This window comes from Roseivirga seohaensis subsp. aquiponti (assembly GCF_001267955.1).
Lineage (GTDB): Bacteria > Bacteroidota > Bacteroidia > Cytophagales > Cyclobacteriaceae > Roseivirga > Roseivirga seohaensis.
The window spans coordinates 288,357-346,027 of sequence record NZ_JSVA01000010.1; the positions used below are offsets into that span (position 1 = coordinate 288,357).

The 57,671-nt window shown below is 39.6% G+C and carries 52 protein-coding genes (1 of these 52 only partly in view); 32 read left to right on the top strand and 20 right to left on the bottom strand.

Annotated features, from left to right (window positions below; translation table 11 throughout):
- Nucleotides 1–3 precede the first annotated feature (3 nt).
- The 6 genes from OB69_RS10795 to OB69_RS10820 all read right to left on the bottom strand — a co-directional run bounded on the left by OB69_RS10795 (nucleotide 4) and on the right by OB69_RS10820 (nucleotide 5,241).
- The gene (locus tag OB69_RS10795) at nucleotides 4–627 is read right to left on the bottom strand and encodes a hypothetical protein (RefSeq protein ID WP_053223735.1); all 624 of its coding nucleotides are present in this window, start codon (nucleotides 625–627) and stop codon (nucleotides 4–6) included.
- A gap of 333 nt (nucleotides 628–960) precedes the next feature.
- On the bottom strand, nucleotides 961–1,779 hold the full coding sequence (locus tag OB69_RS10800) for a hypothetical protein (RefSeq protein ID WP_053223736.1): 819 nt from the start codon (nucleotides 1,777–1,779) through the stop codon (nucleotides 961–963).
- A gap of 291 nt (nucleotides 1,780–2,070) precedes the next feature.
- A complete protein-coding gene (locus tag OB69_RS10805) occupies nucleotides 2,071–2,751 on the bottom strand; it encodes a LytR/AlgR family response regulator transcription factor (RefSeq protein WP_053223737.1) in 681 nt (226 codons plus the stop codon).
- On the bottom strand, nucleotides 2,748–3,767 hold the full coding sequence (locus tag OB69_RS10810) for a sensor histidine kinase (RefSeq protein WP_053223738.1): 1,020 nt from the start codon (nucleotides 3,765–3,767) through the stop codon (nucleotides 2,748–2,750). Before OB69_RS10810 ends, OB69_RS10805 begins: the two co-directional genes overlap by 4 nt.
- Nucleotides 3,764–4,636: a hypothetical protein gene (locus OB69_RS10815; protein WP_053223739.1), complete on the bottom strand. Its 873-nt coding sequence runs from the start codon at nucleotides 4,634–4,636 to the stop codon at nucleotides 3,764–3,766. Before OB69_RS10815 ends, OB69_RS10810 begins: the two co-directional genes overlap by 4 nt.
- A 107-nt stretch (nucleotides 4,637–4,743) precedes the next feature.
- Complete coding sequence (locus OB69_RS10820; protein ID WP_185096899.1) at nucleotides 4,744–5,241, bottom strand: D-glycero-alpha-D-manno-heptose-1,7-bisphosphate 7-phosphatase; 498 nt, start codon at nucleotides 5,239–5,241, stop codon at nucleotides 4,744–4,746.
- Between the two features lie 167 nt (nucleotides 5,242–5,408).
- Here OB69_RS10820 and OB69_RS10825 point away from each other — a divergent pair, with 167 nt between their 5' ends.
- Nucleotides 5,409–6,191, top strand: coding sequence for a polyprenol monophosphomannose synthase (locus tag OB69_RS10825; protein ID WP_053223741.1), 783 nt, complete (start codon nucleotides 5,409–5,411; stop codon nucleotides 6,189–6,191).
- 18 nt (nucleotides 6,192–6,209) lie between these two features.
- On the opposite strand, the gene OB69_RS10830 is transcribed toward OB69_RS10825, so the two are convergent.
- Entirely contained in the window at nucleotides 6,210–7,424 is a 1,215-nt protein-coding gene (locus OB69_RS10830) for an ABC transporter permease (RefSeq protein WP_053223742.1), read from the bottom strand.
- Between the two features lie 51 nt (nucleotides 7,425–7,475).
- On the opposite strand from OB69_RS10830, the gene OB69_RS10835 reads away from it, so the two are divergent.
- The 5 genes from OB69_RS10835 to OB69_RS10855 all read left to right on the top strand — a co-directional run bounded on the left by OB69_RS10835 (nucleotide 7,476) and on the right by OB69_RS10855 (nucleotide 11,729).
- Nucleotides 7,476–8,642: an exo-beta-N-acetylmuramidase NamZ family protein gene (locus OB69_RS10835; RefSeq protein ID WP_053223743.1), complete on the top strand. Its 1,167-nt coding sequence runs from the start codon at nucleotides 7,476–7,478 to the stop codon at nucleotides 8,640–8,642.
- The gene (locus tag OB69_RS10840) at nucleotides 8,639–9,454 is read left to right on the top strand and encodes a hypothetical protein (protein WP_053223744.1); all 816 of its coding nucleotides are present in this window, start codon (nucleotides 8,639–8,641) and stop codon (nucleotides 9,452–9,454) included. Before OB69_RS10835 ends, OB69_RS10840 begins: the two co-directional genes overlap by 4 nt.
- Nucleotides 9,451–10,368, top strand: coding sequence for a methionyl-tRNA formyltransferase (gene fmt, locus OB69_RS10845; RefSeq protein WP_245620802.1), 918 nt, complete (start codon nucleotides 9,451–9,453; stop codon nucleotides 10,366–10,368). Before OB69_RS10840 ends, fmt begins: the two co-directional genes overlap by 4 nt.
- The gene (locus tag OB69_RS10850) at nucleotides 10,365–10,868 is read left to right on the top strand and encodes a dihydrofolate reductase (protein ID WP_185096900.1); all 504 of its coding nucleotides are present in this window, start codon (nucleotides 10,365–10,367) and stop codon (nucleotides 10,866–10,868) included. Before fmt ends, OB69_RS10850 begins: the two co-directional genes overlap by 4 nt.
- 72 nt (nucleotides 10,869–10,940) lie before the next feature.
- Nucleotides 10,941–11,729, top strand: coding sequence for an SDR family oxidoreductase (locus tag OB69_RS10855; RefSeq protein ID WP_053223745.1), 789 nt, complete (start codon nucleotides 10,941–10,943; stop codon nucleotides 11,727–11,729).
- A gap of 230 nt (nucleotides 11,730–11,959) precedes the next feature.
- Here the strand turns inward: OB69_RS10855 and OB69_RS10860 are convergent, their stop codons facing one another.
- Both OB69_RS10860 and OB69_RS10865 read right to left on the bottom strand, forming a co-directional pair.
- Nucleotides 11,960–12,304: a YciI family protein gene (locus OB69_RS10860; RefSeq protein WP_053223746.1), complete on the bottom strand. Its 345-nt coding sequence runs from the start codon at nucleotides 12,302–12,304 to the stop codon at nucleotides 11,960–11,962.
- Nucleotides 12,305–12,397: 93 nt separating this feature from the next.
- Entirely contained in the window at nucleotides 12,398–13,870 is a 1,473-nt protein-coding gene (locus tag OB69_RS10865; protein WP_053223747.1) for an aminotransferase-like domain-containing protein, read from the bottom strand.
- An 82-nt stretch (nucleotides 13,871–13,952) separates the two neighbouring features.
- Here OB69_RS10865 and OB69_RS10870 point away from each other — a divergent pair, with 82 nt between their 5' ends.
- From OB69_RS10870 to OB69_RS10880, 3 genes are all read left to right on the top strand, one after another.
- Nucleotides 13,953–14,624 (top strand): pyridoxamine 5'-phosphate oxidase family protein, encoded by a 672-nt coding sequence (locus tag OB69_RS10870; RefSeq protein ID WP_053223748.1) that lies wholly within the window; start codon nucleotides 13,953–13,955, stop codon nucleotides 14,622–14,624.
- A 164-nt stretch (nucleotides 14,625–14,788) separates the two neighbouring features.
- A complete protein-coding gene (locus tag OB69_RS10875) occupies nucleotides 14,789–15,127 on the top strand; it encodes a GNAT family N-acetyltransferase (protein ID WP_053223749.1) in 339 nt (112 codons plus the stop codon).
- A 137-nt stretch (nucleotides 15,128–15,264) separates the two neighbouring features.
- Complete coding sequence (locus OB69_RS10880) at nucleotides 15,265–16,683, top strand: amidohydrolase family protein (RefSeq protein ID WP_053223750.1); 1,419 nt, start codon at nucleotides 15,265–15,267, stop codon at nucleotides 16,681–16,683.
- A 10-nt stretch (nucleotides 16,684–16,693) separates the two neighbouring features.
- On the opposite strand, the gene OB69_RS10885 is transcribed toward OB69_RS10880, so the two are convergent.
- The 4 genes from OB69_RS10885 to OB69_RS10900 form a co-directional block, all read right to left on the bottom strand.
- Entirely contained in the window at nucleotides 16,694–17,305 is a 612-nt protein-coding gene (locus OB69_RS10885; RefSeq protein ID WP_053223751.1) for a hypothetical protein, read from the bottom strand.
- Nucleotides 17,306–18,109 carry an SUMF1/EgtB/PvdO family nonheme iron enzyme gene (locus OB69_RS10890; RefSeq protein ID WP_053223752.1) on the bottom strand — a complete coding sequence of 268 codons (804 nt, stop codon included), beginning with the start codon at nucleotides 18,107–18,109 and terminating at the stop codon, nucleotides 17,306–17,308.
- A gap of 85 nt (nucleotides 18,110–18,194) precedes the next feature.
- The gene (locus OB69_RS10895; protein ID WP_053223753.1) at nucleotides 18,195–18,584 is read right to left on the bottom strand and encodes a VOC family protein; all 390 of its coding nucleotides are present in this window, start codon (nucleotides 18,582–18,584) and stop codon (nucleotides 18,195–18,197) included.
- Nucleotides 18,585–18,723: 139 nt separating this feature from the next.
- Nucleotides 18,724–19,257, bottom strand: coding sequence for a YfiT family bacillithiol transferase (locus tag OB69_RS10900; protein WP_053223754.1), 534 nt, complete (start codon nucleotides 19,255–19,257; stop codon nucleotides 18,724–18,726).
- Between the two features lie 90 nt (nucleotides 19,258–19,347).
- Here OB69_RS10900 and arsC point away from each other — a divergent pair, with 90 nt between their 5' ends.
- Nucleotides 19,348–19,689, top strand: a complete 342-nt coding sequence (arsC, locus tag OB69_RS10905) for an arsenate reductase (glutaredoxin) (protein ID WP_053223755.1) — start codon at nucleotides 19,348–19,350, stop codon at nucleotides 19,687–19,689.
- A gap of 87 nt (nucleotides 19,690–19,776) precedes the next feature.
- On the opposite strand, the gene OB69_RS10910 is transcribed toward arsC, so the two are convergent.
- Nucleotides 19,777–21,162, bottom strand: coding sequence for a type III PLP-dependent enzyme domain-containing protein (locus tag OB69_RS10910; RefSeq protein WP_053223756.1), 1,386 nt, complete (start codon nucleotides 21,160–21,162; stop codon nucleotides 19,777–19,779).
- Nucleotides 21,163–21,523: 361 nt separating this feature from the next.
- On the opposite strand from OB69_RS10910, the gene OB69_RS10915 reads away from it, so the two are divergent.
- From OB69_RS10915 to hemN, 10 genes are all read left to right on the top strand, one after another.
- Nucleotides 21,524–22,498 (top strand): deoxyhypusine synthase family protein, encoded by a 975-nt coding sequence (locus OB69_RS10915; protein ID WP_053223855.1) that lies wholly within the window; start codon nucleotides 21,524–21,526, stop codon nucleotides 22,496–22,498.
- Nucleotides 22,499–22,514: 16 nt separating this feature from the next.
- Nucleotides 22,515–23,465 (top strand): arginase, encoded by a 951-nt coding sequence (locus OB69_RS10920; protein WP_053223757.1) that lies wholly within the window; start codon nucleotides 22,515–22,517, stop codon nucleotides 23,463–23,465.
- A 2-nt stretch (nucleotides 23,466–23,467) separates the two neighbouring features.
- Nucleotides 23,468–25,273 carry an arginine--tRNA ligase gene (gene argS, locus OB69_RS10925; protein WP_053223758.1) on the top strand — a complete coding sequence of 602 codons (1,806 nt, stop codon included), beginning with the start codon at nucleotides 23,468–23,470 and terminating at the stop codon, nucleotides 25,271–25,273.
- A 1-nt stretch (nucleotide 25,274) separates the two neighbouring features.
- Entirely contained in the window at nucleotides 25,275–25,787 is a 513-nt protein-coding gene (locus OB69_RS10930) for a glutathione peroxidase (protein ID WP_053223759.1), read from the top strand.
- Between the two features lie 6 nt (nucleotides 25,788–25,793).
- A complete protein-coding gene (locus tag OB69_RS10935) occupies nucleotides 25,794–26,687 on the top strand; it encodes a 1,4-dihydroxy-2-naphthoate polyprenyltransferase (protein WP_053223760.1) in 894 nt (297 codons plus the stop codon).
- 67 nt (nucleotides 26,688–26,754) lie between these two features.
- The gene (locus OB69_RS10940) at nucleotides 26,755–27,474 is read left to right on the top strand and encodes a Crp/Fnr family transcriptional regulator (protein WP_053223761.1); all 720 of its coding nucleotides are present in this window, start codon (nucleotides 26,755–26,757) and stop codon (nucleotides 27,472–27,474) included.
- A gap of 98 nt (nucleotides 27,475–27,572) precedes the next feature.
- A complete protein-coding gene (locus tag OB69_RS10945; RefSeq protein ID WP_053223762.1) occupies nucleotides 27,573–28,364 on the top strand; it encodes a hypothetical protein in 792 nt (263 codons plus the stop codon).
- A 17-nt stretch (nucleotides 28,365–28,381) separates the two neighbouring features.
- Nucleotides 28,382–30,772, top strand: coding sequence for a heavy metal translocating P-type ATPase (locus tag OB69_RS10950; protein ID WP_245620805.1), 2,391 nt, complete (start codon nucleotides 28,382–28,384; stop codon nucleotides 30,770–30,772).
- Between the two features lie 2 nt (nucleotides 30,773–30,774).
- Entirely contained in the window at nucleotides 30,775–30,945 is a 171-nt protein-coding gene (gene ccoS, locus OB69_RS10955) for a cbb3-type cytochrome oxidase assembly protein CcoS (RefSeq protein ID WP_053223764.1), read from the top strand.
- Entirely contained in the window at nucleotides 30,938–32,281 is a 1,344-nt protein-coding gene (hemN, locus tag OB69_RS10960; protein ID WP_053223765.1) for an oxygen-independent coproporphyrinogen III oxidase, read from the top strand. The genes ccoS and hemN overlap by 8 nt, the downstream gene beginning before the upstream one ends.
- A 24-nt stretch (nucleotides 32,282–32,305) precedes the next feature.
- On the opposite strand, the gene OB69_RS10965 is transcribed toward hemN, so the two are convergent.
- Nucleotides 32,306–32,764, bottom strand: coding sequence for an Lrp/AsnC family transcriptional regulator (locus OB69_RS10965; RefSeq protein ID WP_053223766.1), 459 nt, complete (start codon nucleotides 32,762–32,764; stop codon nucleotides 32,306–32,308).
- A 176-nt stretch (nucleotides 32,765–32,940) separates the two neighbouring features.
- On the opposite strand from OB69_RS10965, the gene OB69_RS10970 reads away from it, so the two are divergent.
- The 7 genes from OB69_RS10970 to OB69_RS11000 all read left to right on the top strand — a co-directional run bounded on the left by OB69_RS10970 (nucleotide 32,941) and on the right by OB69_RS11000 (nucleotide 39,841).
- Nucleotides 32,941–34,167, top strand: a complete 1,227-nt coding sequence (locus tag OB69_RS10970; protein ID WP_053223767.1) for a Glu/Leu/Phe/Val dehydrogenase dimerization domain-containing protein — start codon at nucleotides 32,941–32,943, stop codon at nucleotides 34,165–34,167.
- A gap of 48 nt (nucleotides 34,168–34,215) precedes the next feature.
- Entirely contained in the window at nucleotides 34,216–35,376 is a 1,161-nt protein-coding gene (locus OB69_RS10975) for a homogentisate 1,2-dioxygenase (RefSeq protein ID WP_053223768.1), read from the top strand.
- Between the two features lie 7 nt (nucleotides 35,377–35,383).
- Nucleotides 35,384–36,523 carry a 4-hydroxyphenylpyruvate dioxygenase gene (gene hppD / locus OB69_RS10980; RefSeq protein ID WP_053223769.1) on the top strand — a complete coding sequence of 380 codons (1,140 nt, stop codon included), beginning with the start codon at nucleotides 35,384–35,386 and terminating at the stop codon, nucleotides 36,521–36,523.
- A 13-nt stretch (nucleotides 36,524–36,536) separates the two neighbouring features.
- Nucleotides 36,537–37,808: a fumarylacetoacetase gene (fahA, locus tag OB69_RS10985; protein ID WP_053223770.1), complete on the top strand. Its 1,272-nt coding sequence runs from the start codon at nucleotides 36,537–36,539 to the stop codon at nucleotides 37,806–37,808.
- Nucleotides 37,809–37,871: 63 nt separating this feature from the next.
- Nucleotides 37,872–38,270 (top strand): DoxX family protein, encoded by a 399-nt coding sequence (locus OB69_RS10990; RefSeq protein ID WP_053223771.1) that lies wholly within the window; start codon nucleotides 37,872–37,874, stop codon nucleotides 38,268–38,270.
- Nucleotides 38,271–38,334: 64 nt separating this feature from the next.
- The gene (locus OB69_RS10995; protein ID WP_053223772.1) at nucleotides 38,335–39,225 is read left to right on the top strand and encodes a flavin reductase family protein; all 891 of its coding nucleotides are present in this window, start codon (nucleotides 38,335–38,337) and stop codon (nucleotides 39,223–39,225) included.
- 31 nt (nucleotides 39,226–39,256) lie between these two features.
- Nucleotides 39,257–39,841, top strand: coding sequence for an outer membrane beta-barrel protein (locus OB69_RS11000; RefSeq protein ID WP_082338154.1), 585 nt, complete (start codon nucleotides 39,257–39,259; stop codon nucleotides 39,839–39,841).
- Nucleotides 39,842–39,905: 64 nt separating this feature from the next.
- Here OB69_RS11000 and bioB read toward each other — a convergent pair whose 3' ends face one another.
- Nucleotides 39,906–41,009, bottom strand: coding sequence for a biotin synthase BioB (gene bioB, locus OB69_RS11005; protein WP_053223774.1), 1,104 nt, complete (start codon nucleotides 41,007–41,009; stop codon nucleotides 39,906–39,908).
- A gap of 75 nt (nucleotides 41,010–41,084) precedes the next feature.
- Here bioB and folK point away from each other — a divergent pair, with 75 nt between their 5' ends.
- Nucleotides 41,085–41,576 carry a 2-amino-4-hydroxy-6-hydroxymethyldihydropteridine diphosphokinase gene (folK, locus tag OB69_RS11010; RefSeq protein WP_176699972.1) on the top strand — a complete coding sequence of 164 codons (492 nt, stop codon included), beginning with the start codon at nucleotides 41,085–41,087 and terminating at the stop codon, nucleotides 41,574–41,576.
- Between the two features lie 33 nt (nucleotides 41,577–41,609).
- On the opposite strand, the gene OB69_RS11015 is transcribed toward folK, so the two are convergent.
- From OB69_RS11015 to OB69_RS11030, 4 genes are all read right to left on the bottom strand, one after another.
- Nucleotides 41,610–42,335, bottom strand: coding sequence for a hypothetical protein (locus OB69_RS11015; RefSeq protein WP_157608551.1), 726 nt, complete (start codon nucleotides 42,333–42,335; stop codon nucleotides 41,610–41,612).
- A 154-nt stretch (nucleotides 42,336–42,489) separates the two neighbouring features.
- Nucleotides 42,490–43,362: an ACP S-malonyltransferase gene (gene fabD / locus OB69_RS11020; RefSeq protein ID WP_053223777.1), complete on the bottom strand. Its 873-nt coding sequence runs from the start codon at nucleotides 43,360–43,362 to the stop codon at nucleotides 42,490–42,492.
- Nucleotides 43,363–43,443: 81 nt separating this feature from the next.
- On the bottom strand, nucleotides 43,444–43,860 hold the full coding sequence (locus tag OB69_RS11025) for a thiol-disulfide oxidoreductase DCC family protein (protein ID WP_053223778.1): 417 nt from the start codon (nucleotides 43,858–43,860) through the stop codon (nucleotides 43,444–43,446).
- A gap of 39 nt (nucleotides 43,861–43,899) precedes the next feature.
- Complete coding sequence (locus OB69_RS11030; RefSeq protein WP_053223779.1) at nucleotides 43,900–46,752, bottom strand: T9SS type B sorting domain-containing protein; 2,853 nt, start codon at nucleotides 46,750–46,752, stop codon at nucleotides 43,900–43,902.
- A 183-nt stretch (nucleotides 46,753–46,935) separates the two neighbouring features.
- Between OB69_RS11030 and OB69_RS11035 the strand changes: the two genes are divergently transcribed.
- The 4 genes from OB69_RS11035 to OB69_RS11050 form a co-directional block, all read left to right on the top strand.
- Nucleotides 46,936–47,610 carry a succinate dehydrogenase cytochrome b subunit gene (locus OB69_RS11035; protein ID WP_053223780.1) on the top strand — a complete coding sequence of 225 codons (675 nt, stop codon included), beginning with the start codon at nucleotides 46,936–46,938 and terminating at the stop codon, nucleotides 47,608–47,610.
- Nucleotides 47,611–47,623: 13 nt separating this feature from the next.
- A complete protein-coding gene (locus OB69_RS11040; RefSeq protein WP_053223781.1) occupies nucleotides 47,624–49,633 on the top strand; it encodes a fumarate reductase/succinate dehydrogenase flavoprotein subunit in 2,010 nt (669 codons plus the stop codon).
- Between the two features lie 46 nt (nucleotides 49,634–49,679).
- Nucleotides 49,680–50,435, top strand: a complete 756-nt coding sequence (locus tag OB69_RS11045; RefSeq protein ID WP_221404877.1) for a succinate dehydrogenase/fumarate reductase iron-sulfur subunit — start codon at nucleotides 49,680–49,682, stop codon at nucleotides 50,433–50,435.
- Between the two features lie 265 nt (nucleotides 50,436–50,700).
- Nucleotides 50,701–57,671: the 5' portion of an NHL domain-containing protein gene (locus OB69_RS11050; RefSeq protein ID WP_053223783.1), read on the top strand. 5,194 nt of this gene lie beyond the right edge of the window; the window shows 6,971 of its 12,165 coding nt (coding positions 1–6,971); the start codon lies at nucleotides 50,701–50,703; its stop codon lies beyond the right edge, outside the window.

Here is a 57,671-nt window from a genome sequence, read left to right on the forward strand (position 1 = left end):
AGCCTAAATATACTGAACCTCAATAGGTGGTGTTCCTTCTACCATTTCATTGATTTTAGGTTGAATGAACCAAATACCAACAGGGTAAAACCAGATCATAAAAAACTCTCCCGCAAAATCACTGAAGCTAACTTCTCTTTGTAATTCAGCCGTTTTATAGGTTTTCGCTACAAAATATAGCGAGTAGAAAATGCCAAACATAGAAAGAAAATGGAGAGGGAGCATAATTGCAAGTAAACCAACGGGAAGAACGGAGTTAAAATCGGAGTTCAACTCAAAATCACTTAACCCAAATAGAGTCATAAAAACCAATACTGAAAAGATATAGACAATTGGAATGAAGAAAAATACTTTGAACTTATTAACCTTCATTTTTACAGTAGGAGGAATTTTTGACTGCAAACCGATGGCAATTGACCAAAACCAACCGAAGAGTATGGACATTACGAGAATTACAATAGCAGGAATGATGACGGTAAAACTTTTCAATGTAGTATCGTCCAAATCATTGGTTGTAGTAGCATAGCTAAATAGGAGGGCGAACATAATCATGTAACCTAAAATGGGAAGCCCGATGAGCATTGAGAATAATTGCCAGTGCTTTGCTTTGAGAAAAAGGTTAGTCATGCTTTAGAGGTTTAGTGTTTTATTAAAGCAATATAGTTAATGTTTTAATAAGAATAAGCATACTAAAGAAATGTGTGATTAAACAGCAACTCAACTGTCGCAGGTTCTCCGATTTATCTGCCTTTGGCAGAACCTGTGACTTATTATGGGTTTTAGGGCTCTGTGTCTTGTCCTGAAATAGGATTACACAAAAGGTAATGTTATAAAGAAGAGAATTCAAGTGCAGGAGCTTATGCTGGAGAAATGGGTTTAGTGAATGTAGATTTAGTTTAATCGGGACAGAGTCCCTTTTTAATAAGTCGTCACAGGTTCGGAGAACCTGCGACAGGTGAGTCAGTTTAGAAAATTGAGCCAGTTTAATATCTCATACTCACTCGCAACACTTGTTAAATATTTTACTTTAGATAATCGCCCCTTCTTGTACTTAAGCGTTGCGATATGTTCATTCAGCTCATTGTAGTACGGCCAGTTTCCTATCAAGGAATAATGATGGAAAGTGTCTTCGAAGTTATCATTTGAAGAAATAACATATTTACCTTTTGTTAGCACTCGGTTTTTGTCTTGATAAAAGGTGATGAAACCTTCATTTTTATTCTCGATTGAATGTTTGTCAGTGAAGACTTTGAATCCCTTTTCATTATATGTTGTGGTATAGTCCGTAAGCCTATTTGACAGAGAGTCTTTTACTATTTTAGTTTCAGAAGATAAATAATTGTCTTTGTATACTCTCGAAATATTCCAAAGGCTTTCATCTATTGTATTGGGAGGATAGTTTAATTCCCAAAGTGGTAGGTCACTCTGAATTTGAAATAGAACGGATTTTAAAATGAAACCTTCATTGTAAAGTATTTCAGAGTGTTTGTATAGTTCTGATTTTGTAAATGTTTGAGTCGAAATGGATTCATCGTCTATCGCTAGACATAGGCTTTCGTTCCATTCAATCCAAAGGCCATCTTTTACGCCCTTTTTGGAGAATTCAGCTTGCCTAAGAGTGTCAGTTCCACAATCATGTTTGCGTATTTGATAATATTTACCAGGTGGAAGGTGATCTTTGAATACCCAAATATCTGGGGAGAAATTGTCGAATTTCATTTCCTTTTTCAAGTACAAAGTATCATTTCCTTCAAAGGTAATTACCTGAGAATTTGCCATTGTACTTATAAAAAGGCACAGCAAGAGGATTGGTAAGAATTTGTGCATCATTTTAACCTAAAATAGCTAAAGTAATTAAGTAATGAAAAGAGACTTCTATGTGCTCAACGGAGAGGTGTTCAACTGTTCCTACTGTCGCAGGTTCTCCGAACCCGTGACTAACCATGGGCTTTAGGACTCTGTCCACATAACACTGTGTTACCCTACCCGCTAAGTTTCGTGGTGATTCAGGGTCTGTACGCTTTTAAGCCAAACCTATAAGGTTTTTAAAACCTTATAGGTTTCATTCCTTTAACCTTCCAGCTTCTTCAATACTTCTTCGCGGTAGGCTTGGCCAATGGGAATTTTGTGTTGCGGAAGCTGAATCTGATTTCCTTCTAAGTATTCGATTTTACTTTTGGCAATGATATAGGACTTATGCGTGCGCATAAATGCAGAAGAAGGTAATTCTTCCATAAGCTTTTTTAAGGTGGTAGTGACAATCAGCACTTTGTCTTGCAAATGCGCTTTTACATAATCGCCAAGGGCTTCGAAAAAGAGAATTTCTGAGAAATCAACTTTATACACTTTTCTATCGGCTTTGAGTAAGATGTACTTTTCGTCCGTGTCAATTTGGTTGATGCTTTTCTCTTTTACCTTATTCACCGCTTTTACAAAGCGCTCGAAAGAGAAGGGTTTTAGTAAATAATCGATAGCATCTAGTTCAAAACCTTCTACGGCAAACTCAGGGTAAGCCGTGGTAAATACCACCATCGGTTTCTGGTTCAGCGACTTGTAAAAGTTGATGCCTGATAATTTTGGCATGTTGACATCCAAAAAAATCAAATCAACGCTTGACTTGCCGAGCGCATTCATGGCTTCAAAAGCATCTTTACAGAGGGCCGTAATTTCCAAATCAGGATGATCTGTGCAATAGGTTTTCAGCACATCGCGTGAAAGCGGCTCATCGTCTACTATCAGGCATTTAATCATAGCTTAATTGTTAAATGGACAGAGAATTTGTCTTGCTCGTCTTCTACTTTAAATTCGTGCTTTTTCGGGTAAATCAAGGCCAACCGAGAAGATACGTTCTGCAAACCAATTCCACCATATTGTCCCGCTTCCATGTCATCAATTTCGCCTTTGTTGTTCACAATGCTAAAATCAATTTGATCATTGCTGCACTTTAAATGCATATGCACAAAAGCCGAATCTGAAACCCCTTTTACGCCATGTTTAAAGCTGTTTTCAATCAGTGGAAAGAACAAAAGTGGAGCAATCATTTTTCCATTGAGGTCACCTTCAATTTTGAAATTTACCTCGGTGCTGGCATCGGAACGCAAGCGCTGTAAGTCAAGGTAGCCCTGAATAATTTCTACTTCTTTTTCTAGACTTACACGTTTGTCGCCCACTTCGTAAATCATGTAGCGCAATAGATTGGAGAGTTCTAAAACCGAAGCCGCAGTTTTATCGCTTTTCACCAAAGCCATGGCATAAATACTGTTCAGGCTATTGAAGAGAAAATGAGGATTGACCTGCATTTTCAATGACTTCAATTCCAGTTCTACCTTTTCCTTTTCTACCTGTTGCAAAGTGTACCAAGATTTGGACAGTTTGAGCAAAGTGGTGAGTACGAGGTAAATGATAAAAATATTGATCAAAACCTGCCATTCCGTAAAGGAAACCATATAGAATTCCGTTGGTAGAACAGGCAAAAGAATTTCAAAAGTGAATTCGTGAACGAGGTAAGCCAAAGCAATGTCTACCGCTACGAAAAGTACATAAAGTAGATATTTACCCTTCTGAAGAAAACTTGGAATTAACAGGCGCAAATTCACATAGACCAAGAAGATCAATGGGATGTGAAATAGGATAGCGTAGAAGTAATCGATGAAAGCAAAAAGTGCAATGGCAATGGAGAAATAACTCCCAATTGCGTAAATGGACAGCATCCAGAAGGCTGAATGCTGTAACCATTTTAAGCGTATAAGTTTGTTCAGGAACTTCATTGGGCTACACGAGTGTAAGTTTCGGGATCATCGAAAACACTTTCGTCTTCTGAGTATTTGTCCAAAAATTTCTGAAGCTCTTTAGGCTGGGCGGTGATCAAAATGGTGCCGTCTACATTTTCGTATCGTAAACGAATCAAGTTACTTTTGAACAGTTTATTGAGCTTGTCTAAATCGAATTGGGTAAGCTTAAGCTGATCTCCGTCCAGGTCCATTTTCATAAAGGTATGCACTGGGAACCATACCCTCGACTCAAAAGCTGCATCACTATAATCGCTATCTGTAGCGGCCAAGTCCATAAAAATGTCATCGCCAATTTTCACCAAATGCAGCTCATATTTAATGGGTTCGCCATCATCAACCACTGTCATTAAATAAGACTTCCCACCAATGGTATAGCTTTTTGGTTTGTTTGGTTTACCCAAGTCGTTAAGCCTATTTCCAAATTCACTTAGGTTTTCACCAAACTTCCTAAAGTTATCTTTCATTTCTTTACTTGAGATGAGAGAGTCGAACTGCTTTTCATAATAAGCTTGAATTTTTGCTTGATCTCTTACTGTATCACCTTCGATAATGGCATAATCACCTTCATCAATGGTTACCGAAAAAGTGGGTTTGCTGATTTTAACTTCATTTTCTTTCGCAGTTTTGTTTTCAGACTCTGTAACAGTAACGGTTCCTTCCACCGAAACCCCATCAGAAATTAGAATGTAATCTTCTTCATCGCTTCCGCTTTGCCATTTACCCACGATTTCAGGCAAATACACGAGTGTGTCGTCCGTGTAAATAGGAAACAATGAATAAACGCAAGAGCTTAGAAAGAAGCACAGCAGTAGGAGCGTGGCAAATATTTTGGTTTTCTTTTTCATGTGTTAGATATTTTGAGTTTTTGATTGATTCAAAATTGGTATCTGAACCTAACCCAGCCAAAAAATATCGGTGAACGCCTTATTTCTCTGGATGAAACCTGAAAAATTTATCCTTCACCAAGAATAGCATCTACAACTTCCGTAAAAGTATGGGCTACCACTTCGGCCAACTCACTTTTTCCCACCATAGCCATTAACTGTATTCTTCTGATGCCCAGCTTCTTTGCAGGAATCAAATCACGCTCCTTATCGCCCACCATCCACGATTGGGCGGGATCCACATTGAATTTGGCTATTCCTTTCTCTAGCATAAGCGAGTCTGGCTTGCGCATTAAAGATTTACTTACGCTATCTACCAAAGGCGCATAATAAAATTGATCAATTAAATTTCCGCAAGCTTCTTGAAGTAAATCATGACAGTCGTCTACCAATTTATCATCATAGTATTTTCTAGCAATTCCGCTTTGGTTGGTGACTACAACTAGTTTATAACCAGCTTCTTTTAGTCTTTTCAAACCATTCGGAACGTCTTCAGGAATTATAAATTCTTCAATTTTTAGAATGTGTCGGCCTAACTCTTTGTTTAACACACCGTCCCTATCCATGAAAACACATTTGCTCATTTTATTCACTTGCTTTTCTTTTGTGATTAACATTTAATTAACTTCCCCGTTTTAAACTTTACGGGGCTCAACTCCCAGACCGATAAAACTAATGAATTTAACTGCTTTGAAGGAATTATTCTTTCAGTGTAGATTTTTTGAACCATGTAATGAAAGATAGCCTAGTCATTATTCCAACTTATAATGAAAAAGAGAATGTCGCGGAAATTGTTCGTGCTGTTCTTTCTCAACCTTCTGGATTTGAGTTACTTATTGTGGATGATAATTCGCCAGATGGCACGGCCGATATCGTAAAAAACTTAATGTTGGAATATCCTGATCGCTTACATTTAGAAGAGCGGGCAGGGAAACTGGGTTTAGGCACCGCATATATTCATGGTTTTCGTTGGGCTTTGGCCCGTCATTATGAATATATTTTTGAGATGGATGCCGATTTTTCACATCCCCCCGAAGATTTAAACAACTTATATCACGCTTGTAAAACCGATGGAAACGATGTGGCCATTGGATCGCGATACGTAACAGGAGTGAATGTGGTAAACTGGCCTATGAGCCGTGTAATGCTTTCGTTTTTCGCCAGCTACTACGTGCGCATGGTAACGGGAATGCCTTTTAGAGACACTACTGCAGGTTTTAAATGCTACAGACGTTCGGTACTCGAAACCATAGATTTAGATAAAGTCCGCTTTATGGGCTATGCCTTTCAAATCGAAATGAAATTCTTGGCTTGGAAATTCGGCTTCAATATTACGGAAGTGCCGATCATTTTTACTGACCGCACCAAAGGTAAATCTAAAATGAGTGGCGGAATTGTGAAAGAAGCAGTGTTGGGCGTTATGCAAATTAAAATCGGGAGCTTTTTCAGAACTTATAGAAGAGAAGCTGAAGCGGATTTGGAACAGTCGTTCAATTACGCAGAAAAGGAAGCCTAAACTTCTTAAAGGAGCAATTCAATCAAACCTAATGGCCGTTACTGGTTTTATTCTGGCAATAATGGTCGTAGGAATAATCAGCACAAAGGATACTAAGATCAACGTTAGCAAATTGAGGCCAATGGTCACCGACCAATCCCATTCAATGGGCACATATTCCATATAGTAGTTGGCGGCATCTAGGGGAATTATATGGAAGAAATCTTGAAGTAAAGCAAAGCCAATGGCTATCGCATTCCCCACCAATAAACCTTTGAGTACTAATCTAATACCATTGTAGGAAAATATTCTTCTGATCAGGCTATTCGAAGCCCCCAATGCCTTGAAGGTTCCAATCATTTGGGTACGCTCCATAATGAGGATAAACAATACCGAAACCATATTAAATGAGGCGACTAATAGAATGAGCCAGATGAAAATACTCACGTTTTTACTGAGCAGATTAAGCCAGTCGAAAATCTGAACGAATTTTTCGTCTACTCTTTCTGTATAATGCTCTACACTTAATTCGCCAATAATGGCATCATCCGCAGCAGCAATATCATCTATGTTTTTGAGGTAAACTTCATAGCCTCCCACCTCATCATTCTTCCAGCCATTTAAACTTCGAACTACATTGATATCACCAATCATCATTTGGTCGTCAAACGTATCGAGGCCAGTGCTGTAAATTCCTTTTACCGTTACTCTGCGGGTTTTGGGCGGATCCATAATAAAGTAATTGATCACCTTGTCGCCAATTTTTAAACCCAAGTTTTTGGCCATTTTAGAGCTGATCATCACATCGGTGGAAGTGCTATCGTTAAAACTGATGAATTCGCCTTCCACCATGTATTTATCAAACAATGTTTCGTTAAAGCTCGGTGCTACCCCCTTAAAAAGCACCCCGTATACTTCACCATCTTTCGAGATCAGTCCAGGTTTATGGGCATATTCCTGTACATGAACAACATATGGGTCTGTTGCCACTGCCTTCAAACGGTTGGAATCCACAACAATGGGTTCTTCCTCATAGGAATTGTTAAGGGAGAATTTTTTGATTTGAATGTGGCCAGAAAAGCTAAAAATCTTGTCTTTGATATTTTCTTGAAAGCCCCCAAGCACAAAAAAAGCAATCATCATAATAGCCAAACCCAGTGCAACACTGGCAATGGCAATCTTATGGATTACGGCAGAGAAGCTGTTATCGCCCGGGTTGCTGATTCTTTTTGCTATGAAATAAGGGAGGTTCAAGAATATGGTTAATTTTGATGCTACCGTTAAATTTCAAAGATAACGAACCGAATGAATAGACTGCTATTTGCCCTTTTTATTTTAATCACATGTTTTGGCTGTCAATCGCAAACCGAGCAAAAGGAAGCCCTTCAAGTAGGAGCCGAAAGAATGCAGGAATACTTACCCTTGCTGGAAGGAAAAAGAGTGGCTTTGGTGGTCAATCAAACTTCTATGGTGGGTCAAACGCATTTGGTCGACACGCTCAGCAGCTTAGGTGTCGATATAAAAAAGGTAATGGCACCTGAGCATGGCTTTAGGGGCGAAGCGCCAGATGGTGAAAAAATTAATGATTCTAAAGACGAAAAAACAGGCATTCCAATCGTTTCGATTTACGGTAGCAATAAAAAACCAACGCCAGAAATGTTGGAAGATGTGGACGTTCTCATTTTCGATATTCAAGATGTGGGGGTTCGTTTTTACACCTTTATCAGTACCATGCATTATATTATGGAGGCCGCAGCTGAAAACAACAAGCAAGTTATTGTGCTCGACAGGCCCAACCCGAACGGCATGTACATTGACGGCCCTGTAAAAGAGGATAGTGTCAATTCTTTTGTTGGAATGCATCCAATTCCGGTGGTTCATGGCCTCACGGTGGGCGAACTGGCGCAAATGATTAATGGAGAAGGATGGTTAGAAAATGGCGTAAAAGCTGATTTAACCGTCATAAAAATGAAAGGCTGGGACCATAATGCTACTTATTCTTTGCCTGTAAAACCTTCGCCCAATTTACCGACCGACAATGCAATTGCGCTTTATCCTTCCTTCGGTTTTTTTGAGGGCACGGTAGTGAGCGTAGGCCGAGGAACCGATTTTCCTTTCGAAGTGATTGGCCACCCTGACTTTAGTTTGGGTTCTTACACTTTCACTCCGCAACCCAATGAAGGCTCTAAATATCCACCACTGGAAGGCAAAGAATGCTTCGGTCAAAGCTTTTCTGGAGTAGATCAACCGCATGAGCTTACGCTGCGCTATTTGATTACTTATTACAAAGCCTTAAAAGACAAAACGGAATTCTTTAAAGATTACCTTACCCTTTTGGCTGGAACTGCCGAACTGCAAAAGCAGATCGAGGCCGGAATGACCGAGGAAGAAATTAAAGCGACTTGGCAAGGAGATTTGAACGCTTACAAGGCCAAGCGGAAGCAATATTTGTTGTATAGAGATTTTGAATGAACGAACAGAAACTTGTAAATAAGGCTATTACACGGGGTCAGTTAGTTATTAATCTACCTGTAATAATTATTCTGATCACAACCATTGGCGTCTTCCTTTCTTTCCAAAGAAAACTTGGGTATTCAGAATATTTCACCCTCTTAGGCCTGCTTTCTGGTTTTATATTAAGTTGGCTTTACTGGAGTTTATCGGTAGCAAGATGGAAGGTTTGGGCCTATTCCAATGTAAATGACCTTGAACTACTTAAAAATGAAGCTGTAAAGGCTAACATAATATGGCCAGAAAGTAATTTCTTTAATCGTACGATTATTTATAGTAGAAGTCAAAGGAATCAGCTGATAGAACTAGAAAACAAGAACTACAGAATACCGTTTCTCAAAATTGATAAAACAGACCTACCCAAGACAACAGTTCTAAAATACCCTATAGTAAATACTGTTTTCAACCTTGTTTTGCCTGTTTTCATGGTTTCGGTAGGGGTGTATCTGATTCTGTCAGGCAGAAATATAATTGGGGGAATAATTGTTTTATTTAGTTTACTGAGGCTAGTAAAGGCTCTAAAAAATCTGGTTAATAAAAATGAAATAATTATTACTCTGCATGAAAAGGGGATTACCATCGGTAAGGATAGGTTTGGTTGGAACGAAATTATTGAAATTGAAGCTACATTTGGAGTAGCGGGCAGGGAAGATCAAGTGTTGAAAATAAAGACCTTAAACAATGTTTTTAACCTTAGTATAGGAGATTATAACCTCCCGGCTGATGAGATAAATGAGCGAATTTACATTTATAGAAATATGGGTCGAATATGAAAGACTTAAGAATTATATATATGGGCACGCCTGAGTTTGCGGTGCCTAGCTTACAAATTTTGGTAGAAAATGGCGTCAATGTGGTGGCCGTTGTGACTGCACCTGACCGTCCGAAAGGCAGGGGGCAAAAATTAACCACTACGCCCGTGAAGGATTATGCCGTTTCGCAGGATATTCCTGTGTTGCAGCCTACCAATTTAAAGTCGCCAGAGTTTTTAGAAGAGCTAAAAAGCTACAATGCCAACCTGCAAATTGTGGTGGCTTTTAGAATGCTGCCCGTAGCCGTTTGGGACATGCCCGAAATTGGTACTTTCAACCTACATGGTTCTTTATTGCCGCAATACCGAGGGGCTGCTCCTATCAATTGGGCGATTATTAATGGTGAAAAGGAGACAGGCGTAACCACCTTCTTCCTAAAACATGAGATTGATACTGGGAATGTTATTTTCCAAGAAAAAGAACCCATTGGCGAAGAAGACAATGTAGGCGATGTATATGAAAGGCTAATGCACCGTGGCGCCAAATTGGTGCTCAAAACGGTTCGTGCCATTGAAGCAGGTGATTATCCGCAACTGCCACAAGACGAGTCGGTGGAGATTAAACATGCGCCAAAAATATTTAAAGAAACCTGCGAGATCGACTGGAAGAAATCGAGCGAAGAAGTCTATAATTTCATTCGAGGTTTATCGCCTTATCCCGCAGCTTGGACAACTATTAATGATAAGAATTTCAAAATCTTCGCTACCAAAAAAATAGACTCAGGTAAAAAAACTGAACCAGGCGAATACAAAACAGACAATAAAACTTTCCTTCATATTCAAACCGGAACGGGCGCTTTGGCCATTACCGAATTGCAAATGGAAGGAAAAAAACGAATGGATATTGAATCGTTTTTAAGAGGGACACAATTATGATAAGGACCATTGTAGTAGCGATTTCAGAGAATTACGCCATCGGCAAAGACAACGATTTGCTTTGGCGACTGCCCGATGATTTCAAATTCTTCAAGACAGTGACCTCAGGAAATCATATTCTGATGGGGCGAAAGACTTATGAGTCGCTTGGCAAGCCCTTGCCTAACCGTACTTCGGTGGTGATTACGCGAAATAAAGATTTTGAAATGCCCGAAGGCCATGTAGTAACGCACAGCTTAGAAGAGGCTTTGGTCTATTGCGAAAAACAGGGGTTGAGCGAATGCATGATTATTGGCGGTGGAAAAATTTATACCGAAGCCATTGAAAAGGGATTGGTAGATAGAATGTTGATTACCGAAGTACAAGCCTCTTTTGATGATGCCGAAGTCTTCTTCCCTAAATTCGATAAAAGTGAATGGAAGGAAGAAAGAAGGGAGTATCATGGTACAGATGAAAAGCACAAATATGCTTTCGACTTTGTAACTTATGTTCGAAAGTGATGTCTTTTTTGCCAACCTTTCCAAAAGTTCGAACTTTTGGAAAGTTAAGCCATGAGTCAAATTCCATAATAAATGTCTTTAGCTAACAAAACTATTTGGATCACAGGCGCTTCTTCAGGAATTGGAGAAGCTTTGGCCATGCAGCTTTCTTCGCAAGGTGCACAACTGATTCTTTCTGCCCGTAGACAGACCGAATTAGAAAGGGTAAAGTCTAATTGCTCCAATCAAGACAACATCAAAATCCTTACCCTTGATTTAGCCGAAGCCGATAGCTTGGCCACCAAGACCAACCAAGCCATTGCACTTTTCGGTCAGGTGGATATTCTAATTAATAATGGCGGCATCAGTCAGCGCTCTTTGGTGAAGGATACTAAACTTGAAGTAGATCGAAATTTGATGGAAGTCAACTACTTTGGGAATATTGCTTTGGCCAAAAACCTGCTTCCGCATATGCTCAAAAAGGGGAGTGGCCATTTTGTAGTGGTGACGAGTTTGACTGGAATTTTCGGAACGCCTTATCGTTCTGGCTATGCAGCCACAAAACATGCGCTTCACGGCTTTTACGATAGTCTTCGTGCCGAATTGGAAGATGACGGAATCAAAGTAACGATAGCCGCACCGGGTTTCGTAAAAACCAATGTGTCGGTGAATGCGCTGGTAGGCGATGGCTCAAAAGCCAATGTGATGGACGATGCCCAAGCCAAAGGGATTTCCGCTGAAGATTGTGCTAAAGCCATCATCAAGGCGATCAAAAAAGAAAAGCGTGAAATTTATATTGGCAGAGAATCTTATGGAGCTTATGCCAAACGATTCGTTCCGGGCTTGTTTGCTAGAATGATTAAAAAGGCGAAAGTGAGGTAGTTTTTCAAAAACCTGGGGTCGATTAATAAAACAACCAAAAACAATTATAGCCGAGCTTTTGCGTAGAAAAACCCTCCAAAAGTTCTTATTCACAGTTCAGATGAACTCATTTGCTCTGAATGAGAATATAACACCAACTTTTGGAGGGTTCTTGCTGTATTTTAAAGTCCCCGAGTTTATGTTAAAAAAGAAGTCGCCCTGAATGTTCAAAAGCGACTTCTCTTGAAACTTTACATATCAGCAATTTCTCTTACTTCGATATGCCCATCTTTGGCTTTTAAGATTGGGCAACCTTTCGATATTTCTACGGCTTGGTTCATGTCGGTAGCGTTTACCATCAAGTAACCACCAACAATTTCGGCACCTTCGGCAAAAGGCCCATCGGTAATTAGCTGTCCTCCTTTTGATACTTGCATACCTTCCGCTTTCAATGGTAATCCATCAATCAATTGACCTTTTTCGGCCAAACCTTGCATCCATTCACCCCATTTGGCCATTTCAGCTTGAACTTCTTCTGGAGACATTTCGGCCATTCTTGCATCGCCACCTCTAAACAGGTATAAAAACTTTTTCATTGTGTTAAAAAATTATGGTTTAAAATCGAGTTCTCTTTTTGAGATTCACCCTATTGACGAAAGCCATGTTGAGCAGGAGACAATTTCTAGAAATTAATTTTCATTTTCTTTTTTCATTGCTGATTTAAGAATGAGAACGGCCTTTGTTTGTTCTTCAAAATTTAAAGAAGCAAAGCCCAAACGGATACCATTATGGCCTGAATTATGGCTGTCGTAGTTTTTCCAGTCTGGAATTACCAATTCATTTTCCAAGCAAGTTTTAGCAATTGCTTCCCAGATCAAACCCTCTCTAAGTGTAACCCAAAAGGCCATTCCGCCTTCGGGAACCTGAAAACTGATGAATTCTGAAAGATGATCTGTGAGCAATTGATGGAAATGATCTCTCCGTTCGTGATAAAGTTTGAGTGCTTTTCTACTGTGCCGCTGAAGGTCACCTTGCTCAATCATTTGAGCCAAAGCCCTTTCTAATATGGTATCTCCTTGGCGGTCAATCGTTCTTCTTAAATGCGCTGCTGCTGAAATAAAGTCAGCTGGCCCTACCATGTAGCCCACTCGAATGGCTGGCGCAATAATCTTACAAACCGCTCCCATATAAATCACATGATTTCCTTCATCAGCACTGGCTAAAGGCAAAAGCGGAGCCCGTTGATAATGGAAGTCGTAATCATAATCATCTTCCAAAATGGCAAAGCCATATTGATGTGCTAGCTCGATTAAATGTAGCCTTCTTTCGGGGCTAAGCGTTACCGTAGTGGGGTGGTGATGATGGGAAGTAACATACACCGATTTGATTTTATGCTTTTCGCAGAGCGCTTGAATGTCATTGGTATTCAAGCCGTTTTCATCCACACGTACGTGAAGCAGAGAAGCCCCAGCATCGGTTAAAGTCAAGTTTGCGGCAATGTAATTGGTTTCCCCCACAATACTGAAACCTCCTTTTTGGTGAATCAATTGCGAAGCCAAATACATTCCCATTTGGCTTCCTCTTGTGATCAAGATATTCTCTTTTTGGCAGGCAATCCCTCGGGTTTCTTGGAGGTAGTTGGCTAAAATTTCCCGAAGGGAATCATCTCCGAAAAATGAGCCATAACTCAAATACTTGGCATTGTAACTGCGCGAAATAATACTGCGGTAATGGCGTAAAATCTCCACTATGGGCGCAATCCGAACATCTGGAATTCCTTCATCAATCGTAAGCATGGAAGGCAGTTGTGCATAAGGGCGATGAAGATGCTTTCTGGCTTCAAAAGAAAAACCAGCCGCTGATTCTGGTCCCTGTTCAATACCCTTGCCTCGTGGTTTTACTTCAGGAAGTTTAGTGCTTACAAAAGTGCCCTTGGCTGGAATAGCGGTAATCCATCCTTGCCCCATCAATTCGTCATAGGCGGCAATCACGGTTTTTCTATGCAGACCAATTTGCATGGAAAGACTTCGAGTACCCGGTAGTTTTGCGCCACTTTGGATGACTCCCGATTTGATCATTTTAATAATGGCGTTGTGCAGCTGAAGATAGATGGGAGTTTCAGCGCTGCGATCTATATGGATTAAATTCTTAAATGAAACCATAGTGGACTACTTAATTGTATCGAAGTGGGTTGCTCTAATAGTCCGATCAATTTAGATATTCGTAGCATATAACAACAATATTATGTCTGAATTTTCTAAATCTACTTACAATAAAGTAACCAGAGGAAGCAAGAGAGCACACTACGATAAGGCTTTGGTCTACGAAATTCTCGATTCCCATTTTCTTTGTCACGTGCCCTACGTGCATGAAAACGCAGCCATTGTAATTCCAACGGCCTATGGTCGAAAAGGAGATCGACTTTTTATTCATGGTTCGATGAAGAACAGAATGATGCTTTCGCTTTTGGAGCAAGAGAAAGTGAGTTTGTCAGTCACTCATTTGGATGGGCTTGTGCTGGCACGTTCGGTATTTCATCATTCGGTGAATTATAGGTCGGTGGTGGTTTTTGGCTCGTCTGTATTGATTGAAGATCCTGCTGAGAAAATGGAAGCATTAGAAATCATCACTGAAAATATTATTGCTGGTCGCTGGGCAGAGGCTCGCGAGCCCAATGAAAAGGAATTGAACAGTACCCTGGTCATCGGCATTGACATCACAGAAGCTTCTGCTAAAGTGCGTGATGAAGGCGCGGTTGACGAAACTTTTGATCTTGACCTCGATGTTTGGGCAGGGGTGTTGGAAATTGAAACCCATCCAGGTAGAGTGGTTAAGAATGAAGACTGCAAAGCAGGTTTAGCTACTCCAGCTTCGGTACTAAATTTTAAGTTTCAGAATAAGGGGGTGAAGCGTTAAATTTCCTCCTCGCATTAGAAATTCACATGATAGAAATTGTTCCATACGAATCAAAATATCAGGCTGGTATTGACCTCATGATGCAAGAAATTGCAAACGAGTTTTCAGAGCCTATTATGAGTGGGTAAAAAAGCAATTCGGTTACTTTTCTGCATAAGTATTGGGTGGCTTTGTTCGATGGTAAGGTGATTGGGACAATTGCTTTGATTATCATTAAACATGAGTATGGAATTTTAAAGAAGATGATGCTCAAAAAGGAATTTCGAGGTGCAACTCACAACGTTGCAAAACAGTTACTCCAAACTACTATTGATGAATCCGAGAAAGATCAGCTTGAGTGGATCTATTTAGGCACGATGACTCAATTTAAAGCCGCTCAAAGATTCTACCAAAAACACGGATTTCAGCAAATTGATGAAAAGGAGCTCCCAGCTGACTTTTTGAGAAACCCAATCGATACACTGTTTTATGAGCTGAGTTTGAAGCTTGTTTCGAAGGCATAAGGAGAGGCAATCTGCTAGGTCACGAAAGCCCATTTCTATATACTCAATACTCCATACTCCAAAGTGCCATTCAAAAAATAGCCATTTCAGAGCTGCTTAATAATGAATAGGTTAGGGTATTATTCCGAAACCTGATTATGAAAAAGCTCTCTCTATTGCTCCTTACTGCCTTTCTCTTTTCTTGTTCTACTTCAGAAAAAACCAAGCTTGATATACTGATTGATCATGCCAATGTGGTGGGTGTAAAAACGGGTCAGTTGATGCCTGATCAGCAGATTGGGATTCGAAATGACACGATCATTTTTGTTCGCGAAGCTGGAAGCAATAATGACTACACCGCTGCCAAAACCATTGATGCTACGGGTAAATTCGTTATCCCTGGGCTTTGGGACATGCATGTGCATTTTAGAGGTGGGGAAGAATTGATTGAAGAGAATAAGAACTTGCTCCCTTTATTTATTGCTAATGGCGTTACGGGTGTTCGCGAAGCTGGTGGTGATATGACTTCTGAAATTTTTAAGTGGCGGGAAGAAATCAAGTCAGGTACACTTACTGGCCCAGTAATTTTTACTTCTGGACCAAAGCTAGATGGCCCCAGAGCTACTTGGGCGGGTTCTATTCCTGTAACAACCAAGGAGGAAGTAATTCAAGCGGTGGATTCTCTCGAAAACATGGGTGTTGACTTCATTAAAATTTATGACAGTACCATTTCTAAAGAAGCTTACATCTGGATAATTGAAGAAGCAAAGAGAAGGGGAATTACCACTTCGGGCCATATGCCTTTTACGGTAATGTTGGAAGATGCGGTAAATGCGGGCTTGGGTTCTGTGGAACATCTTTATTACATTCTCAAAGGCGCTTCGACCGAAGAAAAAGAAATCACTCAAGATGTAATTGATGGAAAAGCTGGCTTCTGGGGCTCTATGGATAAACTGATTGCTACATATGATGAGTCTCAAGCGCAAACTGTTTTTGAGATGCTCAAAACGAACAATACTTATGTGGTGCCTACCAAACATATTGGAAATACGCTTTCCTATTTAGATAGGGACAATCATGAAAATGACGAATATTTGAATTATGTAGGCGATGGAATTATCAAAACTTATCAGGGGAGAATTAGAAGTGCCATGCGAGCGAATGAAAAAGCCGTTGCAGAAAGACATGAGCTGAACAGTACTTTTGAAAAACTGATTCCTAAAATGCAGGCTGCCGGAGTTTCGCTTTTGGCGGGTTCCGATTCGGGGGCGTCTAACTCCTACGTCTACCAAGGCATTTCGCTTCACCAAGAATTAGCGGCTTTGGTGGCGGCTGGTTTAACCCCTGCCGAAGCACTTCGCACCGCGACTATCAATGGTTCTAAATTCATGAAAATGGAAAATTTCTATGGTTCGGTGGAGACTGGTAAATCTTCGGATTTACTCATTCTTAATGCCAATCCGTTGGAAGATATTACCAACACTCAAGCAATCAATACGCTAGTTTTAGGTAGAAAGGTTTTCTCTGAGCAAGATTTAAAAGGAATGTTGGAGCAGTTGAGGAAGACTAACAAATAAGTTTTAGACATTATTGGTTAAGCAAGGATGAACATAACTGCGCTTGTTCACTGAGTAGTGAAGAGTAAATGTGTTGACTTGGTTTTTCTTCTTTAGTAGAATCAAAAAGATAAATTGTTTGAATAGAAACAAGAGCAGCTGCATCTTGGCATTTTCCATACCTATAAACAGTTCCAGTTGACCCAATTTTATTACCTAATTCATTTATCACTTTGATTTTTAGGTCAATATCTTTGACTGAAGATGAGGTTTTAAGAATATATGTTGAATCTATTTTTAGCTTTTTCTTCAATTGAAAATGTGAATGTATTTCAGGAGCATTTGGTACATCCGTTAATATATAGATGTTAGTGGGTTCCCCTATAACATGAACTTCGATTGATCTAGAGCTATATAGAAAAAAGAGAAGGGTAAAGCTCAAGGCTAGAATACCGATTTTGTTTTTAGTACGGTTAGTCTTCCTCCTAAAAAGAAGAGCTAGTAAGGAATAGATTAATGCGTAGCCTAAAAACCTAAGAGAGCCACCCCATGTTGGTAAAAAAAGTAGAATTGAAAAGATGAAGAAAAACGAAGCCGTACCCGATAATAGGTTGCTGAATGCCCGTTTGACAAAACCCTTCATTTACTCAATAATTTCAAAAATACATCTGAAACCTAACCAAGCCTGAGGGGTGTTGTATTCCGATTTTTTATTGAAGTCGGCTCTGGTGCTTTTGTTGTTCCAACTTCCGCCCATGGCTATTCCTTTTTCAGAAGTCATTTCAGCTACATTGTCGTGTAAGCCGAATAAGCCTAGCTTTTGATCCATGTTGTAGAAAACATCGTGGACTTTATTGCTGCTGCTCAGTACATCATTTTTACTTGTTTTGAACTCCTTTTCATAAGCCGAGGCAATTTTATCCACTTGTTTAAGCATACCCTTTTCTTGGGTCATAAATCTCATTCTAGACCACTCGGCTGGAGTGGGTAATCTGAATTCAAACTTTTTAGGAAAATCCGCTCTGTCCCTTTCGTCCATACTGTCTAGCTCTTTCCGGAAAGCTTCCGTTCTCCAGGCTGCAAACTTTACCGCTTGGTCGTAGCTAACGCCCACCATTGGAGCCAAAGCAAAAGTGGTGGTTTCAAAGAATAATTCGGAAATTTCAGTAGCCGTTTTCCCCGGGTAAAGCTGCTCCCAAAGTTTCCAATCGGGTAAGCTAGAGGTGTATTCAGCCCCAGTGACACCATACTCCTTTTTCAGGTCTAACAGATAGATTTTGTACATCCGTCCAGATACTTCGGCCATATCCATGCACAGCTTGAAATTCATGGCCAAGGTGTTTGAAGCACATATGTACTGTCGGTCTTGATCACATTCTATGCAGTTGGGTTCAGGATTGGTATTCGAACCGAAGAAGATAAATACGAGTGGGAAAAGGGCTTTCATAGGTTGGTTTTGGAAAAAATAAACTTACGAAGAAATTTCTTTTTCGGATTGCTGCTTGATCCTCCAGTTTTGGTTATGGATAACACTAAGCCTCTTTTGGCTCAAAAAGTGCACAAACTGCGCCTGCAGGATCTTCAATAAAACAATAGCGCCCCATACTGCCAGCACTCTTGATATCCGTAACCAATTTTCCACCATTGGCCGTGCATTCCGACCTGCTATGGTCTAAATCTCGAACATTAATGTACATCATCCATTGAGAAGGAATGTCGCTATTGCCCCCACGTTTATGGCATACACCTGCTTTAGGTTCACCATTGGCAGTCATGTTGTAGTCATCATATTCACCCATCGAGACAGGCTCAGGTTTCCATTCCGTTACTTTGGCGTAAAAGTCTTTTACTTCTGTGGCGTTGGGTACAGTTAAATCAAACCAACCGATGGTTCCGTAAATTGATTTTTTGGTATCGCTCATTTTCTTTTTTTTGAGTTTGATGGTCGTACTAAAGTACCAAAATCTATTTCCAATTTATTAAGTAACTCTCAAAGAGTTTGTGTTTTAGTGTACAACAAGCTGATAATATATTAATAACTTTTGGAGAGTTTTTGTACCACTATTTCCAGCCCATTCTTTCTCTTAATGAAGTAATATGTGCCGTATGGTGGTCACCATGCCATGCATACATGGCCGCAACTGTTCTGAGTACATAAACCTTGTTTCCTTCTGGATGAATGTATTTTCGACTGAAATCTTCTTCCGACATGTTTTTTAGTAAATGAATCCAACGCTCATGTAAGTTTGTGAGTAGGTTTAAAGAAACCTCTAAAGGCACATGATTCTGATAGGATAGTTCCGCCCAAGCTTTCTCATCATAGGCTTTTATTCGAGGAGAATTTTCGGTTAAAGCCCAATGGAAACGGATATAAGCATTCATATGGCTATCTGCTATGTGGTGAATTACCCGCCTAACCGTCCAGCCCTCAGGTCGATAAGGCGTATTGAGTTGCTCTTCTGTAAAACCTTCAATCGTTTTTTTGAGTTTTTCAGGCGTGTCTTTTATTCGGTTAATGTATCCGTCAATATCAGAAAGCGTAATATTGGCAGGAGGATCAAATTTTCCGATTGGATAACGTAAGTCAGCGGTCATATTTCTATTTTTGAAGTGTTAGATCAAGCTGATTTTTGAATAAACAGCATACTTTAAAATTGCTCAATTAGAAATTTAAAACCTTTAATTATGTTGAAAATATATCATAATCCACGCTGCCAAAAAAGCAGGCAAACACTTCAGTTAATTGAAGAAAGTGGTGAAATGCTTACCATAGTAGAGTATTTAAAAGAAACACCCTCAGAAGATCAACTGCGTGAAATTCTAAAAAAACTAGGAATGAAGGCTGAAGAAATCGTTCGTAAATCAGAAGCGATTTATAAAGAGCAATTCAAGGGCAAAACGCTAAATGCAGATGAATGGATTGCAGCGATGGTGGAATATCCTAACCTTATAGAAAGGCCTATTGTGGTAAAAGGAGATAAAGCTGTTCTAGGTCGCCCACCAGAAAATGTAAAGAGTTTGTTTTAAACTAAATCGGGGACTAAGCTGCCAATGCATCCTAGTCCCCGATATTTTTTTTGATGAAGGCTAATTACTTCAACACCTCAACACCTTTTAGTATCCTAAAGTCTTCAACATACTTTCTTCCACTTGTTCTTCTGCAAATACACGACTTCTGATTTTTCCATTTTCATCATGGTCAATCAAAACGTGTTTAGGCGCAGGAATTAAACAATGCTGAATACCACCATAACCACCTAATGACTCTTGGTAAGCGCCAGTGTGGAAGAAACCAACATAGAGGTTTTCGTCTTCTTCAATTAGCGGCATAAACACTTCAGAAGTATGGGCTTCGGAGTTATAGTAATCCATACTGTCGCAAGTAAGCCCACCCATATTTACTTTATGGAAAGGATGATCCCATTTATTGATGGCCAGTAGAATATACTTTTGGCTTAAACCCCAAGCATCAGGTAAATGAGTAATGAATGAGCCATCAATCATATACCAAAGCTCTTTGTCATTTTGTAATTTCTGATCAAGAATAGAGTAGATAAACGCACCACTTTCGCCTACAGTAAAGCTTCCAAATTCAGTAATAATATTCGGAACAGGAACATTGCTCTTATTACAAATCCATTTGATATTTTCCACAATTTGATCTACCATATATTGGTAGTCATATTCGAATGTAAGCGAAGTTTTGATCGGGAAACCTCCGCCAATATCCACTGTATCTAGTGTTGGGCATATCTTTTTAAGCTCGCAATATTTATACATAAAACGGCTCAATTCGCTCCAGTAATAAGCGGTATCCTTAATTCCAGTATTAATAAAGAAGTGCAGCATTTTTAATGACGCTCGGCTTCCTTCAATATGTTCTTTGTAATAATTGGTAATGTCACCATAGCGAATTCCCAAACGCGATGTATAGAACTCGAAATTTGGCTCTTCATCGGCCGCTACACGAATAGCCACTTGAAAATCCTCATTGATCAAATCTTTATACACATCCAACTCATTCATGTTGTCTAATACAGGAATACAATTGGTAAATCCGTCATTGATTAATTCTGAAATATATTGGGTGTAAAGTGGTCTTTTAAAACCATTACACACAATTAGAATATCTTTGTCAATTTTGCCTTTGGCGTGTAAACTTCTCACAATTGGAATATCGAAAGCCGAAGAAGTTTCTATTTGACAACCATTTTTAATGGTTTCGTCCAACACAAAACTAAAGTGAGATGATTTGGTGCAATAGCAATAAGTATAGCTCCCTTGGTATTTGTGTTTCTTAATAGAAGTTTCAAACCACTTTTTAGCTTTCTGTATATTTTCCGAAATCTTGGGTAGATAAGTTAACCTTAATGGCGTTCCGTGTTCTTTAATAATGTCCTTCAATGGAACATCGTGAAATTCTAAGTATTTGCCATTCACCTTAAATTCTTCTGTAGGGAAATCAAAGGTCTGGTCAATAAGGTCAAAATAACTTTTCATCTACCACTTTTACATAATTCGAAAGGTGCAATATTAGAAATTTCTAAACTTTTAAAAGAAAGCTTGCCAATCAAATGTTAATTCATAAGTCAAAAAAAATATGCTCGGGCTTATTATAAGCTGAATGCTTTTAGGTGTTTGCTGGGGCTTTAAGCTTAATAAATTGATAATAAATTACTTGTAGGGCTATTTTGCTTTCCCCACTTCTTTTTCTGAGCTTGTATGAAAAAGATAGATTAGAGAGCTTTCAGAGAATGGTTTTTGAATATGAAATAGTCAGCGAATTTTAGCAAATTGCAGGCCGTTCAGTGATAAAATTTAATCTGAATAGAACTAGAACGTGTATAAAAATTAAATGAATATGTCTCAGAAACCGATATCCGATTTTATTGAAAAGCATTACCTACACTTTAACGCTGCCAGTTTGGTTGATGCCGCCAAAGGCTACAATGCTCACTTGGCTGAAGGCGGAAAAATGATGGTGACACTTGCTGGTGCTATGAGTACTGCAGAATTAGGAAAATCGTTTGCTGAAATGATTCGTCAAGACAAGGTAGCTATCATTTCATGTACGGGTGCTAACCTAGAAGAAGATATTATGAACCTTGTAGCACATTCGCATTACAAAAGGGTTCCGAATTACAGAGATTTAACCCCTCAAGACGAGTGGGATTTATTGGAGCAAGGATTGAATAGAGTGACAGACACCTGTATTCCAGAAGAGGAAGCCTTCAGACGTTTACAATCTAAAATTTTTAAACAATGGAAAGGTGCCGAAGAAGCAGGCGAAAGATTTTTACCGCATGAGTACATGTACAAAATGTTGCTTTCTGGTGACTTAGAGCAATACTATGAAATTGACCCAGCCAATAGCTGGATGCTAGCAGCAGCCCAAAAGAATATTCCAATCATTGTTCCGGGCTGGGAAGATTCTACCATGGGAAATATTTTTGCTTCCTATTGTATTAAAGGTGAGTTGAAGCCTTCCACCATGAAGTCGGGTATTGAGTACATGACATTCTTAGCTGATTGGTATGTGAAAAATTCAGAAGGAAAAGGAGTAGGCTTCTTCCAAATTGGTGGAGGTATTGCTGGTGATTTCCCTATCTGCGTAGTGCCAATGCTCTATCAAGATATGGAAATGGATAAAATTCCTTTCTGGAGTTACTTCTGCCAAATTTCAGATTCTACTACAAGTTATGGTTCTTATTCTGGTGCGGTTCCAAATGAGAAAATAACCTGGGGAAAACTGGATATGGATACACCAAAATACATTATTGAATCAGACGCTACAATTGTGGCACCATTGGTTTTTGCATACGTATTGGGTTGGTAATTAAAGTACTAAAAACATGAGAAAGATTCGCTTAGTTGAAGTAAGATCGGAGCTAGCAGCTGGTACGCGAGGAGCGAGTTTGGGAATTGACGCCATGAAAGTGGCCAGCTTAGGAAAGCGTTCCGACTTCTTTTTGCGTTTTCAGCCTATAAAGGTGAAAAACGAAAATGAGCTATTGTTTCAAGAACCTAAGTTTAAGAATGCAAAATACGGGGAAGGTGTTTATACTGTACTCAAGCGCGTTTGTGATGCTGTAAGCGATCTTCGCTCAGAAGGTTTATTTCCTATAGTTTTGGCAGGAGACCACTCTACTGCCGCAGGTACAATTGCAGGCATAAAAAAAGCCGATCCTGATAAACGTTTAGGCGCTATTTGGATTGATGCACATGCCGATTTCCATTCGCCTTATACTACACCATCTGGCAACATGCACGGCATGCCCTTGGCTATGGCTACGGCTATCGACAATGTTGAGTGCGAGCAAAACGATGTTGAAGAAGAAACAGAAGCCCTTTGGGAACGCATTAAATCTATTGGTATGCGTGGCCCAAAAATGAGACCTGAGGATGTTGTTTTTATTGGCGTTCGCGACACTGAATCTCCTGAGGACTACTTAATGGAAAAGTATGGTATTAAAAACTTTACCACTGCCGAAGTAACCGAAAAGGGTATTCAGCAGGTTTCGAAAGAAGCTTTAGAAATCTTGAAAGACTGCGATCAAATCTACATTTCATTTGATGTAGATAGCTTAGACACCTCCGTTTCAGTAGGTACAGGAACTCCCGTGCCAGAGGGGCTTTCAAAAGAACAAGCGCTTGAATTGAATATCGAATTAATTAAAGATAAGCGTGTTTGTTGTTGGGAAATCGTAGAGGTTAACCCAACTTTGGACACCGAAAACAGAATGGCCAATAATGCCTTCGAAATACTCGAGGCTACAACTGAGTCATTGATCCAGAATTTCTAGGAATGGAATTACAAATTAAAGAAGGAATCTCGGCTGCGTTTGCAGCACTATACAATCATTCAATTTCTGCTGAAGAAATTGCTCTACAAGCCACAAGAAAAGATTTTGCCGGAACTTACACCTTGGTCACCTTTCCTTATGGAAGGATTTCTAAGCTGAATCCTGAGCAAACAGGGCAGGCCATTGGAGAGTATCTAAAAGCTAATCTTTCTAATGTAGTGGCCGATTATAATGTGGTGAAGGGATTTTTGAACTTAGAGCTTTCAGAAGGGTCGCAGGTAGATTTGTTTGCCAAGATTTTTAATGGAGCAAATGTTGCCGATTCTCCAGTTTTCAGCATTGAAGAAAAGAATAGAACTGTGGTGGTGGAGTATTCCTCACCAAACACCAACAAACCGCTTCACTTAGGCCACCTCAGAAATAACTTTTTGGGTAATTCGGTAGCTCGAATATTAAAGGCGAATGGTAACAAAGTAGTGAAAGTGCAGATCATCAATGATCGCGGAATTCACATTTGTAAGTCGATGGTGGCGTGGCTAAAATTTGGTGAAGGCGAAACACCAGAAGCAGCAGGCATCAAAGGCGACCACCTGGTAGGAAAATACTATGTGGCTTTTGATAAAGCCTATAAAGAAGAAATTGCTGCACTTGTTGCCGATGGAGTAGAAAAAGAAGCTGCTGAAAAGCAGGCTCCTATTTTTGTGGAGGCACAAGAAATGTTACTGAAATGGGAAGCCAAAGACCCTGAAGTTTATTCCCTTTGGGAAAAAATGAACGGTTGGGTATATGAGGGTTTCGAAGATACTTATCAGCGCATGGGCGTTGATTTCGATAAACTTTATTACGAAAGTGATACCTACCTTATTGGCCGCGACCGCGTAATGGAAGGTCTTGAAAAAGGAGTTTTCTATAAGAAAGAAGATGGCTCTATTTGGGTAGACCTAACCGATGAGGGCTTAGATCAAAAACTATTGCTCAGAAGTGATGGCACTTCGGTATACATGACGCAAGATATTGGTACTGCCATTATGCGTTATGAAGATTACCCTGATCTTTCTCAACTCATTTACACCGTAGGAAATGAACAAGAATACCACTTTAAGGTGCTTTTCCTTATTCTGAAAAAATTAGGTTATGAATGGGCAGAAGCCTGTTATCATCTGTCTTATGGCATGGTAGACCTTCCTTCAGGAAAAATGAAATCGAGAGAAGGAACCGTAGTAGATGCCGATGACTTGATTCAGCAAATGGCCGATACCGCCAAAAGCCGAACAGAAGAATTGGGCAAAATTGAAGGTTTTACTGAAGAACAAGCAAACGCCTTATACGAGACTTTAGGTTTGGGGGCGATCAAGTATTTCTTGCTAAAGGTAGACCCTAAGAAAAGAATGCTTTTCAACCCTGAAGAGTCGATTGAATTTCAAGGCAATACTGGCCCTTTTATTCAGTATACATATGCTAGAATCAGTGCTATTGTTCGCAAAGCTGTACAGCTCGATATTGATATTGCAGCCATTGATTACAACCAGATTACCGATTTGCACGAAACCGAAAGGGATTTAATTTATGCCATTAGCCAATACCCAGAAAAGTTGGCTTTGGCAGCAAATGAATACTCTCCAGCCGTGGTTGCTCAGTACGTTTACGATATTGCTAAAGAATACAATCGCTTTTATGCCGAAGTGTCTATCTTCAGTGAAGACGATGTAGAAAAACGTAAATTCCGTGTCGGACTTTCTGCTTTAGCTGCTGAAACAATAAAAGTAAACATGAACTTATTGGGTATAAACGTCCCAAATCGCATGTAATATGAGTTTCTGCTTAAGCCTAATTTTATTCATCAATATTTTCAACCCAAAACCAGAAGAAATGAGTTTCTACGACTTTAAAATGAAAACCATTGAGGGGAAAGAAATTTCCTTGAGCGAGTTTAAAGGTAAAAAGGTGTTGGTAGTGAATGTGGCTTCTGAATGCGGTTTTACTCCTCAATACGAAGATCTTCAGAATTTACACGAAACCTACGGAGATAAAATCGTGGTTTTGGGCTTTCCTGCCAACAACTTTGGCGGTCAAGAGCCGGGTTCAAACCTAGCGATTCAACAATTTTGTACGGCTAAATTTGGTGTTACTTTCCAGATGTTTGAGAAAATTTCAGTGTTGGGAAAGGACAGAGCACCGCTCTATGAGTGGTTAGAAAAAGAATCGGGCAAAACACCCAATTGGAATTTCTGTAAATACTTAATTGATGAAAAAGGGAAAGTGGTTGCTTTCTTCTCTTCATCAGTAAATCCAATGGACGAGGCCATTACAGGAACTTTATAATCAAAAATGAAGCATTGGGTAAAAGCTTTTAGGCTACGTACACTCCCTTTGGCCTTGGCTAGCATAGGAATGGGCGCTTTTTTAGCTGCTTCTTCTGGTCAGTTTAACGGAGGAGTTTTTGCCCTTTGCGCATTAACCACCATTCTACTTCAGGTGTTGTCAAATTTGGCCAACGACTATGGCGATTCAGTTCACGGAGCCGATGGAGCTAAAAGAACAGGGCCATCAAGAGCGGTTCAGTCGGGTTTTATTTCATTGAAAGCCATGCGAAACGCAATCATTTTATTTTCTGCCTTATCGCTTCTTTCGGGCATTGGTTTGATTTATTTGGCTTTTGGTTGGTCGCCTCAAGTGTTTGGCTTCTTTTTGGGTCTAGGAGTTTTGGCTATTCTGGCTGCCATTACCTACACTGCTGGCTATAAACCTTATGGCTATATGGGCTTGGGCGATATCAGTGTTTTAATTTTCTTTGGTTTTGTTGGGGTGATGGGTTCAGCTTATTTGTACGAGCAAGAATTGAAGTGGGAGTATTTACTTCCTGCTATTTCTACAGGGTTATTCTCAGTAGCTGTGTTGAATGTAAATAACATCCGCGACATTGAATCTGATAAGGAAGCGGGTAAGATTTCCGTTCCCGTTCGAATAGGCAGGAAAAATGCCGTGTTTTATCATTGGTTTTTATTGGTTGCTGGCTTTGCATTAGGGCTTAGTTATGTTTTAATGAACTATTCCAGTTATTGGCAATTGATTATTGTTTTGGCTTTACCTGGCTTAATTAAGAATGCCAGAGCAGTTAAAACACACACCGAATCATCTAAACTCGACCCATTTTTAAAACAAATGGCCTTAACTACTTTACTCTATGTCATTCTTTTTGGAGTGGGGCAAGTGGTAGGCTAGATTGTTGGAAATGGTGTTTGTTTATCTTTTAATACTTCTATATCTTTAAGTGTAATCATAACTTCTTATGTCGTTAAAAAACTCGAAAATTCAGCTTCAGTGTATAGCATGTAAGTCTAGAGGAGAATCTCATTTCTCTGATCTAAAGGATGAAGATTTAGAGATTCTGAGTGAACATAAGTCGTGTGTTACCTACAAGAAAAACCAAACCTTATTTTATGAAGGAACCCGACCAATGGGGATTTTCTGTATCAATAGCGGAAAGGTAAAAGTGTTTAAAATGGGCTCTAATGGGAAGGAGCAAATTCTTTTTATTGCTCAAAAGGGCGATTTTTTAGGTTATAGATCACTCTTAAGCGAAGAGTTATATGGATCTTCAGCCACTGTGTTAGAACCCGCAGCAATATGCTTTATCCCCAAAAGTGATTTTTTAAAAGTACTCCACTCTAACCCAGAATTTTTTGGCAAACTTATGAAAGCTGTTTGTCACGAATTGGGAGTAATGGAAACCAAGCTTGCACAACTGTCGCAAAAATCGGTGAGAGAAAGGCTGGCAGCTACAATACTTATGCTGAAGGAAACTTACGGCATGGAAGGAGAGGGCAGCGAAGTTATCGATATTGTATTGAGTCGAGAGGATTTGGCTAATATTGTAGGTACCGCTACAGAAACCGTAATTCGTTTACTCTCTGAGTTCAAATCAGATAAAATGATTGCGCTGGAAGGAAAGAAAATCAAGGTGCTTGATGCCGATAAACTACTTCATGAGGCCGATTTCTATGGCTAGAAAACATGACATTTGTCATGGTTTTCGCTGATGCGCATCAACACAATCTCAGCTCCTTAAATCTACCTTTGTTTCAGTGGTAATCTGAATTAAAGGTTTTGAAACAGAAGATTTTAATCGGGGCGGGAATTCAAAGTGATTTAGGAGCGCTTTATCAGAGGGTAAGTGCTTTTCTTAATCCTCAGAATGAATATTTTTTCACTTTCTTATGTGTAGATGAGGGGGTAGGCAATGAGCTGATTGCGACTACAACGAACAGAAATAGCTCTATTCATACTTTTGACCTATTGAAAAAAGTAGAATTCGAACTGAAAGTTGAGAACCTGAATATTTCGAATACCCTAAATGTAGAGGCGTTTAAATCTGAGCTTAATAATGGTACTTTGGCAGGTCTTTCGGGTGTAGCTGATTTGTTCATTATTGACTCATCTATTTTTGTAAACCAGAACGACTGGTGCGAATTAATAGAGTTGGTTCATAAAGTGAATTGTCCGGTTTTAATATTGCCAAAAAATGCCACAGTAAATCGTTTAATTATGGTGCACGAGCCCGAACACCATTCGCTATACATTGTAAAGGACTTTCTTAAAATTTTCAAACCTGATTTAACCGAACTTCCCCTTTCGGTATTATTCAACTTTCCTGAAGACGAAGGACAAACTGAAAACGAAAAGTTTTTTGTCGATTATCTGAAAATGGCTTTTCCTAATATTGGAATGCAGCTGATGGTTGATGAGCCAATTAATGAATTTTTTAATGAGCTTAATGCAGACACCGATAGAGCTCTTATTCTGACAGGCACTAATTTGGGAGAAGAAATATTGGCCTGCCCAAAAACAATTGCTGATTGTACAGCGAAAAGTTCGCCTTTATTCATCTATAAGAAGTGAATTCCGTAAGCACTATAGTGAAAAATGAAACCAAGTGCTATCACTGTGGAGAAGATTGCCTAGAGGGCAAACTGACCTATGATGAACACAACTTTTGTTGTAATGGTTGTAAAACTGTTTATGAAATCCTAAGCAGTAATGATCTGTGTGATTACTACAGCATGGAAAACACTCCAGGCTTTACGGTAAAGGATAAAGCAGAGCATTCCATCTTCGATTATTTAGATAATGAATCAATCAAAAGAGAAGTGCTTGATTTTGAAGGTGAAGGCTTTCAAAGAGTCACTTTGTACATACCAAATGTACATTGCAGTTCATGTATTTGGTTGTTAGAAAATTTGGATCGGCTGAATCCTGCTGTTTTAGATTCTGTCATTAATTTCTCTTCGAAAAAGCTTACAGTCAATTATAAGTCAGATGAGATGAGCTTGCGCCAATTGGCCGAAATGCTCGATTCAATTGGCTATGGCCCGCAGATTAATCTCAAAGATGCCGATGACTCTAAGAAGCCACAGAAGGCTTTCGATAAGCAGTTGCTTATTAAAATGGGAATTGCAGGTTTCTGTTTCGGTAATGTAATGCTACTGAGCTTTCCCGATTACTTGGGTATTGCTGGGGTAGAAGAAGAGTATAGCAGTTTTTTTAGGTATTTAAGCTTGGCGCTTTCCTTACCTGTAGTTTTTTACTCGGGGAGTGAATATTTTACATCTGCCTTAAAGAGTGCGAAGCAAAAATTCGCGAACATAGATGTGCCCATAGCGATAGGTCTGTTGGCACTTTTTGTTCGAAGTACTTATGAAGTAATTGCCGATGTAGGCCCAGGCTATTTCGATTCACTCGTAGGTTTGGTGTTTTTCCTTTTGATAGGGAAATGGTTCCAAAGCAAAACTTATGCAGCCCTTTCCTTCGATCGCGATTATCAATCCTATTTTCCTTTGGCGGTTCAAAAAAGGATTGATGACGATTTCGAGCCAGTACCCGTAAAGGAATTGAAAAAGGGCGATGAAGTACTGCTTCGAAATGGCGAAGTGCTTCCTGCCGATGCTATTTTAATTGATGATTACGCTTCAATAGATTACAGCTTTGTAACGGGTGAATCCGTACCAGTGGCGCGTAAAAAAGGAGACTATGTATATGCTGGCGGAAGGCAGGTAGGTAAGCAGGTTCGCTTTGTTATTCAAAAAGAAGTTTCGCAGAGTTACCTTACTCAACTGTGGAATAATGATGCTTTTGGAGAAAAGGAACACCATACTAAGCTTATTGACAAAGTGAGTCGATACTTTACTGTGGTGGTGCTTTTAATCGCACTTTTTTCAGCGGTTTATTGGCAATTTACAGATCCAAGTCAAACTTGGTTGGTATTTACTGCGGTACTCATTATTGCCTGCCCTTGTGCATTAGCGCTTTCTACCCCTTTTACTGTGGGCAGCGTTATGCGTGTTTTTGGAAGGAATCATTTCTACCTAAAAAATGCAGACGTGATTGAAAAGTTGAACGCTACAAATACAATTGTATTCGATAAAACGGGAACGATTACCGAGACTCAAGGAGAAGCTTTGAAATTCTGTGGTCCAGCACTTTCCGAAGCTGAAAAGGCGTTAATCAATACTGCGGTGGCCAGTAGTACGCATCCGCTGAGCAGATGGATAAAGCAGTTTACTGAAGTTAAAGGCTTTGATTATACCATAGAGTCGTTTGACGAAAAAGAGGGCAAAGGTTTTATCGCTGTCGTTAGTGGCTTAACCATAAAAGTGGGTTCTGCAAAGTTTTTAGGTGTAGAAAAAAGTAATATAAATAATGCTACCCAAGTGCATGTAAGCATTGGAGACGATTACAAGGGCTACTTCAGTTTTGAGGCAACTTACAGAAAAGGCCTAACCAACTTGCTTGATGCTTTGAAGAGCAAGTTCAAATTTCAGGTGCTCTCTGGCGACAATGATAAGGAAGCCGAGCGCCTTGAGTCGATGTTCCCAGAAGGTTCTGTTTTACGTTTCAATCAAAGCCCAGAAGATAAGCTAAAGGCTATTAAAGAAATTCAAACCAAAGGCAATGCTGTAATTATGCTGGGTGATGGTCTTAACGATGCGGGTGCTTTGCAGCAAAGCAAGGTAGGCATAGCTATAACTGAAGATGTATCGCTCTTTTCACCTGCCAGTGATGCTATTTTAAAGGCATCAAACTTAATGGACTTGAATAAATTTATCAAGTTGGCGCATGAAGGCCGAAAAGTGGTAGTGGCCAGTTTTATCTTGTCTTTACTTTATAACTGTGTTGGAATTAGTTTAGCAGTAGCGGGAGAGTTAACCCCTCTTTTTGCTGCCATTCTTATGCCTTTAAGTAGTATTTCGGTAGTGGTTTTCACCACTGTTTCCGTTAATCTGATTTCTAAAAAAATAAAACTCAAATAAATATGTCGGTCATTCTCGTACTCATATTGGTCAGTTTGGTTGTCGCTATTGCGTTTTTAACCGCCTTTTTCTGGGCAGTTAAATCTGGGCAGTTCGATGACACCTATTCACCTTCTGTGAGAATGCTATTTGAAGACCGAGTAAAAAAAGAAAAGGAGGCCAAAAATGATTGATTTAGTGAAGAAATACGATGTGCCAGTTCCAAGATACACCAGTTACCCAACAGTGCCGGCTTGGGATGTAAACGCTTTTCAACTTGAGGAATATAAAGGGCGGTTGAAAGCAACTTTTCAGCAAACCAAACAAGAAGGGATAAGTCTATATCTTCACTTACCTTATTGCGAATCACTCTGTACTTATTGTGGTTGCAATACGCGTATTACTATCAATCATAAGGTAGAATTGCCTTATATCGAATCTTTACTTAAAGAGTGGAAGTTATACTTAGACCTTTTTGGTGAAAAACCGTTGGTGAGAGAAATACATTTAGGCGGAGGAACACCAACGTTTTTCTCTCCTGAAAACTTACGGTACTTAATGGAGTCTATTCTCGATACGGTAGATGTGCACCCCGATTATCAATTCAGTTTTGAAGGCCACCCAAACAATACCACTTACGAACATTTAGTAGCGCTTTACGAAGTTGGATTTACCCGTGTCAGTTATGGTGTACAGGATGTAGATTTCAAAGTACAAAAGGCAATCAATCGACTACAGCCTTTAGAAAATATTGAAAAGGTAACCAAAGCAGCCAGAGAAATTGGATATACTTCCGTGAATTTCGACCTGATTTACGGCCTTCCTTTTCAAACCATTTATGGTATCAAACAAACCATGGATGTGGTAAAAACCTTTATGCCCGACCGTATTGCTTTTTATAGTTATGCGCATGTGCCTTGGGTAAAACCAGGCCAAAGGGCTTATTCTGAAGAAAATATTCCTCAGGGAGAAGAAAAGCACAAGTTGAATATGCTTGGTCAGGCCTTGTTGCTAGATATGGGTTATCAAGCCATAGGGATGGATCATTTTGCTTTGACTGAAGACCCGCTTTGCCAAGCCAGAAGTAAAGGAAGGTTGAACCGTAATTTTATGGGCTATACCGAATCTAGAACTAATTTTATGATTGGTTTGGGAGTATCTTCAATATCTGATATTGGAGTGGCATATGCGCAAAATGTGAAGTCGGTAGAAGGCTATAGAGCAAAAGTTGAGGCTGGAGAATTTCCAATGTTCAAAGGTCATTTGATGACCGTCCCTGAAATGGAAGCTAAACAGTTGATTCTGGATATTGCTTGCAGTGCTCGTATTCAAATGCGCAATGTGCTCGAACTTAATTCTGAAAAATATACCGCATTCAATCAAATGGCAGATGAAGGTTTAATTGAGCGCTTCTGCCTCAACTACCAAGTAACCAAAAAGGGCATGATGTTCCTCAGAAATATCTGTGCCCTTTTCGATGACTATTATGAACCACAAAGCGGAAACAAACTGTTCAGTCAAGCGGTGTAAGTTATCAATTGATCTACGGTTTGCTTAGAAGCTAAAAGCCGTAGTATGAATGTTTTTCGAGAGTACAAAAGAGCTTTGCACTTGCCCCAAATTTGCGGTGGTAGAAAGTTTGGTGAGAATAAAGGTTTCGTATGATTCCATACTCTTTACCACCACTTTTAAAAGGAAATCGAAGTTGCCGGCAATATGGTAACATTCCATTACTTCAGGGTAGGCTTTTATTTCATTCACGAATTTTTCTAAGTACATACGGCTGTGTTTCGTAAGCGAAATGGAGATGAATGCAGTGAGCATTAAGTCTAGTTTTTTACCATCGAGCAAGGCTGCATATTTTCGAATAACTCCTTCTCTTTCCAAACGTTTAATTCGCTCGAAGACAGGAGTAGTAGAAAGGTTGAGTTGATCGGCAAGGGCTTTTGTAGTGATCCGAGCATCTTCTTGTAGAATCTCTAAGATGCGAATATCGGTAGCGTCTAATTTCATCAAAGTGGAATTTTCTAAAGATACTCGTTTTTGAGTTGTTTTAAAGTAGAATCCTCTATTGAGTGATGAAAATAAATTCGAATTGTCTGAATATTGAAATTATTTTGGTTGAAAGGTATTTCGGAGGAGAGGTAAAATGTAGATTTGTTAGTATTTGACTTTAGTAAAACAGAGATATGGAAGCGCTATTAGCGAAATTTGAAAATAAGAGACCAGAAATCGTTTTTGAGTGGAAAGATTCTGAAACAGAAGCCGAAGGTTGGGTAGTGATCAATTCATTGCGTGGAGGAGCTGCCGGTGGCGGAACCCGTATGCGTGTGGGTTTGAATAAAAGAGAAGTGGAATCGCTCGCCAAAACTATGGAAGTGAAATTCACCATTTCTGGCCCAGCCATTGGTGGTGCAAAATCAGGCATCAACTTCGACCCACAAGACCCAAGAAAAGAAGGTGTTCTGAAAAGATGGTTTGCTGCGGTAAGCCCACTTTTGAAATTCTATTATGGAACGGGTGGTGATTTAAACGTGGATGAAATTCACGAAGTAATTGCCATGACCGAAGAAGCAGGCATCTGGCATCCACAAGAAGGTGTTTTTAATGGCCACTTTAAACCAACGGAAGCACAGAAAATCAACCGAATCGGTCAGCTCAGAAATGGGGTAATCAAAGTAATTGAAAACCCAGAATACACGCCTGACTTAAGCAGAAAATACAAAGTAGCTGATATGATTACGGGCTATGGCGTAGCAGAGGCCATTCGTAGCTACTACCAAATTTGGGGTGGCGACTACAAAGAGAAAAGAGCTGTAATTCAAGGCTGGGGAAATGTGGGCGCTGCTGCGGGTTACTATTTAGCTCAAATGGGAGTGAAAGTGGTCGGTATTATTGACCGCGAAGGTGGAGTAATGAAACAAGAAGGATTTTCTTTAGAAGAGATCAAAGCCTTTTTCTTAAACAGAAAGGGCAACCAGCTTGTTGCAAAAGAGATGATTCCTTTCGATCAAATCAATGAAGAAATTTGGGGTTTAGATTTTGAAGTTTTTGTTCCTGCTGCTGCTTCTCGACTAATCACTAGAGCGCAGGTAGATCGAATGATAGAATCAAAGCTTGAAGTAATTTCTTGCGGTGCAAATGTACCGTTCAACGACCCTGAAATTTTCTTTGGCCCTACTGGCTTGTTCGCAGACGAGAATCTATCGGTACTGCCAGATTTTATTGCCAACTGTGGAATGGCACGTGTTTTTGCGTATCTTATGCAGGGCGGAGTTGCCTTAACAGATGAGGCAATTTTTGAGGATACTGCCAATATTATTCGAAATGCATTGCAGAAAGTACATGATCTTTCTCCAGCAAAAACTGGCATTTCGAAAAGAGCCTTGGAGAATTCTCTGAAGCAACTAGTTTAATGTAATTAAGCCTCGATGCGTTGAGGCTCCAAATAAAAACAAAGCATTATGCCGTTTTATCATCAATTGGGAAAAATCCCGCATAAACGCCACACTACTTTTAAAAAGGAAGATGGTGGCTATTATTACGAGCAGCTTTTCGGAACCGTAGGTTTTGACGGAATGTCGTCATTGCTTTACCATGTCCATAGGCCTACACAGGTCAAAGAGGTACTTCGTTCTTACGATGTTTCCCCTAAAATTGCTGTTGAAAAAAACATGCTTTCACTTGGGTTGAAGGGCTTTTCCGTGCCACCAAAAGCAGATTACCTAGAAAGTCGCACGCCAGTTTTGGTGAACAGCGATTGCGAGATTATTTTGGCTTCGCCTACAAAATCGCAAAAGGATTATTTTTATAAAAACTCCGATTGCGATGAATTGATTTTTATCCATCAAGGAACAGGAAGGCTACGCACATTGCTGGGAACTTTAGAGTTTAGCTATGGTGATTACCTGATGGTTCCGCGCGGAATGATTTATCAAATCGAATTTGATGATGAGAAAAACCGCTTGTTCATAGTAGAATCACATCGACCAATTTATACACCAAAGCGCTACCGCAACTGGTTTGGTCAGCTTTTAGAACATTCACCTTTTTGCGAAAGAGACATTAGAAGACCACAGAATTTAGAGACACATGATGAAAAGGGCGACTTTATTATTAAGGTGAAAAAGCAAGGCATGATTCACGAATATGTGTACGCCACACACCCTTTTGATGTGGTCGGTTGGGATGGCTATAACTTCCCTTACGCCTTTTCAATTCACGATTTCGAGCCAATAACTGGGCGCGTGCATCAACCGCCACCAGTACACCAAACTTTCGAAACCGATGCTTTTGTGGTGTGCTCTTTTGTGCCTAGGCTTTACGATTACCACCCAGAATCGGTGCCAGCGCCCTACAATCATAGCAATATCGACTCAGACGAAGTGCTTTATTACGTTGATGGCGATTTTATGAGTCGTAATAATATAGAGAAAGGACAAATCACATTGCACCCTGCGGGAATTCCTCACGGACCGCACCCTGGAGCAATGGAAAGAAGCTTGGGTAAAACAGAAACTCAAGAATTGGCGGTAATGGTCGATACTTTTAAACCTTTAAAAGTAACCGAAGCCGCAATGAAATTATTAGTAAAAGATTATCATAAATCTTGGTTAGAAGAATAACAAAATCATGGCAACAGAGAACGCAAATTACCCTGGAGAAAAAATATTTAAAGAAGCAAAAGACTTCCTTCCAATCAATGGAACCGATTATGTTGAACTTTACGTGGGCAATGCAAAACAGTCGGCACACTATTATAAAACCGCATTTGGGTTTCAGTCGGTAGCATATTCTGGTTTGGAAACTGGTAATAAAGACACCGTTTCATATGTCCTTCAGCAAGACAAAATTCGGTTAGTGCTTACTTCACCTTTAAAAAAAGACGGCCCAATTAACGAACACATCAACAAGCATGGCGATGGTGTAAAAGTAATTGCCCTTTGGGTGGAAGATGCCACGAAAGCTTGGGAAGAAACGACTTCTCGCGGAGCTGAATCTTTTATGAAGCCTGAAAAAACCGAAGACGAGCATGGTTATGTAGTTCGTTCTGGAATTCATACTTACGGTGAAACCATCCATATTTTTGTAGAAAGAAGTAACTATAACGGAGTGTTTTTGCCGGGCTTTAAGGCATGGAAAACCGATTATAACCCAGCACCAACTGGCCTTAAATACATCGACCACATGGTAGGTAATGTAGGTTGGGGCGAAATGAACAAATGGTGTGAGTTCTACGCCAAAGTAATGGGCTTTGCACAATTGGTTTCTTTCGATGATAAAGATATTTCTACCGAATACACGGCCTTAATGAGTAAGGTGATGAGCAATGGTACGGGTAGAATTAAATTCCCAATTAACGAACCAGCCGAAGGAAGGAAAAAATCTCAGATCGAAGAATACATCGACTTTTATAATGGGGCAGGAGTACAGCACATTGCCGTGGCGACCAACAACATTATCGAAACAGTGCGTGATTTAAGAAGCCGTGGTGTTGAATTCCTTTATGTGCCTGAAGTATATTACGATAATATTTTAGAGCGTGTGGGAGAAATTGACGAGGATTTAGAGCCATTGAAGGAAATGAACATCCTGATTGACAGGGATGATGAAGGTTATCTGCTTCAGATTTTCACAAAACCTGTGTTGGACAGGCCAACCATGTTCTTCGAGATTATCCAGAGAAAAGGAGCACAATCTTTCGGTAAAGGTAATTTTAAAGCCTTATTCGAATCTATTGAGCACGAGCAAGCATTAAGAGGAACGCTATAATTTTTGAGAAAATATGATTAAAGCTAATAATCCGTCACTTCAATCTTGGGTAGAAGTGGCCAAAGATTCAGACTTCCCAATACAAAATTTACCTTTCGGTATATTCAAAACGGAGTACTTACAGCCGGGTGCCGGAGTGGCCATTGGCGATTACGTTTTGGATTTAACTTATTTACACGAAAACGGCTATTTCGATGGTTTAGGCCTTCCTGCTGGCGTTTTCAATCAAACTTTTTTAAACGCTTTTATTGCTTTAGGGAAGAAAAAAACGAGCGAGGTGCGCAACCGAATTTCTGAGCTTTTGGAGCAAAGCAATGAAGAACTTCGCGACAACGTAGCCGCCCGTGAGTTGGCATTAATTCCAAAAGAAGAAGTAGAAATGCTCATGCCAGTTCAGGTACCGAACTATACAGATTTCTATTCTTCAGAGCAACATGCATTTAATGTAGGAACGATGTTCCGTGGCCCCGAAAACGCTCTTATGCCCAACTGGAAACATTTACCAGTGGCTTATCATGGTAGGGCTTCAAGTATCGTAGTTTCAGGTACCGAATTCCATCGTCCAAAAGGGCAAACCAAAGCCGATGATGCTGAAATGCCATCTTTCGGCCCTTGTCGTTTGCTCGATTTCGAATTGGAAATGGCCTTTATTACTTGTAAAGAAAACCCACTTGGCGATCCCGTTTCGACCAAAGCGGCACCAGACCATATTTTCGGTTTCGTGTTGTTGAATGATTGGTCGGCAAGAGATATTCAGAAATGGGAATACGTGCCGTTAGGGCCTTTCTTGGCTAAGAATTTTGCTTCCCACGTTTCACCATGGATCGTTACGATGGATGCCCTAGAACCATTCAGAGTAGCTGGCCCAAAGCAAAACCCTGAAGTTTTGCCTTATCTTAAAACCGAAGGTGATTTACATTATGATGTGAAATTGCAAGTGGCCTTAAAACCAGAGGGTGCAGAAGAAACTGTGGTAAGTAATTCTAATTATAAATACATGTATTGGAATGTGAGTCAGCAAGTGGCACACCATACCGGTAACGGCTGTAATCTTCAAGTAGGAGATATGTACGGTTCGGGAACTATTTCTGGTCCAAAACCAGAAGAATTCGGATCAATGCTTGAAATTACTTGGCGAGGTGAAAAACCAGTTACCCTGAAGGATGGAACACAGCGCAAATTCATCAATGATGGCGATACTGTAATCATGCGCGGTCATGCTGAAAAGGATGGAGTTCGTGTTGGTTTTGGCGAAGTGAGTGCTTTGGTATTGCCTGCTAAATAGAACTAATAGCCGCCATAAGCGTAAGGAAGTCGAATTCGGTTATTTTTAACGAAATTAGACAACATGAAAAACAAGAAATCAAAGAAGATTGTATCGTGGATCCTTAGGCTTTTGGCGGCTTTAATTATGCTTCAGACCTTATTTTTTAAATTTTCTGGGGCAGAAGAATCCATTTATATTTTCAAACAAGTAGGCATGGAACCTTGGGGCAGATACCTCACAGGCTTTGTGGAATTAATAGCAGGTGTCTTTTTACTGACAAACCGCTACGAGTTAGGAGCGCTTTTAGGATTAGGTACTATTTCAGGCGCTATCTTTTTTCATTTAACAAAGCTAGGTGTCGAAGTGCAAGGAGATGGAGGATATTTATTTATGCTAGCTATTGTTGTTTTTGTAAGCTGCACTACTATACTTTTGGTTAATTTTTCAGAAATCAAGACCAAGTATTTACCAAACAAATAGAGGCGACATCTGTTAGTAAGTTGTCCTTCTAAAGAACGAATCAAACTTTTAGAATTCAATACGAATGAGAATCGACCCTAAAGAAATTCCAACAGGAAAACTACATGGTTTGATGTTGGGCACCATTGGTCCGAGACCAATTGCTTTTGCGAGTACAGTGGATCAAACTGGAAATGTGAATTTAAGTCCCTTCAGTTTTTTTAATGTATTCAGTGCTAATCCGCCAATTTTGGTTTTTTCTCCGGCAAGAAGGGTACGAGACAATACTACAAAGCATACGCTTGAAAACGCGCTTGAAACAAAGGAAGTAGTGATCAATATTGTGAGCTATGATATCGTAGAGCAAATGTCGTTGGCGAGCACGGAGTATGCACAAGGGGTGAATGAATTTATTAAATCTGGACTTACTGCTTTAGATTCTGAAATGGTAAAACCGCCTAGAGTAGCCGAGTCGATTGCTGCCTATGAATGCAAGGTGAACGAAGTGATTTCTTTGGGTGAAGAAGGCGGAGCGGGTAACCTCATTATTTGCGAGGTAGTTTTAATGCACTTGAAAGAAGAAATTTTGGACGAAAATGGAATGCCCGACCCTGTGAAAACTGATTTGGTAGGTAGAATGGGGGGAGACTGGTATTGCCGCGCCAATGGGGAAGCCCTTTTCGAATTGCCAAAACCAAATAAAAATTTAGGGATTGGATACGATCAAATTCCTGCGGTAATCCGAAATAGTGTAGTACTTTCGGGCAATAATTTGGGACGTTTAGGGAATATTGAAAAACTTCCTGACGCTGATGCCGTTTCGGCTTTTGGTACTCGATCTGAAATAGAAGAAATAAAATTACGTTTCAAGAATGACCCTGAGTCTATGGAGTATCATTTGCACACCATGGCACAAGACTTTTTGAGGAAAAATGAATTGGAAAATGCATGGTTGACACTTTTACAAACCAATTGAATCTATAATCTAAAACAATAAATAACTGAAAATGAAGAAGTTTTTAATAATGGCGTTAATGCTGACTATGGTATACAGCGTTTCCGCACAGGTGAATTTTGGCCCTAGAGTGGCACTTACCTCTACAAAAATATCGCTTAAAGATAACGCTACTGCTATTAAAGAAGGTGATGGTGAATTTGGCTACCAATTCGGAGCTTTTTTAAGAGTAAAGGTGCCTGTGGTGGGTATTTATGTTCAGCCAGAATTACTCTTCAGCAATTCAAGCGCAACTTTGAATAATGGCACAGATGATGTTGATTTTTCATTCAATAGAATTGATGTGCCCGTAATGGTAGGAGGTAAAATTGGCCCCCTTAGAATCAATGCTGGCCCTGCTTTTAGATTCTTGACCAGTGCAGAGTCTGATTTAGCTGGTGTAACCACCGATGTGAAAAATAACTATAAAGATTCAACTGTAGGTTACCAAGCAGGTTTGGGTATTGATTTATTGAAATTCGTATTTGATCTTAAATATGAAGGCAGCTTAGATAGCTTTGCAGAAGAAGGTCAAGGCTTCAATGTTGACCAGCGCATGAACCAATGGGTATTCGCTGTTGGATTCAAGTTGTTCTAAGCGAGTATTGATTTGAAATAAATCCTAAGCTTCACTTAGGGAATAAAAGAGAAAAGGAAGGAGGCTATAAAGCTTCCTTCCTTTTTTTGTTGGCCTTTTTAGTGGCCTCAACGTTCTTTTCAATTCGGTGTCCTGGCCGCGACCATTTAGCCTTTTCAACATCCGATGGCGTCATTTCATCAGGGTTTACAGGGGTTGGTTTAGCTCCTTTGGCATAAGGCTTCATTGGAGTTAATCCTAAGATATTGAAAAGCTCCATGTCCTCATTTACATCAGGGTTAGGAGTAGTTAATAATTTGTCACCAGCGAAAATAGAACCAGCTCCAGCCAAGAAACAGAAAGCCTGACCTTCTTTGCTCATTTCTGTTCTTCCCGCAGAAAGACGAACCGTGGTTGATGGCAATACAATTCTAGTCGTTGCTACCATTCTAATCATATCCCAAATAGGAATTACTTCCTGTTCTTCTAAGGGAGTGCCTTCTACTGCAACCAACGCGTTAATTGGAACTGACTCTGGTTGTGGACTCAACGAAGCCAGAGCGATGAGCATTCCTGCTCTGTCCTCAATGGATTCGCCCATACCTATAATTCCACCAGAACAAACAGTAACATTGGTTTTTCGCACATTTTTTAATGTTTGCAAACGGTCGTCAAAACCTCTAGACGAAATAATTTCTTTATAATATTCTTCTGAAGAATCAAGGTTGTGGTTGTAGGCATATAGACCTGCTTCGGCTAAGCGTTGTGCTTGGTTTTCGGTAAGCATTCCTAAGGTGCAACACACCTCCATGTCTAATGTATTGATGGTGCGTACCATGTCAAGAACTTGCTCAAACTCTGGCCCGTCTTCCACATTTCTCCAAGCTGCCCCCATACATACCCTTGACGACCCCGTAGCTTTAGCCCTTAAAGCTTGAGCTTTTACTTGGCTTACGGTCATCAAATCATTGGTTTCAATATCTGTGTGGTAACGCGCTGCCTGTGGGCAATAAGCGCAATCCTCTGGGCAACCACCCGTTTTGATAGAAAGTAAAGTACTGATCTGTACTTCTCTTGGGTTATGGTATTTTCTATGAACTGTTGCGGCCTCATATACTAATTCAAGCAAAGGCTTGTTGTATATTTCAATAATCTCCTCTTTCGTCCAGTCGTTTCTGATTTCGCTCATTCTGCAAATTTATGAGTTGGCAAATTAAGGAGGTTCACTATCAACTCCAATAAGCAAATAGTATATTTGCCAGCTATGGGCGACATCTACTTATTGTTGGGTACCAATTTGGGCGATCGAGAAAATAACTTACAGATAGCGAAAGAGCAACTGACTGCTCATCAATTAACGATCAAGAAGGAATCGTCTATTTATGAGACGGCTGCTTGGGGCATTGAAGATCAACCTAGTTTTTTAAATCAAGTGGTGATTGTAGATAGCGATAAAAACCCCGAACGCATATTGATTATCATCAATATTATTGAAGGCTTAATGGGGCGAGTGAGGAATGAAAAGTGGGCGCAGCGCTTAATCGATATTGATATTCTCTATTATCGTGATATGGTGGTGGATAAACCAAGGTTGAAAATTCCTCATCCTGAAATTCAGAATAGAAGATTTACTTTAGCTCCTTTGGTTGAATTAGCTCCAAATTTCAAACATCCTATTAGTGGTAAAACGCAATTGGAAATGCTGAAGGATTGCCCAGATAATTTAAGGGCCGAAGTTTTTCAGGCTGAGGTTTAATACATAAATCTGGTTTGAAAACAGGTAAAGTCTTTAAAAGAACTCCTTAAACACTTTAATCATATCGGACTCATCGCCCCATTTGAGTTTGTTCTTTTTCACGAAGTCTTGAATTTGATCGTATTGCTTGTCCGAGGCCATCGTTTTAAAACCTTTCTTATTAAGGGGGACGTCCTCATATAAGTTTGTGCCTTTTCTGAAAAAATAATTGACTTCTACCCTGTATTTGTCTTCAGGAACAGAGGTGTATCTTAGTTGGCTATCAGCAGGTACAATTCGCTTCGTTTCCTGTTTTATTAAAGAAAAGTTCTCATTTTCAAATAGTATTTCGAAAAATGAGAGTTCATTTTTTAACTCCTTAAAATCACTCGTGTATTTTCTTGCAAAAAACCTGTTTTCTGAGCCATATAGAATAAAGCCCGCTATTTCATCATTGTCAATTCTAAATGGATTGTATTCTTTACTAAGCTTGAAAACCAATGCATTTATACTAGCATCGATATTTAACAGCATAGAATCGGCCCGCTGATCTGTTTTAAAGTTAATTGCACCTAGTTGCCAATTTGGGTAGACTAGTGGACTTCTTTCAAAGTCTAAATCATACAGTGTCATTCCAATTAGTTTCTGACCTTTTAGTGCGGCATTTTGTTGTGAAATCAGCGTGTTTTGAATCTGTACGGCCTTAACTTCTGATGTGTATTGCGCATTAGCGCCAAACGATAAACATATAATTGAGAGCGTTAGTAAATACTTTGACATGGCCGTAATATTTAGATATTGTGATTTCTTATCTAATCTAAACAAAAGCATTGGCTTTGGAAAGTATTTGACGCACAGGTGTTTAAACGATAAAAGCCTTCATTGTGCTAATGAAGGCTTTTATATGGTTCTAAAGCTTTTATGGTGTGTTTCACTAAATGCTTGACACCTCAGCTTCTCTGTGGATTTTTTTCACCAAACCTTGAAGCACTTTTCCTGGACCAGATTCTGTAAAGTGAGTAGCTCCATCAGCTACCATAGCTTGTACAGATTGGGTCCAACGTACTGGTGCAGTCAGTTGAATTTTTAGATTTTCTTTGATTTCGTTGAGGTCAGAAGAGGCTTTTGCTGTTACATTTTGATAGATAGGGCATTTAGCTGGGTTAAACTGTGTTGCGTCTATCGCTTTCTCTAACTCTTCACGGGCGGGTTCCATTAATGGAGAGTGGAATGCTCCTCCAACAGGAAGTGGGAGTGCTCTTTTTGCCCCTGCTTCAAGGGCAGCAATACAGGCAAGTTCAATTCCTTTATGTGAACCTGAAATTACCAATTGACCAGGACAGTTGTAGTTTGCGGCTACCACTACTTCGTCTATTGACGCACATATTTCTTCAACTTTTTCGTCTTCTAAACCAAGAATAGCGGCCATAGTGGAAGGGTTAATTTCACAAGCCTTCTGCATTGCTAAGGCCCTTTGCGAAACAAGTTTTAGTCCATCTTCGAACGATAAGACGCCATTGGCAACTAAGGCAGAAAATTCGCCTAAAGAGTGACCTGCCACCATATCTGGCTTAAAATCTTCCGAAATAAGCGCCAATACAACAGAGTGTAAAAAAACAGCTGGTTGCGTTACTTTGGTCTCTTTCAGCTCTTCAGCCGTACCGTCAAACATAATATCGGTAATTCTAAAACCAAGTATTTCGTTAGCAGATTCTAACAGTGCTTTGGCTTTTTCTGAAGAGTTATAAAGGTCTTTGGCCATTCCAGGGAATTGGGCTCCTTGACCAGGAAAAACATATGCATTCATGAATGATCTGATTTTTTGAGAAGGCAAAACTAATTCTACTTTGCTTGTCAACCAAAAGTTGAGGTAATTAAGCAGCTAGGTTTAAATAAACCTTTGCTTTAATTCAGGAGTAGGCATTCGGCAGGAATCCTGCTTTCCGAACCATTTATAGCGGTTTTTGCCGATAATGTCATAAATGCCATGTCGGATAAAAGGAGGAATGAGAATGAAAATATAGAGCAATGGCCATAACCCATTCAGCTTTTTGGCAATGCGCAGTGCGGCTGAACTTTTTCGATAGACCTTACCTTTGCTGAGCAATACCAAACTGTCGAATTCTTCTTGATTAAATCCCAGCTCTTTCAACTTTGATTGGCCAAAATCGGATTGAAGTGCAGCAAACTTAAAATGCTTTTTAGGGTCTCTGTCAATTATAAAATTGACAGAGCTATTACAGAGGTTACAAACGCCATCAAAGAGCAAAATATCATGAGTTTTATTTTCTGAAGAGGTTTGCATACTAATGAGACAGTTTGAAGTCTATTAAAGTTTCAGCGATTACCTTACAATTTTAACCCAGTTTTTAAATTCCATGGTCTCTTTTTTAGGATTGAAGACATCGAATGTAACTATCGCTTGATAGTAATAGGTGCCTTCCGGTAATTCTTTACCACTATTGTCTCTTCCATCCCAATCAATAAAATAATTAGGCTCAACTGCGCTTTGAGTACTGTAACTATAAATCTCTTGTCCACCCCAACGGTTGAAAACCTTAAATTCAATGTTTTTTACAAAACGAGGACATTTTCCATTTGGTCTGTCAAAAGCCCTGAAGGTATCGTTAAGGCCATCACCATTTGGAGTGAAAGTGTTTGGTAATTCATAATTAGGGCAGTTGTCAAAACATATAGGTGCACTTAAGCTACTTTCATTGTTAGATCGGTCTACAGAGCTTACTCTATAGCAACCTTTATATGAACTAAGCCCCGTATGTGTAAAGCTAGCGTCTCTTGAATTTCCGACCAAAGTGAATGTTCCTTCGGCACCTGAAGGCGAGAAGTAAATATTATAACTGGCTATGTCTCCATCAATGTCATCGGCTGTCCATGTGAGTGTATTAGAGAAATTACTGAATGCACATCCAAGATTTTCCAAGTTGCCACAGTTAGGGCTATCTAATACAATTAAGCCATCAATTTCTTCTGCACCATCTGGAATCTCTATTTCTGGTTCTTCAGGCGCTACGTTGTCATTAGGCTGAATACATAGTTTTTGAGAATCGTTAATCAATGGTGAAGGAATAAGGTCATTCCCATAGCTTCCTTGTGTGGTTACAATATAGCAGTACTCTCGATCGTCAAATAAAGGAGTATTATTAAAACTGCCATCGTCAAAATAGATAAATCCACTATTGGTTACTTTAACACTATCAATTAGCACAAAATTATTCTCATCAGTGGCCGCAGCATCGGTACGGTTTCGCATAATATAGTGATAGGGGTACTCCTGTACTTTATTCGTCCAAGGTACATTGGCCTCCCATTTCAATTCAACGGCTTGAACCAAACCTAAAGCACTAAGCCAAACTGAAGATGCTACAGAAGAGCTATCGATTAAGTTATCACCAGAATCGTAAAAACGAACTTGATAGTGATAAGGGGTTTCTTGCGTGTTCAGTCCTGTGTCAGTATAAGTTGTATCGGTAGTTGATGTCACTAGTGTCCGTCCGGCAGTTCCGGTAAATCCTTGGTATCTAATTAATTCATACCTAAATGGAGGAGGGAAAAGCACTTGGTCTATTTCGAGAGGTGATGTCCACTTTACAAACATTTCTCCATTTGTAATGTCCGTTTCTTCTACGGAAATATTTGTAATTGCAGGTACATCCAAGGGTATTAGTGCACAGGTTTCTATGGAAGCATAACTTGTTCCGCCCTTTGGAAGCGGAAATTCTGCTACAATTCTATAACAATAATTCACACCAGGTCTTACATCATTTGTGTCGACATAATTGGTTTGATTGATAGGCACTTGGTCTATTAATTCATAGCCCGAACCATCAGGTATTCCGAGGTTACAGTTTTCAGGGTCGAAGTCGAAACTGTCGACTCTCCTGTATATTTTCATTACTGGGTTATAGTTTCTTCCAATGTAGTCATCCCATGTTAGCTGAATAGAGCGGGCATTGGCAATTGCAGAATTTAAGCCCGTAGGCGCTGGCGCAACAACTGTTACATACCAAGTGGCAAATTCTGTTAGCGAAGGAGCATCAGGGTCTGTTGGTTGGTCTGACACTTTAAATTGAATTTCGTAAGGTCTTCTTCTTACATGAGAAATGTCGGTTTGCCAGCTAAAAGTATGTTCGGCTGGTTGTTGCCTGAATGATGGTTCAGGGGTAAACTGCGCGGCATTTGGATTTAAATCGAAAACACCGCCAAATGCTTCTACCAATACTTTATTATTGTCTGGGTCTGTTCCTCTAATAATTGCCTCTAAAATGGCGCCTGCTTCAATACAAGTGTCCGCAGGTATTTCTAATTCTGGTCTTTCATTGTCGCAGTCTTCAATCAGAATCTGCATATCACGAGTTACATAACCTAGTAATTCATACTTCCCCGTAACTTCAGAAAAGCGCCATTCCTCAACTATAAAGGCAGCATTGTATTCTCCCGCAACCATGGGAGCATCCCAAGTAAACGTGCCTGTAATCGGATCGATTTCGAATTTGGCAGGACTTCCTCCATCCTCTCTTAATGTTGTTATCGAAGGGTCATTCAATGGTACATAACCACTAACTTCCACGCCTCTGTCTTGCAATAGGTTTACCATTCTGTAAGCAAGACTATCTCCATCGGGGTCATATGCTCCCGGATTATGTGTGAACCTAGCACCAATACATCCTCGGTCAATTGGTGGAATAGTTAATTGGGGGGTAGCATTAACATCCAATCCTGGGTCAATTCTCAGTACTGTTTCAATATGAAAAGGGACTTGCTTAGAGCTTCCTCCATTGATATTAAGAATACCATCGTTCCGGTTTTGCTCGGTGTAACTAACCACATAAACTCCTGGCCCATCAAAAGTATGTTCAATTTCTATTATTGTCATGGCAGTCTCATTGCCAATAGACCTTTCTTCAAAGTTGACTGAAGCGTCTTCAATTGTTTGGCGGTTTCCTCCTTGTAAAGATCCTATGGTTCTGCCTTGGCCAAAATTGATAATACCACCATCGGCAACTTGTATTGGAGAGCCAGTATCAGAATAAATAACTATGGTGAACCTGAATTTAAGGCTTGTTTGTGAAATTCTAACCGCTGTGATTTCACCTGCCCTTATGTGAGTAGCCCAAGCTTGAACACAGGCTAATAATAAAAACGAAATGATAAGGAATGTTTTTCTCTGTAACCCCATGCAATACTTTGGTTTCTGTATTAACGCAATATCAATAATTACTTATACTTCTAAACAAAAAAACTTTACAATCTGTTTACCCCGCGAGTTTCTAATTTAGAATGTATTCAAATAAAAGAGCCATTTGATTACTAACGATTGCAAACTTAACTTTGGCTACCAAATTTAATCTTTAATAAATTAATGAGCTGGTTAAAACAAACCTTTACGAGTTCCATAGGCAGAAAGTTTGCCATGGCACTCTCAGCCCTTTTTCTAGTTATCTTCTTACTTCAACACTTCATTATCAATTTTACCTCAGTACTGAGTGAAAAAACTTTTAATGAAATTTCTCATTTCATGGGAACTAACGTGTTGGTGCAGTTCGCTCTTCAGCCCGTACTTATTTTCGGTGTGATTTATCACTTCGTAATGGGGTTTGTTTTGGAGATCAAAAACAGAAATGCACGTGCTATTAAGTATGCGATGAACAAAGGAAGCGAAAACTCTACATGGTTTTCGAGAAACATGATTTACTCAGGTTTTGTGATTTTTCTCTTTTTATGTCTCCACTTCTACGATTTCTGGATTCCGGAAATATCGCATAAATATATCGAGGTGTTGCCAGAAGACTCTACAAGATACTTTGGCGAAATGGTAGAGAAATTCCATGACCCTATGAGAGTAGGATTATACGCTTTAAGTTTCGTGTTTTTGTCTCTTCACTTAATGCACGGTTTCCAATCGGCATTTCAGTCTGTAGGAGCAAGGCATAGCAAGTACACGCCTGCCATTAAAAAATTGGGTACGCTATACGCTATCATAATTCCTGCGGGTTTTATTTTCATTGCGCTGTATCATCATCTAACTGCTCTTTAATTCATAAGTAGCCATGACGAAATTAGATTCAAAGATTCCAGAAGGTCCTATTCAAGACAAATGGACTAACTATAAAAATCATATTAAGCTTGTAAACCCTGCGAACAAACGTGCTATTGATGTAATCGTGGTAGGAACGGGACTTGCTGGTGGTTCTGCTGCTGCAAGTTTGGCCGAGTTGGGTTACAATGTAAAAGCATTCTGCTACCAAGATTCACCTAGAAGAGCGCACTCTATTGCAGCTCAGGGTGGTATTAATGCAGCTAAAAACTATCAAGGCGATGGTGACTCTACTTACCGATTGTTTTACGATACCGTTAAAGGAGGCGATTACAGATCGAGAGAAGCCAACGTATATCGTTTAGCAGAAGTTTCTGCCAATATTATTGACCAATGTGTGGCCCAAGGTGTTCCTTTTGCAAGAGATTACGGAGGGTTGCTTGATAACCGATCTTTTGGTGGCGTTCAAGTTTCAAGAACATTCTACGCCAAAGGGCAAACAGGTCAGCAATTGCTTTTGGGTTGCTATTCAGCCATGTCGCGCCAAATTGGTAAAGGAAAAATCAAAATGTACAACCGTCATGAGATGTTGGACATTGTGAAAGTAGACGGAAAAGCCAGAGGTATTATTGCTAGAAACTTAGTGACAGGAGAAATCGAAAGACATTCTGCTCATGCTGTGGTTATTGCATCAGGTGGTTACGGAAACGTATTTTTCCTTTCTACCAATGCAATGGGGTCAAACGTTTCGGCAGGCTGGAAAGTACACAAAAAAGGGGCGTTCTTTGCTAACCCTTGCTATACTCAAATTCACCCTACTTGTATTCCTCAACACGGAGATCAGCAGTCTAAGCTTACATTGATGTCAGAATCGTTGAGAAACGATGGGAGAATTTGGGTTCCGAAAAAGAAAGAAGATGCTGAAGCCATTCGAGCTGGTAAATTGAAACCAACACAGATTGCTGAAGAAGATAGAGATTACTACTTAGAAAGAAGGTACCCGTCATTCGGTAACCTAGTGCCAAGAGATGTAGCCTCAAGAGCAGCGAAAGAACGTTGTGATGCGGGTTATGGTGTAGGAACAAACGAAACGGGTGAGGCAGTTTACTTGGATTTCTCTTCTGCAATTATGCGTTACGGAAAAGAACAAGCGAATATTCAACATATCCATAATGCATCTGAAGCCAAAATCAGAGAGTTAGGAGTTGATATAATTGAAAAGAAATACGGCAACCTTTTCCAAATGTATGAGAAGATTACTGCCGATGATCCATACAAAACACCAATGAAAATTTACCCAGCCGTGCACTATACCATGGGAGGTGTTTGGGTTGATTATAACTTAATGACCACGATTGAAGGTTGCTATGCTATAGGTGAGGCAAACTTCTCAGATCACGGTGCCAACCGACTTGGAGCTTCTGCTCTAATGCAAGGTTTGGCCGATGGTTACTTTGTATTGCCATACACGATTGGTGATTATTTAGCCAACGATATTAGAACAGGTGAAATTTCTACCGACTTACCAGAGTTTGTAGCGGCAGAAAAAGAGGTAACCGATAGAATTAATTTCTTTATCAATAATAAAGGAACAAAATCGGTAGACTACTTCCACAAGCGCTTGGGTAAAGTAATGTGGAACAAAGTAGGTATGGCCAGAAACGCCAAAGGCTTAACCGAAGCAATTGCTGAAATCAAAGAAATCCGAGAGGAATTCTGGAAAGAAGTAAAAGTGCCGGGTAGTGCTGATAGTATGAATCCTGAATTAGAGAAAGCAGGTCGTGTGGCCGATTTCCTTGAATTGGGTGAGCTGTTTGCTAGAGATGCCCTTTTGAGAGAAGAATCTTGCGGAGGTCATTATCGTGAAGAATATAGCACTGAAGAAGGTGAAGCCATGCGTGATGATGAACACTTTACGCATGTTTCGGCTTGGGAGTATAAAGGAGAACCAGCAGATGCTGTGTTACATAAAGAGCCTTTAAATTACGAGAACATTGAGCTCAAGACCCGTTCATACAAATAATTAATTGAGAATTTAAGAATCAGAAAATATGTCAACAGCAAACGGATTGAATCTTACACTGAAAGTTTGGAGACAAAAGAACGATAAAGTGAAAGGCCAAATGGAAACCTATCAGGTATCTGATATTTCGCCAGATAGCTCTTTCCTTGAAATGATGGATATTCTCAATGAAAAATTGATCAACGAAGGGGGAGACCCAGTTGCTTTTGATCATGACTGTAGAGAGGGTATTTGTGGTAGCTGCTCAATGTATATTAATGGAGAAGCTCATGGGCCGGGTAGAGAAATCACTACTTGCCAATTGCATATGCGTGAGTTTAAAAATGGTGAAACGATATACATCGAGCCATGGAGGGCTAAAGCATTCCCTGTAATTAAGGATTTGGTAGTAGACAGAGGTGCTTTTGATCGCATAATGGCGGCTGGTGGTTTTGTGAGTGTGAACACTTCAGGAAACACTCAAGATGCTAACGCTATTCCAATTCCAAAAGCAGATGCAGATAAGGCTTTTGATGCGGCTACTTGTATTGGCTGTGGAGCCTGTGTAGCTTCTTGCAAAAACTCTTCGGCCATGCTATTTGTTTCTGCCAAAGTATCGCAGTTCGCACTACTTCCTCAAGGTAAAGTAGAAGCTAAAGAGCGTGTACTCAATATGGTGCAACAAATGGACGATGAAGGTTTTGGTAACTGCTCTAACACAGGAGCATGCGAAGTGGAATGTCCTAAAGGAATTAGCTTAGATAATATAGCACGTATGAACCGTGAATACTTGAGTGCCAGCTTTACAGCTGATAAAAAGTAAAAATAATTTGACTTAATAATCAATCCCCAGTCTAGCAATAGGCTGGGGATTTTTGTTGGGCACACATGGAGTCTACCCTGCAATAGTTTTAAATAACTTCTAATCTTTGTATTTCTATCAATGATCATCAACAACCTATGTCAATTTTCAAACAATCAAGACTGACTACCTCAATTATTTACATTTAAAGTTATGTTTTTATACTGTTATCTATTGAGTAATTAAAAACTTAGTTTAATTTAACTTTTCATTTTCAAATCAACTTATGAGACCCTTCCTAATCTGTCTAATTGGAATCTTCTTTTCTGTTTTGGGCTATGCTCAGACCAATGTTTCAGGAAACATTACATCGAATACAACTTGGACTAAGGCCAACTCTCCTTATGTTTTGGTGGGAGATATTAATGTAAATCCAGGGATTAAGCTAAGTTTGGAGCCTGGTGTTACAGTGAGGTCGACTGGGGCTTTTCAGATTTCCTTGAATAATAATACTGCACGCATTATAGCGATAGGAAGCCAAACTGATAGTATCAACTTTGAGGTGCCAGAACAAGAAAGGGGGTTTATAACCTTCTCTGGAGCTAATACAGCATTGAGTTTCTTTAAGTACGTGAAAGTTGAAGGGCAAGGGCAAGTAAATTATAGGAATGAATTTTTAAGGGTTACCAATACTACGTCATCTAGTGGTTTAAGTATCTCAAATTCTCTCTTCTTTAATACCTCCTTTAATCTTAGAGAGGAGGGTAATCAAATTAATATTGAAGACAGCAAGTTTCAAAAAGCGTATCTATGGACTTTTAAGGGAAACACTGGTTACAATTTGAAGCGGAACTTATTTGTTTTTTCAAATATTTCAACAAAAAGTAATGAGGTAGTAATTGGTAGTCCTTTAAGTGAGTCACTTATTGAAGAGTCTGAGTTTATAAATTCACCAATTTACGGAGCACATACAAAGCTCACCATTCGAAACTCAAGGTTTTTTGCAGATAATAATTCATTAAGGTCAAATCCATCATCAGGAACTAGTTTGTTTATTAATGTGAATCAATTAGTAATGAGTGGTTGTTATCTGGATGGGTTCAATAGGTTTTATGGTGTTTCACTTACCGATTTCTCTCGAGTTGGTGCGGAAAGTTCAATCACAAACAATACTTTTTATCGAATTGAACTTCCTCTTCAGGCATACATGGTTGGTGAAACTATTTTTAATGGGAATGATATTATAGAAGCGAGTAAGAGCATCAACTTTATTTATACTTTAAGCGGAAGCGAGGTTGACGCTAGGAATAATTTTTTTGATGGAATTACGGATTTGATCTCATTAGAGGAAAGAATCCATCATTTACCTGACGGGAGTGGTGGAGGCCCTGTTGAACGAACTGGAGGAATTGTTGATTTCAGTTCTCCACTGACTGCCCCAATAAACACTAACATGACCATTACTCCTTCCTTCTCTTTTTCAAGAAGTAGGGGTGCTAATGAATTTATTGATGAGGTGAGTTTAAGAATGAATGAAGCTGGGCATCAATTATATAATTCTTACGAGGTCTACCTACTGGATGCCCAAAATGACTATCGATTAATACCAAAGGGGGTCTATGATTCAGATATGGAGATAGATTTACCACATGAAGGTAGTGAAGAATACTACTTAAGAGCGATCGATATAAACGGTGAAGTAAGTATGTTTACTAAGCCTTTTAATAATCGGCCTTTATTATTTAATGAAGATCCACTTCCAATAATTTTGGATGCAGGGAGTACATTAAGGACAACTTATAAGGTGTTTGATTCTGACCAAGATTATGTAGAACTAACACCAAAATTAGATTACTATGGTCAGTCATTTGTAGAGCCAGAAAGTGTAAGTCTTAATCAAATAGGGACTTTAGGAGATACTTTAATTTATGAATTGGAGATTGTTTTATCAGAAAATGACTTTGGGTATTTATCCATTTCAATTGATTATTCAGATGGATTACACAGTGGTGGTACACAAGCGGTTTCATCCAATGTCGTAAAGAGGCCTGTGATTGAAAGTGTTTCTCCTGTAATTGGTGTTTACGAAGGTTTTGGTTTTGATATGAATGAACCTGAGTTATTCAAGATCATTCAATCCTCTGGCCAAGATAATGATCCAAATAGAATAAAAATCACTGAAGTGTTAAACGGGACACTTAGGTATAAAGGTGATGTAGTGACCTCAATGGATTTCATTTATAGTTATTCAGGAAGTAATGAACTTTTTTGGGAAGCTCCTTTTGGTACTGGTATTGTTGATGCATTTAAGGTTAAGCTCTATAATAGTAAGTCTGAATCTGAAGAAGAGGTTATAATTCAATTCGACCTCCTTGGCAACACGGCTCCACAAGTAACTCATATAGATACCCTCTCAGCTAATGAAGACCAGTTGAGGTATGTTTTCTTTAACGGTCATGATAAGTTCTCAGATTATTTAGAGATGAATGATGCTGAAGGTCATTCGATTCATTTTAAAATAGTAGAAGTTGTCAATGGTAAGTTATTGAATGGGAATGGTGAGAACGCGGAGGATTTGGTACTCCCTGTTAATTTTTCTTCTGTAAGAGCTTCACTTTTTTGGCAGCCACCCACTAATGAATATGGGAAAATACTCGGTCTTAGGTTAAAGGCAACAGATGGTGCTAAAGAAAGCGATAGTATTTATGATTTGTACTTTAATGTTCAAGCTGTTAATGATAAGCCTACTTTCGACTTCATACCTGACCCTGTACCTGTCCAATCTACTGGTCAAGCATATATTATTGATATAACAGGGGTTTCTGATGGGCCGAATGAAGATGAGGATTTACATTTTTCCATAGTAAGTTCTAATGAAGGCGTGATACCACAAGAGCAAATAAGCATTGATCATAACAAGACTACAGGAAATGCCCAGTTGAGAGTAACCCCTATTAATGGAGCTGTGGGTACTTCAATTATCTCTGTAAATTTATCAGATGGGGAAATGTGGTATGGCCAAGATGTTCAGTTTACCTATCTTCCTCAAGAAACTGCACCCCTTATAGATGTTGCAGATCGGTTTGTAGCATATACAGATTACCCGTTTAACCTAGATTACACAATATCGGATGATCAGGAGTATTATAGTGCTCTGGGCAGCTCTGATGCTGAATGGTTGAGCATTGATAATAGGAATAGAATAAAGCGTATTACTCAGTTAATGAATGAATACACAACCTCAGAAAACGGACTTTTGTCAGAGGCAAAGGTGGATGTGTTTTTCTCAGCTATAATTGATAAGGAAGGGAATCTAATTTATTCCGATGGATATGCCATTAAGAAGTTATCACCTCAAGGTGTGGTTTCCACAATTGCTGGAGGAGATGAACAGGGAAACAGAGATGGAGTTGGTAAATATGCCCAATTTGGATCTAATGTGGTTCTAGCTTACGACCCAATTTCAGACTATATCTATGTGTCAGATCTCGGTAATGAGTCTATTAGGAAAATAGATAGGTATTCTAATGTAACTACATTTTTCGATGCAAATGATTTATTAGCAAATCCTTGGCTGCGTCATGGAGGTGTTGACAAGCAAGGAAATCTGTTTGTGTCTCATGAAAGTTCTCAATACCATCGAATTTACAAAATAAATCCGTCTGGAGAACATGAACTCTATGCTGGGGCAGACATTGATTGGACAACTGATATGAGTGGTGAAGGGCCAAAAAATAGTGTTCCTATTGGTGCAATTAACGACATGGAAGTGACCCAAGAAGGAGTTATTTATTTTTCCAATAGAGGATGGGTGAGGAAAATTTCAACTGATGGCAATGTTAGTGCAATTGATTTAGGTGAGGCGGTTCTCTCTGCACCACGTGATGTTTATTTGGGTTTGGATGGAGATAGTCACTTGTTAGTTTATCAGCAACAAATTAGTAAACTGGTAAGGATGAGTTTAAGCAACGAAAGTTATGAAATTTTAACTGGTGTAAATACCAAAGAATTTAAAGACAATGCCTTAGCGGAAGAATTCGGGTATGTTAATGATGGACCATACATATATGCACTCAATGGGGTAAATGGAAAGGGGGTCTTTATGTCGGTGGTATCGACTGACGCAATTAAATATAATACTCGATATAAATTTATAGCTCTGCTCAGGCCTGATTTAGACTCTATTAAAGGTGTTGCTCGAGTTGAGGACATAGGAGAACACACTGTAACAATTACAGCGAAAGACTTTCAAGGCAATACTTCGACCAAAACGGTGATTGTTGAAGTTAGAGAAAACAACAAAATTGAAGCTACAAACCTTAATCAAACAATCACTTTTGAAGAAGACTCTCCCTCGGTTGATTTGGATGATATAGTCCTTAGTGGGCTTCAGAACAATGAAGAGGCTCTGGTCACTATCAAATTGATGCCTATAAATGCAGGACTGCTAACAACGGGTTCAGGTAATGATGAAACCTTTGATGCCGCTACAGGCACCTGGACAATGACAGGAAGCCAAGCAGCGGTCAACTCGGCCTTAGCTTCCATCGCTTTAATCCCCACCTCAGACTGGGATACTGACTTTGAAGCTGAAGTAGTGGTAGTCAATGCCGCTGGCGGAGTGCCGAATAAAGGCAAGATCAACTTTAAGGTAACTCCTATAGCTGATATTCCAAGATTGCGAACCGAGCTAACAGACAAGGCCTATGCGGAAATACCTTACCTATATGAGTTTGAAGTAGAGGATCCAGATAGTTACTTTTTTGGATTTAAAATAAACTCTTACCCTGATTGGCTCACATATAGCGAAGAATCATGGATAGAGACTTTTTCGGGTAAATGGGATTACTGGGGTAGCACAGTCAATGGAGATTTGGATTTAGCAAGGTTCCAGTCACCTCGAAAAATTTCGAAAGACTATGAAGGCAACCTCTATGTCATTCAAAATAATTACGTTAGAAAAATTACACCTGAAGGTATAGTAAGCACTTACCTCAGCCATTCAGGCGGCTACTTAGATGGAGGCATAGATGAAGCAAGGTTTGATTATATCACTGGTATTGTTTTCGACCAGTCTGGCAATGCATATATAGCGGATGCCAATAATAGAAGAATTAGAAAAATTGACATCACTGGAGAAGTAACCACAATTGCGGGTAGTGGTCAATATGGAGATGAAAATGGGCCAGCTTTAGAAGCTTCATTTTTAGGTCTTCGAGGAATTGATATAGCTCCCGATGGCAGTATTTATATTTTAGATGGACAGTTTGTGAAAAAGCTGGACAATGCTGGACAAGTTATCAAAATTGCAGGAAATGGTGAGTATGGTATAGGAGAGGGGTCTTCATTGGAAGTTCCTTTTACTAGCCTAACAGATATTAAAGTGGACCATGAAGGAAACCTCATTATTGCTGATATTAATACGATTAGAAAGCTAAATCTAGCGACTAACCAAGTTGAATTGATAATTGGAAAAGAGCAATGCTGTTCAATACCAATTAACGGAACAACATCCAATAGTGAGGTCTCATTCAATGATTTGAATGCAATTGCTATCGATGAAAATGGATTGATTCATATGGTTACCAGCAGGTGGTATATGAAGGTTGATCCATTAAATGGAGTTACGCAAGGAATTGGTGTTTCTCATTCATCTAATGAGTTTCAAGAAGGGCCGGCAGAAGAGGCGGATTTTTCAAGTATTTCGGGTATTGTATTGGTAGGTAAGAATGTTTTTCTTTCTGAAAAGAACAGGCATATCATTAGAAGAGTTTATAATACCAATGGGAAAATTGAAGGTACCCCAAGTGTCAATGATTTAGGAGGGAACATTGTTAAATATTCAGTCACTGATAATTTTCAGCAGGAATATTCTTACATAACGAATATTCAAGTTATAGATAACGATAAGCCGATTATTAGTGGCATGAATCAAACCTATATAGGGAAAGAGAATGATATCAATATTCCTCTTTCTGGAATTGCTTTGAGTAAAGTAGAATCAGATTCGGTAATACTTTCTTTAACGCTTTCTAACCCAAAGGCTGGGTCATTCGACTACAATGAGGAACAAGGATCGTCATTCGATCTGGTAAATGGTAAATGGACAATCAAGTCTAAGCAAACTGAAATCAATCAGGTTTTGGCAGCGCTTCAGTTTCATCCTACTGCCGAATTCCATGGGAAAGTTGCGGTTAAAGTTGCGGCTCGAAGACTTCATGGGATGTTTGCCAGAGAGGAGAAATTTTCAATTTTGGTAGAGCGAGATAATGGACTTCCTGAGATTAATGAATTTACTCAGATTGATGCCATGGTGGATCTGCCTATGCAGCTAGAAATACCAATTACAGATGCGGATTTAGACCCAGTTGATTTAAAGATAAATGGTCTTCCAGATTGGCTTCAATTAAAAATAGAAGCTGTTTTCGAAGTAGGTACCTTGGCTGATATGGAGCCTACGTCTTCCATTTCCGAAATTGGAGATGGGCTGGTTTCGGATGTCAAAATGTACGCATCAGGTATTCGAGGCCTTTCAATAGATAGTCAAGGCTTGGTTTACTTTACAAATCACAACCGCTTACAAAGATTAAAAAATGGAAAAGTTGAAACTCTAGCACAAGATGATGGTACTCTAAGATCTGATTATTTAAGGGCAGTTCAGGTAGTAAATGATGAAGTCTTTGTGAGCAATGAAACTGCAATTTTCCGTGTAGATAACGGAGAGCTTTTACTTGTTGTAGGTGGAGATTCAAGAATAGACAAAGATGGTATTGGTGCCCAGGCAGGTTTCTCTAGCATCAGCGATTTTGTATCAGATGGTGAAGGAGGATTCTATGTTGCCGATACCTATAAAATCCGTCATGTCAATGAGGAGAGGCTTGTTTCTACGGTTGCAGGAACAGGTGCGTATGGTGTAATTTCAGAAGGTGGCAATGCCTTAGAAGTGCCATTGTTTGGTATTACCCATTTACAATTGGACGATGATGGAGGCTTACTTTTCGGGTTAAATTCTCAACGGAAGCTTTGTAAGTATAAAGACGGAGTCATCGAAATTATTTTTCCTTTTGGGTCACACTCATTTTCTCCAGTTCAATACAATACAGATAAGCTTGGAAATGTCTTCTCATTTAATTCGAACTATATCTCCCTGTATGATACCATTGTAGGCTTGAAGGAATATATAAATGCGCGTAATCTAGCGACTTATCAAGTTTCAGATGGGAAAGAGGGTGAGTTTCAATGGTCAAGTGTTTCCCA

Bases quoted from the DNA above. Each gene is read 5' to 3' on its own strand.
- OB69_RS10795 (WP_053223735.1), bottom strand. From the start codon at position 627: ATGACTAACCTTTTTCTCAAAGCAAAGCACTGGCAATTATTCTCAATG.
- folK (WP_176699972.1), top strand. From the start codon at position 41,085: ATGGGCGACATCTACTTATTGTTGGGTACCAATTTGGGCGATCGAGAA.
- OB69_RS10855 (WP_053223745.1), top strand. From the start codon at position 10,941: ATGTCTTTAGCTAACAAAACTATTTGGATCACAGGCGCTTCTTCAGGA.
- OB69_RS10880 (WP_053223750.1), top strand. From the start codon at position 15,265: ATGAAAAAGCTCTCTCTATTGCTCCTTACTGCCTTTCTCTTTTCTTGT.
- OB69_RS10815 (WP_053223739.1), bottom strand. From the start codon at position 4,636: ATGAAAAAGAAAACCAAAATATTTGCCACGCTCCTACTGCTGTGCTTC.
- OB69_RS10820 (WP_185096899.1), bottom strand. From the start codon at position 5,241: ATGGATAGGGACGGTGTGTTAAACAAAGAGTTAGGCCGACACATTCTA.
- OB69_RS10810 (WP_053223738.1), bottom strand. From the start codon at position 3,767: ATGAAGTTCCTGAACAAACTTATACGCTTAAAATGGTTACAGCATTCA.
- OB69_RS10970 (WP_053223767.1), top strand. From the start codon at position 32,941: ATGGAAGCGCTATTAGCGAAATTTGAAAATAAGAGACCAGAAATCGTT.
- bioB (WP_053223774.1), bottom strand. From the start codon at position 41,009: ATGAGCGAAATCAGAAACGACTGGACGAAAGAGGAGATTATTGAAATA.
- OB69_RS10930 (WP_053223759.1), top strand. From the start codon at position 25,275: ATGAGTTTCTGCTTAAGCCTAATTTTATTCATCAATATTTTCAACCCA.
- OB69_RS11040 (WP_053223781.1), top strand. From the start codon at position 47,624: ATGACGAAATTAGATTCAAAGATTCCAGAAGGTCCTATTCAAGACAAA.
- OB69_RS10885 (WP_053223751.1), bottom strand. From the start codon at position 17,305: ATGAAGGGTTTTGTCAAACGGGCATTCAGCAACCTATTATCGGGTACG.
- OB69_RS10910 (WP_053223756.1), bottom strand. From the start codon at position 21,162: ATGAAAAGTTATTTTGACCTTATTGACCAGACCTTTGATTTCCCTACA.
- OB69_RS10990 (WP_053223771.1), top strand. From the start codon at position 37,872: ATGAAAAACAAGAAATCAAAGAAGATTGTATCGTGGATCCTTAGGCTT.
- OB69_RS10860 (WP_053223746.1), bottom strand. From the start codon at position 12,304: ATGAAAAAGTTTTTATACCTGTTTAGAGGTGGCGATGCAAGAATGGCC.
- OB69_RS11000 (WP_082338154.1), top strand. From the start codon at position 39,257: ATGAAGAAGTTTTTAATAATGGCGTTAATGCTGACTATGGTATACAGC.
- OB69_RS11030 (WP_053223779.1), bottom strand. From the start codon at position 46,752: ATGGGGTTACAGAGAAAAACATTCCTTATCATTTCGTTTTTATTATTA.
- hppD (WP_053223769.1), top strand. From the start codon at position 35,384: ATGGCAACAGAGAACGCAAATTACCCTGGAGAAAAAATATTTAAAGAA.
- fabD (WP_053223777.1), bottom strand. From the start codon at position 43,362: ATGAATGCATATGTTTTTCCTGGTCAAGGAGCCCAATTCCCTGGAATG.
- OB69_RS10995 (WP_053223772.1), top strand. From the start codon at position 38,335: ATGAGAATCGACCCTAAAGAAATTCCAACAGGAAAACTACATGGTTTG.
- ccoS (WP_053223764.1), top strand. From the start codon at position 30,775: ATGTCGGTCATTCTCGTACTCATATTGGTCAGTTTGGTTGTCGCTATT.
- OB69_RS10935 (WP_053223760.1), top strand. From the start codon at position 25,794: ATGAAGCATTGGGTAAAAGCTTTTAGGCTACGTACACTCCCTTTGGCC.
- OB69_RS10940 (WP_053223761.1), top strand. From the start codon at position 26,755: ATGTCGTTAAAAAACTCGAAAATTCAGCTTCAGTGTATAGCATGTAAG.
- OB69_RS10975 (WP_053223768.1), top strand. From the start codon at position 34,216: ATGCCGTTTTATCATCAATTGGGAAAAATCCCGCATAAACGCCACACT.
- OB69_RS10865 (WP_053223747.1), bottom strand. From the start codon at position 13,870: ATGGTTTCATTTAAGAATTTAATCCATATAGATCGCAGCGCTGAAACT.
- OB69_RS10965 (WP_053223766.1), bottom strand. From the start codon at position 32,764: ATGAAATTAGACGCTACCGATATTCGCATCTTAGAGATTCTACAAGAA.
- OB69_RS10895 (WP_053223753.1), bottom strand. From the start codon at position 18,584: ATGAGCGATACCAAAAAATCAATTTACGGAACCATCGGTTGGTTTGAT.
- OB69_RS10805 (WP_053223737.1), bottom strand. From the start codon at position 2,751: ATGATTAAATGCCTGATAGTAGACGATGAGCCGCTTTCACGCGATGTG.
- hemN (WP_053223765.1), top strand. From the start codon at position 30,938: ATGATTGATTTAGTGAAGAAATACGATGTGCCAGTTCCAAGATACACC.
- OB69_RS10850 (WP_185096900.1), top strand. From the start codon at position 10,365: ATGATAAGGACCATTGTAGTAGCGATTTCAGAGAATTACGCCATCGGC.
- OB69_RS10800 (WP_053223736.1), bottom strand. From the start codon at position 1,779: ATGGCAAATTCTCAGGTAATTACCTTTGAAGGAAATGATACTTTGTAC.
- fahA (WP_053223770.1), top strand. From the start codon at position 36,537: ATGATTAAAGCTAATAATCCGTCACTTCAATCTTGGGTAGAAGTGGCC.
- OB69_RS10840 (WP_053223744.1), top strand. From the start codon at position 8,639: ATGAACGAACAGAAACTTGTAAATAAGGCTATTACACGGGGTCAGTTA.
- OB69_RS10825 (WP_053223741.1), top strand. From the start codon at position 5,409: ATGAAAGATAGCCTAGTCATTATTCCAACTTATAATGAAAAAGAGAAT.
- OB69_RS10915 (WP_053223855.1), top strand. From the start codon at position 21,524: ATGTCTCAGAAACCGATATCCGATTTTATTGAAAAGCATTACCTACAC.
- argS (WP_053223758.1), top strand. From the start codon at position 23,468: ATGGAATTACAAATTAAAGAAGGAATCTCGGCTGCGTTTGCAGCACTA.
- OB69_RS10920 (WP_053223757.1), top strand. From the start codon at position 22,515: ATGAGAAAGATTCGCTTAGTTGAAGTAAGATCGGAGCTAGCAGCTGGT.
- OB69_RS11015 (WP_157608551.1), bottom strand. From the start codon at position 42,335: ATGTCAAAGTATTTACTAACGCTCTCAATTATATGTTTATCGTTTGGC.
- fmt (WP_245620802.1), top strand. From the start codon at position 9,451: ATGAAAGACTTAAGAATTATATATATGGGCACGCCTGAGTTTGCGGTG.
- arsC (WP_053223755.1), top strand. From the start codon at position 19,348: ATGTTGAAAATATATCATAATCCACGCTGCCAAAAAAGCAGGCAAACA.
- OB69_RS10870 (WP_053223748.1), top strand. From the start codon at position 13,953: ATGTCTGAATTTTCTAAATCTACTTACAATAAAGTAACCAGAGGAAGC.
- OB69_RS10835 (WP_053223743.1), top strand. From the start codon at position 7,476: ATGAATAGACTGCTATTTGCCCTTTTTATTTTAATCACATGTTTTGGC.
- OB69_RS10900 (WP_053223754.1), bottom strand. From the start codon at position 19,257: ATGACCGCTGACTTACGTTATCCAATCGGAAAATTTGATCCTCCTGCC.
- OB69_RS11025 (WP_053223778.1), bottom strand. From the start codon at position 43,860: ATGCAAACCTCTTCAGAAAATAAAACTCATGATATTTTGCTCTTTGAT.
- OB69_RS10890 (WP_053223752.1), bottom strand. From the start codon at position 18,109: ATGAAAGCCCTTTTCCCACTCGTATTTATCTTCTTCGGTTCGAATACC.
- OB69_RS11035 (WP_053223780.1), top strand. From the start codon at position 46,936: ATGAGCTGGTTAAAACAAACCTTTACGAGTTCCATAGGCAGAAAGTTT.